This window comes from Bacillus sp. NTK071, assembly GCF_017303315.1.
GTDB lineage: Bacteria > Bacillota > Bacilli > Bacillales > Guptibacillaceae > Guptibacillus.
In genome coordinates, this window is the sequence record NZ_JAFKOI010000001.1 from 460,913 (window position 1) to 517,773 (window position 56,861).

The following is a 56,861-nucleotide window of genomic DNA, read 5'->3' on the forward strand; positions in this document are numbered from 1 at the left end:
TATTTGATGGTATGACAATTATGTGCGGCGGGTTTGGTGGTGTTGGTTCACCCCCTACGATTATTGATTGGATACTTGATTCTGGCGTTACAAATCTTACGTTGATTAGTAATGATGCAGGTTTTCCGTGGATTGGTCCAGGAAAATTAGTCACAGAAAAACGAGTGTCAAAACTTATTGCTTCCCATATTGGGTCAAACCCTGAAGCTGGTAAACAAATGCACATAGGTGAACTTGAAGTTCAGTTCTTTCCACAGGGAACGCTTGCAGAGAAAATCCGCGCCGGAGGTATGGGTCTTGGTGGAATACTAGTGGATGTAGGTCTCGGAACATCGGTGGAAGAGGGGAAAGATAAAGCAATTGTGAATGGAAAGGAATATATGATTGAGCCAGCCTTAACTGCTGATCTTGCAATCGTTGCGTGCAAGAAGGCTGATCCGTATGGGAATTTGATCTATGATAAAAGCGCACGAAATACGAATCCCCTTATCGCAGCTGCAGGAGACATAACGATTGCAGAAACAGTTGAACTAGTTGAAGCGGGTTTATTAAACCCAGAGGAAATTATTACTCAGGGTGTTTTCATCGATCATGTAATAGAAAGTAAGGGGGTCGACTGGCAGTGGGTATGGGAGATGAAACGAGAAGGTTAATCGCAGAGCGTGCGGCGCAGGAAGTAAAATATGGTATGATGGTTAATCTTGGAATTGGAATTCCCACCCTTGTAGCAGATTTTATCCCTTCTTCACTTGATGTCATGCTTCATACGGAGAACGGCATTCTTGGCATGGGAGGTAGTCCTGAACCTGGCAAGGAGGATGGAAACCTTTCTAACGCTGGAGGTTATCCTGTAACAATTAACACAGGTGCTTCATTTTTTAATAGTGCAGAAGCGTTTGGAATGGTGAGAAGGGGGCACCTTGATCTGACCATTTTAGGGGCGCTCGAGGTGAATGGCAGAGGTGACATTGCGAACTGGATTGTTCCAGGAAAGCGCGTTCCAGGTATGGGAGGAGCGATTGACCTTGCTCAAAAAGCCAAGAAAGTTATCGTCCTAATGAGCCATATAACAAAAGAGGGTAAACCAAAAATCCTTAAAGAATGTTCTTTACCATTAACAGTTAAAGAAGGAGCTCATATGATTATCACTGAAAGAGCCGTGATGAGAATTGACAGTGGGAAACTGTTCCTAATTGAACTCATGCCTGGTTTTTCAGTCGAAGATGTGATCAATTCAACCGAAGCAGAGCTTAATGTAGAACTGGTAGGGAGGAGCACTTCGTGAATAATAAGATAAGTAGTTGGATGAACGAGAACAGAAATTATGGGGTTGAACTACTTCAAAATTTTGTTAGATGTGATAGTGTTCAAGGCAATGAAACTAGTGTGCAAAGAATTGTTGAAGAAGAGCTTCTACAGCTAGAATTAACCGTCGACCGCTTTGTTCCTTCAGACGAAACAATTAACCATCCAGCTTTCTGTGCGAATAGAACAGACTTTACTGAAAGTCCAAACATTGTAGGTGTATTGAAAGGGAGTGGTGGTGGCCGCTCGTTAATCCTTAATGGGCATGTTGATGTTGTCCCACCTGGAAATCGAGAGGATTGGAATGAGGACCCGTATAGTGGTGAAGTGATAGATGGACGTGTATATGGAAGAGGCGCTACTGATATGAAAGGCGGTAATACGTCAATGCTTCTTGCGTTGAAATGTCTAAAGGAGCTCGGCATCTCTCTAAAAGGAGATATTATATTTGAGAGTGTTGTTGAGGAAGAAAGTGGAGGGACCGGGACGCTCGCTACTATTCAAAGAGGCTATCATGCGGATGCAGCGCTAATTCCAGAGCCTACGAAAATGAAGGTGTTTCCAAAGCAACAGGGTTCGATGTGGTTTAGAATAACAATTTCAGGGCGGGCAGCCCATGGTGGGACTCGATATGAAGGGATATCCGCAGTCGAGAAAAGTGTAGCAATCATACAAGCGATTCAGAATCTAGAAAAGGTGAGGAATGAAAGGATTTCGGATCCCTTATTCAACAATATTCCAATACCTATACCAATTAACATTGGCAAAATTTCTGGTGGTGACTGGCCATCCTCTGTTCCGGATCTCGTAACCATCGAAGGACGAATGGGTGTAATACCAGGGGAAACCATGGAAGGTGCGAAAGAAGAAATGAGTCAGGCTCTAAAGGAAATTAATGATTCATGGCTTAAAGATCATCCTGTATCACTTGAATGGTTTGGTGCGAGGTGGCTTCCTGGGGAAGTTCCAGAAGACCATCCCCTTGTTGGAATTATTAGCAATCACTATAGTCGTATGACAGGCAAAGAATTAACGATTGAGGCTTCACCGTGGGGCACTGATGGTGGTCTTCTGAATGAAGTTGGTAAGACGCCTTCAATTGTGTTCGGACCTGGAGAGACCTCGGTTGCTCATTTTGCAAATGAATACATTGAAATTGATCAAATGATGCTAGCAGCAGAATTGTTCGTCCATATTATTCTTGACTGGTGTGGTCAGAATTAAGAACGGGTGAACCGTTCTTTTTTTATTAAGGCTCTTTTCTAAAAGAATGTTGCTTTTCAAAGATTTTTCTATAGAGCAAATCAACCACTACTCTTAAAGCTACAATTTCTACCAAAACACCGCTTCATTATGAAGGATTTCAAGTAGAAAAGGAGAAGCAATTTGTATAGCAGGATGATGAAGGAGGGGCTAAAGTGGATCAAGAGAGAAGTGAAGCTGTTTCTAGAGTTTATAAAGGGTGCGATTATTCCTTTTCCTGTACACATGATCTATTCAATGAACGAATACGAATCGACGAATATACAGGAAATGTTAAAGCGATGACCAATCACATTAACTCCTTGTTTACAGAAGAGTATACAAAATGCATTATCAAAGCAAAAGAAGGAGATGTATCTAAGCTTCTATCTCTTGGTCTGTCCTACGAAGGAAGGATTCAACATTATTTCTCAGGAGTCGATGCGCATATCATGACGAAGTATCGAGACAACTGGCGCCGAAATAGTCAGACATGGAAAGCTGAGGATGAGATTCTAGAAGGTGTTTTAACGAAACGCCGTTCTGAACTTAGTGGAAAACCACTTATGCGTCCTGGTCGTGAAAGTGACGCAGCTGCTTTAGCAGAATTGTATAAAGAGGTGTTTGCTATTTATCCAACGCCAATGGATGAACCTGCTTACATTCGAAAAGTAATGAAGCAAGATACACTTTTTTACGTTTTAGAAGAGAATGGACGTATAATTAGTGCCTCTTCAGCCGAAGTAAATCCAAAGTACAAGAATGCAGAGATAACGGATTGTGCAACACTTCCTAAGTTTCGTAAAGGAGGGACAATGCGCCACCTAATCATTCAACTAGAGAAGAAATTACTTGAAGAGGAAATTTATTATGCCTACTCGATTGCGAGAAGTCTTTCATTCGGAATGAACGCAGTGTTTCAACAACTTAACTATGAATATGGTGGAAGGCTTATTAATAATGTGAAGATTTATCAGGACTGGGAGAATATGAATCTTTGGAGCAAGTCTCTGACTTGTGGTGCCGAATAATAGGCACTAAATGATGAAAATTCGGCAAAAAGGAGCTAGATATGGATGAGACCATTTCCATTACTGATGGAATGTTTGAGGCGATACTAGAAAGCATTGATGAAGGTATTCATGTTGTAGACAATAAAGGCATTACGATTTATTACAATGAAATTGCAGCAAAGCACGATGGATTACAAGTTGAAGAAGTTCTTGGGAAGCATTACTTGGAAGCGTTCCCATCTCTATCAAAGGAAACGAGCACATTATCCAGTGTTTTGGCGACTAGGAAAGCGATTTTCAATAAAGATCAAACATACCGAAATGTAAAAGGACGTTTCATCTCTACTATTAATACTACACTCCCAATTGTAGTCGATGGTGAACTTGAAGGAGCTGTAGAAATAGCGAGAGACATCTCGCGGATTAAAACTCTTTCTGACAAAGTGATGGAGTTACAGGCTAAGATTAATAAAAAATCGATAAAAGAATTTGATAACGGAACAACATATACGTTTGATCACATCTTAACGAATGATGAAGCTTTTATGAATGTGAAAGCAAGGGCTAGAAAAGCAGCAGAACTCCATTCACCTATTCTTGTCTATGGAGAGACAGGAACAGGAAAAGAGCTAATTGTACAGGCTATTCATAATGCTGCTAACAGATCAGGGCCATTTATTGCACAGAACTGTGCAGCCTTACCAGCGACTATTCTTGAATCCATTTTATTTGGAACATCTCGGGGGAGTTTCACCGGTGCAGAAGACAGGGAAGGATTATTTGAGTTAGCTGATGGTGGCACACTATTTCTAGATGAAGTGAATTCGATGCCAATTGATGTACAAGCAAAGCTTCTTCGTGTTCTTGAGGATGGAGTGATCAGGAGAGTAGGAGCTGGTAAAACAAGAAAAGTGGATGTTCGAATCATAGCTGCAATAAACGAAGAACCCGATGTTGCTCTTCAAGCACAAAGATTACGTGTTGATCTATTCTATCGATTAAATGTCATTTACTTAAGGCTACCTCCTCTTCGTGTACGAAGAAATGATATTCCACTGTTGATTGACCATTTTATAGATAAATATAATCGCAAGTTCCATCAAAAAGTTAAAACAATTAGTGCTGATGCAATTGACTTCTTATATGAACGTAATTGGCAAGGCAATGTAAGGGAGCTTGAACATGTGATTCAGTCAGCAATGAATTTTGCGGAAGGCGAAGTTTTAAGTTTAAAAGATTTCCCGATGCTTCAGCCGGAGCAAAACGAAGTGGTGTTGACTAAACCAGTAGAACCACTCAGAGAAACGCTAATGAAAACGGAGAGAAGAATAATTGAACAGGCGATGACCGCTAGTGAGGGAAATGTAAAAAAAGCTGCAAAGCAACTTTGTATCCCAAGACAAACTTTACAATATAAATTATCTAAATTACCAAAGCGTCATAGTGCCGAATAATGAGCACTTATGGCGTTTTTTTAAATTCCTACTGGTAGCGTAGCTCCTTCTTAAAGAGGGGCTCTTTTCTAAAAGAGTTTTGTTTTTGAACGAGGTTTCGTATATTAAAAAACCATTCTTAGCTGATTGGTTCGGTAATCAACTGCTTTATCGCAACAATGTCTAGGAAAACAGTCTAAAGAAATAATGGAGCTGGCATTAAACTTGCATAGTATGTAAGTAGATTATATGAAGGGGGAATGCTTCATGCTTATGCAGCTTTATAAGCCAGCTCGACATTGGAAAGACATTGAACTTTGGAAGGATGTAACAGAGGAAAAGTGGAATGATTGGATTTGGCAATTAACAAACACGATTCGTACACTTGAAGATCTGAAAAAAGTTGTGAATTTAACTGCTGATGAAGAAGCTGGTGTTAAGATTGCAACCAAAACGATCCCGTTAAACATTACTCCTTACTATGCGTCGCTAATGAATCCTGACGATCCTCGTTGTCCAATTCGTATGCAATCTGTACCAATATCACAAGAGATGCACAAAACAAGATATGACCTTGAAGATCCATTGCATGAAGATGAAGATTCACCTGTACCAGGATTAACACACCGCTATCCAGATCGCGTTCTCTTCCTTGTTACAAATCAATGCTCCATGTACTGTCGTTACTGTACGAGAAGGCGTTTTTCAGGACAGATTGGTATGGGTGTACCGAAAAAGCAGCTTGATGATGCGATTAACTACATTGCAAATACACCGGAAGTGAGAGATGTTCTAATTTCTGGAGGAGACGGCTTATTAATTAACGATAAAATACTTGAATATGTACTCAAAAATTTACGTGACATACCACATGTGGAAATTATTCGAATTGGTACAAGGGCACCTGTTGTATTCCCACAACGGATTACAGAAGATTTATGTAATATCCTGAAGAAGTATCATCCTGTCTGGCTAAATACGCATTTCAATACAAGTATAGAAATTACCGAAGAGTCTAAGAAAGCTTGTGAGATGCTAGCTGATGCTGGCGTTCCAGTAGGTAATCAAGCGGTTATTCTTGCGGGCATTAACGATAGCGTGCCAATTATGAAGAAGCTGATGCATGATCTGGTGAAAATTAGAGTAAGACCTTACTATATTTATCAGTGTGATTTGTCAGAGGGTATCGGGCATTTTCGGGCACCGGTATCAAAAGGATTAGAGATTATTGAAGGACTTAGAGGTCATACGTCAGGGTATGCTGTTCCAACTTTTGTTGTCGATGCACCTGGGGGTGGCGGTAAAATAGCACTGCAACCAAATTACATGATTTCTCAAAGCGCTGATAAAGTTATTTTACGAAACTTTGAAGGGGTGATTACTTCTTACCCTGAACCAGAGAATTATACTCCAGGTACAGCCGATAAGTATTTTAATAATGTTTATGAACTTGAGAAAAAACCAGCCATTGGCATTCATTCGTTAATGACAGATGAGCGGTTTAATCTTGTACCTGAAGGTCTGCAACGATTAAATCGTAGATCTCAATATGAGAAAGATGTCGAGCATAGCTCTTTGAAAGACCGAAGAGATAAACGAGACCAAATGAAAGAAAAGAAATACAATGCGGAACAAAGCAAATACAAGGAAGGAGAAAAAGGGGAGGTAAGTGAATGAAGTGCAAATGGTGCGACCAAGAAGGGGCGTTCGAAACCCTTGATAAAGGGTACTGGGAACTTCCGGATGGAACGAAAGCTGTAGAGATTATTGATTTGCCATCGATTCAATGTGTTTATTGTGGAATGTGCTATCAGACTGATGAATTGGTCGGTGATGTGGAGGAGCAGCTTATGCTAATCGACACTTCAAAGCTCTCTGCGTCGTTCACATATAAAGAATTGATGAATCAGGAACGACTCCTTAAGAAAAACTACTTTGACATTGATCGGTACCCACTATAGGGATACAAGAGTACCGTAATAGAGGCAAAAACGAACAAGTTAAAAAATTATATCGGAATATTCTGAAAAATATTGATATTTTGACGATTCCCTCGTATAATAGAAAAAAGAGCTTCAAGAGGGGGGAGAGCTAACATGAACAATCATCACAAGTCTTATAAAGATAATATGAAACAACGTGCAATGAAAAAGAAACAAGAACAGGAAACTTTTGAATTGGAATTGTACGCCCAGTTGATCCTTGATGAAGCCGTGTTTACTTTCCAAGAAGAACGTTATCAACAAACTATTGATCAGGCTCTCGACCAAAGAGATGAGAAAGCATTCAAGGAAGCATCAAAACAGTATGTCGCGTTCCTTCGATCATACAAACAGGAGCTTCATTTTGACTGAATAGAATCAGACCTTACTGACACAAACTATTAGAGAAATAACAATAAAGGAGTGTCACGATGGGTCGACAGAAAAAGGGCAATCCGAATGCTCAACGAAATAACAATGCCAAACAAATGAAAGACAAACAGAATTTCGCATCATATGCTGAAATGGAAGCTGAAAAACTAAAAAACCCAGAGAAATAGAAAGAAGAAGCCTTCTCCTAAGGCTTCTTCTTTTGTATGAGAAGCGGTGTTCTAGCTATATAGATAACAACAGGCGTACATAGTCCGATTGTGTTACCATTACAAAAGATATAGTAATGAGCGAAAGGAAGAAAAAATAATGGGCCGATTAATTCTAATCGATGGTTTTAATTTACTTAGTAGAGGTTATTTTGCAACAGCATATGGTAAAACAGAGGAAGAATTAACGAAAACAGAAGAAGGTTTATTTACAAATGCACTACGAGTGAAGCTTCAAAAAATTATTTCCCTTGTCAAAGAGTACGAGCCAAGCCATTTAGTTGTGACATGGGATGTTAAACGAAATGAAACAAAGCGCAAGGAGCTATTTGAAGATTATAAAGGCACCAGGCAGGATTTGCCATCAGCCCTTATTCAACAGTATGAAACGGCAGTCAATTTGTTTCATGTAACAGGAATTCCACAAATGTCTGTAGAAGGTTTTGAAGCGGATGATGTGATGGGAACGCTCTCAGATAGATGGACAAGGGAAGGAATGGGTGATTGTTACATATACAGTAATGATAGGGACCTTCTTCAATTGTTGAACCCTTCTGTTTCACAAATCATTGCGATTCGAAAAGAAGGCGATAGGGTATATACAGAAGAACATTTTAAATCAGAATATGGCATTTCTCCTAATCAGTGGATTGATGTTAAAGCTTTACTTGGCGATAAGAGTGATAATATCCCAGGTGTAGCCGGTGTCGGAGATAAAGCAGCGCTTCCACTTATCCAACAATATGGATCTGTAAATGGTGTGTATGAGAACATTGAAACACTCGATAGCAAATTTAATCGCTATCACAAGAAGCTAATTGCAGGTGAAGAATTAGCAAAATTGAGTCGTCAGCTTGTTACAATTGAATGTGCTATTCCTCATCTCGAAAATCATTCATTTGATGATAGTAAACTTGACGTTAATTATGAACAGTTAAAGAAGGAACTTGATTCACTTGGTCTACGGATTAGGATGTAAAAAACATAGGCTCTCTGGGAAGGGGGTTATTCCCAAAAGAGGTTTTGTGAAGATAAATTTAAAACAGCGCCTTATAAAGAAAGGCGCTGTCGATTTTTTTATGCAGTATTCAGCTGAATGGCTTTTCTAGCGAGTTCATCGGCCATTTTATTTTTTGAACTCGGAATCCATTTAATGAAACATAAATCAAATTGGTCAACTAACGCAAGCGAACGAGCTAAATAGGGCTGATAGACTTTGTTTTTTACATAACGATTATCGACTGCGCTACTAACGAGCTGGGAGTCTGTTCGAACGGATAGAGTTTTGTAGTTATGATCTATACAAAGCGTAAGTGCATGAATTAACGCTTCAAATTCAGCTTCGTGGTTCGTTAGTATTCCGAGTGGCATGGATGAGCGGATCACATTGCCATCAGCTTTAATAAAAACACCGGCTCCAGAAGGGCCAGGATTACCTGCGCTTGCTCCGTCTACATATACTTCAATCACATGTATTTCCTCCCTGGTGGCTAGTCGTGATTAATTTTATCATAATCATGTTCTAACAGAGAAGACATACATTTAAGGTAAAAGGAGAAAGCTGTTAAGAAGGGATTGTGCTTAGGAGTGAAAAGTATGAAAAAGAAAGAAGTCATGATGGAGCTAGGGTTAATCCTTGATACATATTGTCAGGATTGCTTATTAAAGCGTGTTAATCAGCACGACTATGGGAAATGTCATGCTCAACGCTTTTGTATAACAGAGTGCACTGTAGGTGATGAACTGAAGCAGTTAGGCAAACATCTAACATAAGGGGAGTGGAAAATCATGCTTGTCATTGTGAAATGGAAGTATAAAACCCCTCGTGGCATACAGTCATGGATGACGTCCGATGAAATGAATTCAAATGAGGCCATGCTTCTTGCTCGTGATATTGCAAAAACGGGACGATCCATTGATCTGTACTTCCTTGATGATCGTGGAACAAAATGGTCTATTAAAGAGTTAGAAACATTTACGACGAAAAAGCAAGAAAGACCAGCTTCAATCGAAGTCATATTTGATGGTAGCTTTGATAAAGCATCTAAGAAATCTGGCTGCGGAGCGGTTATTTATTTTTATGAAGGAAGAAGAAGAAAACGTATCCGAGTAAATCGAGCAATGGATTATCTTGAAAACAATAATGAAGCAGAATATGCAGCATTGTGGGTTGGACTACAAGAAGTGAAAACGATTGATGTAGAAGATACGGAGATTCTAATTAAAGGTGATTCACAAGTTGTGATAAATCAGCTTTCTGGAGAGTGGGCGGTATATGAGCCTCTTTTAAATAGGTGGATGGACCGTATTGAAGAAGCATTACGAGATCTAAGGCTACAACCAATCTACAAACACATTGCAAGAGATGAAAATAAAGAAGCACACCGTCTAGCTGTTCAGGCTTTGAAGGGTACTGAAATAAGCAGCTCAATTGAATTAGATAACGAATAAAAGAAGCAGCCGGAGCTGCTTCTTTTATTCGTTCGCTTCTTTTAACTGAGTTTCACACTTCTCAATAAGTTCACTTGAGAATTCGTAGAACTGTTCGTTTGTTCCTGTCTTGTGTGAAAGTGCTTGCTGGAATTGCTCTTTTGCCTGATTAATTGCATCTTGAGCTGCTTTTAGCTGATTGTCGTTCATACTTTTAGTCGCTTGTCCAACAAGGTGCTGAGCAGACTTGATCGACATTTCAATCTGTTGAAGATCAGAATATGGTTCTGACATACTATCCCACCTTTACAAATCATTCAGGAATAGTATGACCTAACGATATCGACATTAAACGACTGAAACTAAAAAAGGAGCAGATGAATTGATCTGCTCCTTTAGCTCATATATATAATTAGAGTTTGTTAACGTTAGCAGCTTGAGGTCCGCGATTTCCTTCAACGATTTCGAAAGAAACTTCTTGGCCTTCTTCAAGTGTTTTGAAACCTTCGTCATTGATTGCTGAGAAGTGTACGAATACGTCTTCAGCACCTTCGATTTCGATGAAGCCGAATCCTTTTTCTGCATTAAACCATTTTACTTTACCGTTTTGCATGTTTGTTCCTCCTAAAAGCTTAGCACAATCTTTGTGCACTTAAATTTAAACCATTCATAAAGAAATTGAGAAAAATGCTTGATATTGTGAATAAGTTAAACACAATATAAGAATCATCTGTTCACTCAAATACCCTATGTGATAAATGGTTAATTTAACTATACCGAATAATAACAGTATTGTCAAGGATGTGCTCAATTTTGTAGATAATCCTTAACGTACGGAATAAACTTGGGTAAGATGGAAAATGGAATACATATCTCATCGGATGGAGGAGTTTGATGAAATCAGAATTAAAGATAAAAAGTGATATTGAAATTGCTCAATCAACAGAGATGAAACGAATTAAAGATATTGCTCAAAATCTAGGTCTACAAGAGGATGAGTGGGAACCATACGGTCACTATAAAGCAAAAATTTCTTTAAATACGATGAAGCGTTTAAACGAACATTCTTCCGGTAAAGTCATCCTCGTAACTGCGATTAACCCAACCCCTGCAGGTGAAGGGAAAAGTACTGTAACTGTAGGGCTAGCTCAAGCGCTAAATCGAATCGGTGAAAAAGCGATCGTGGCAATGCGAGAACCTTCTCTTGGCCCCAGCATGGGTATAAAGGGTGGCGCTGCAGGTGGTGGATACTCACAAGTAATGCCGATGGAAGATATTAACCTTCATTTTACTGGTGATCTTCATGCGATTACCTGTGCGCATAATGCTCTATCTGCATTAATCGATAATCATATCCATCAAGGAAACGAAATTGGGTTTGATACAAGAAGAATAACTTGGAAACGCGTAGTGGACTTAAATGATAGAGCTTTGCGTCAAGTGATAGTAGGACTAGGGGGACCGACTCAAGGTGTTCCTCGCGAAGATGGATTTGATATTACGGTAGCTTCAGAAATTATGGCAATTCTTTGTCTTGCTTCTGATTTAACTGATTTAAAGAGAAGAATTTCGTCAATTGTTATTGGTTATAATTCAATGAAAGAACCGATTACGGTATCTGATCTTGGCGTCCAGGGTGCAATTACGTTACTTCTTAAAGATGCATTGAACCCTAACCTTGTCCAGACACTTGAAAATACCCCTGCGCTTATCCATGGTGGACCATTCGCTAACATTGCTCATGGATGTAACAGCGTTGCTGCAACAAAAATGGCTCAGAAACTTTCTGATTATGTTGTGACAGAAGCAGGGTTTGGCGCAGATCTTGGAGCAGAGAAATTTTTCGATATCAAAACGAGAGCTGGAGATATTGATCCTGCAGCGACTGTTATTGTGGCAACGATCCGGGCGCTCAAGATGCACGGTGGTGTACCGAAAGACCAGTTGAAAGAAGAGAATGTTTCTGCACTTGAGAAAGGACTCTCAAATCTCGAACATCACGTCGCATCAATCCAAAAGTACGGAGTCCCATTCGTTGTTGCCATTAATCGCTTCGTAACTGATTCTGAGCTTGAAGTTAATACGCTTCTTAATTGGTGTGAAGAGAATAGTATTCCTGTTGCATTAACAGACGTTTGGGCAAGAGGAGGGGAAGGTGGAGTTGAACTTGCACACCTCCTTCTTAATGAAATTGAGAATAAAGAAAATACATTTAAGCCTCTCTATGATTTGAATATGCCAATTGAGGACAAAATTAAGACCATCGCAACAGAGGTCTATGGTGCAGATGGGGTAGAGTTCTCTTCAAAAGCACAAAAGCAATTAAAGGAATTTGATCTGAACGGTTGGAGTCATCTTCCAGTATGTATGGCAAAAACGCAGTATTCTTTATCCGATGATCCTGCTTTACTTGGAAGACCATTAGGATTTACGATTACAATTAGAGAGTTCCGACCTTCAATTGGAGCAGGATTTATTGTGGCTCTTACAGGTAATGTGATGACAATGCCTGGACTACCAAAAAAACCAGCAGCCCTTAATATGGATGTTTCAGAAGACGGAACAGCAATTGGGCTTTTCTAGAAAGAGTGAAGAAATATGTCTGACAACGATTTACCAAAAAAACTAATCCGGGCTTCTAGAACAACAAAATCAAGCTTTGTCTTACCATCTGATACGAACACTCATGGCACATTGTTCGGAGGTAAGCTTATGGCTTATATCGACGACATCGCTGCTATAACAGCGTCAAAACACGCGCGATCAGCAGTTGTCACTGCTTCCGCTGATTCGATTGATTTCCTTAGTCCGATTAGGGAAGGGGAAGTAGTGAGTCTTGAATCTTATGTAAGCTGGACACACAATACGTCAATGGAAGTTTTTGTGAAAATCTTTGCAGAAAATGTGTTAACAGGAAAAAAGAAAGTATGCGCCACTTCATTTTTAACTTTCGTTGCATTGGATGGACACAGTAAGCCATCCAAAGTGCCTGAAGCGATTCCAGAAACAAAAGAAGAAAAATATGTTCATGACGGTGGGTTTGATCGAATGAAGGCAAGAAAAGCGAGAAGAAAGAACTCCGAGAAGATGGCAAGCGAGTTCGGGTCATTTTCTTAGGGTCTTTTCAAGAGATAGTTGCTGTTAATACGGTTTTATAAAACTTACTTAGCAAATTGGAGGTAAGGTGTATGACTTCCGCGGAAAGCGAACACCTGGAGCGGACTATCCTTTTAGTAACAATGTCTGCGAAAACAGCCTTTAAATAAGAAAAAAAAGATCTGCTGACAGCAGATCTCATGTATCGAATCCTAATATAAAGTCATTTTGGCAATCCTGAACTTGCTGTTGTGCTCGTGATAACGCATCACGCTGTTCAGGATTAGCACTATGAATCATTTTATCAAGCTCAACAGACATGCGTTCAAGAAGCTGTTGAGTTTCAGTGTAGCCTTTATCTGACACTGCTGGTTGCTGCTTTGTTGCAAGTTGTAGCTGTTCATCAGCATATTCAACAAGTTCATGTGCGTTTTTTAACATTTCTTCGACTTTACGGTAAGTAGACATCGTTCACGACTCCTTTTCGATTTGTGTCGCTGTTAGTATTTACAGGATAAAAACTTTTATGATAAATGATTAAATACGAGCGTATGAAGTGATATACTAAGACGAGAAAAAAGAAAGGCGTGAATCAAGTTGGCAAGTGAATTACTAGCAGGAGAAATTACACAACTACGTGTTGCGCGTATGCAGGAATATGGCTACTTCTTAACGAATGGTTATGAGGATGTAATGCTTCACAAACGAGAAGCTATAAATAAATATGAAGAAAATGATGAAGTGGAAGTATTTTTGTATCATGATCATCAAGGCAGACTTTCTGCAACAGAAACGATGCCAACTGTAACACTGGATTCTTTCTCCATTCTTAAAGTGGTAGAAGTAAAGCACAGTCTTGGTGTATTCGTAGACATTGGTATCCAAAAGGACATGCTCCTCTCTAAAGACGATCTTCCTTACGACTGGGCAACATGGCCTGCGATTGGTGATGAGTTGTATTGTGGATTAAAGCTTGATAAAAAGCAGCGTCTTTTTGCCGATTTAAGTAAATTCGAAGAAATCCAAGAGCTTTCAATCGTTGCTCCAGCTGAATCCAAAAATACAGAAGTAGAAGGACTTGTCTTCAGATTTTTAGATGACGGTGTTTCAATTTTAACGAGTGAAGGTTACCTTGCCTATCTTCATAAAGACGAGATGAAAGAGCAGGTAAGACTTGGACAGCGACTGACGATGAGAATAACCTTTGTTAGAGAAGATGGTCGAGTGAATGTATCGACACGACCTCTTGTTAAGGAAGCAAGAGTAGAGGACTCTGATCGCCTTCTTACGTATATGAAGGAACGTGATAATCAAATGCCATTTACAGATAAGAGTGATCCTGAAGCAATTAAAAAAGAATTTAACATTAGTAAAGCAGCATTCAAGCGTGCAATGGGAAAGTTGTTAAAGGAAAAGAAAGTGGAACAGAAAGACGGCTTTACCATCCTTAAATCATAATATGACTGTTATCTTTTTCTTTGTGTAAGCGGAGCTGCCATGTAGATACTATAGGTAAGCTCCTAGAAAGGGGGCAAGTCATTGGATATTACCGACTATGACAAAGCTCTTTATTACACTCACCACTGCGCATGTATCGATTTAAGCGTATTGATGATGAAAACCCAAGATGACATTCTTTCAAAGCGAATTGAAACCTTCGTATACGCGTTTATACGCGAAACCGAGTTCCTTAAAGTGAAAGAAGCCAGAGATCAGCTTCTTTCGTATATTGATTACGTGTACCGAATGGAGCCAGAAACTGGTGAAGTTGCTGCGATTAATCAGACTTTAGACTGACCTTTTTTCCCGGGTTAGTCTTTTTCGTACAATAAAAAGGTTTAAAATTGTCGAAAAGGGTATAATTGTAGTAAAAAATAAGGAGCAGGTGAGGAATATGAATCAACATAAGCTGCACAGTGTACTTGAAAGCATGCGACTACCTAATGGCGCATATGTTGCAAGTACTTCAGATGACTACGACTATGTATGGATCAGAGATGTATGCTATGCAGTGATGCCATATTTAAATTCAAAATGTACAAGGTACGAAAAAGCGTATCATGCGTTGCTCTCATTGCTTAGAAAATATGAATGGAAGTTAGATATTCATACAGAACAAAAGCCACAATACCTTCACGAATATATTCACGCAAGATATACGAAGAACCTTGAAGAAATACCGGTAGAGTGGGGTCATGCTCAAAATGATGCGATAGGGATTATGCTCTACGGCATAGGACAAGGAATTCTAAACGGTAAACCAGTATTAAGAGACAAAATCGACCTTAGAATTGTTCAAAAGCTTGTTGATTACTTAGAGTGTCTTCAATACTGGGAAAGTCCTGATAACGGTATGTGGGAAGAAAATGTTGAAGTTCATGCTTCAAGCGTCGGGGCGTGTGTAGCTGGACTAAAGGCAGTTAAAACACTTGTTAATGTTCCTGCTTATATGATTCAAAAAGGCGAAGACTCATTAAATAAACTTCTTCCATGTGAAAGTGAGACGAAAGAAACCGATCTAGCGCTATTATCCTTAATTTATCCTTTAAATGTTGTAACAAGACAACAAGCAATCCAAATTCTTGACCGTGTAACAGGGCGACTTGAACGTAAACGAGGCATTATCAGATATGAGAACGATCAGTATTATAATGAAGGTAGCGAAGCGGAATGGTGCTTTGGATTCCCATGGTTAGGATTGTGTTACGAACAAATTGGTGAACTTGATAAAATGAATGAATATTGGTCCAAAACAATGAGTATAACGCCTGAAAGTGGGAAAATTCCTGAATTGTATATCGGCGGAACAAATATTCCGAATAAAAACACTCCACTTGCATGGTCAATCTCAATGGCTTACCAACTTCAGGTAAGAATGAATGAAATGCAAGAAAATGTATCATAATTGGACATAAGGTCTGCGCTAAATAGCGCAGACTCTTTTTTTTATGAAAATAATTTCGAAATTTGACGAAAAATAATTATTCTTTCGACAAATTATTTTTTAAAAGGAAACACTGCATCGTTTGTCGAATCTGTAAGATGTAAAGGATTTCTAAGGGTTAATCCCTATATTTTATCTTGAAAGCGAGGTGTCGCAATGACTGTAATGATGCCGACAGATTACGATCGGTATTTATTTCATCAGGGAAATTTATTTCAGGCGTATCGTTCGATGGGCGCGCATTTAAGGGCTGAGAATGGACGATATGGAGTACGCTTTACAGTCTGGGCTCCTCACGCAGTAGCCGTATCCGTAACAGGAAATTTTAATCACTGGGATCCCACTTCTCATCCGATGGCGAAAATTGAAGAATCAGGTCTCTGGTCCTTATTTATTGATGAACTTTCAGAGAACGAGCTTTATAAGTACGCAGTAGAAACAAGTAGTGGAGAGGTTTTAATGAAATCTGACCCCTACGCGTTCTACTCTGAATTAAAGCCGAAAACCGCGTCTATTGTTAAAAAAGTGGACGAATATGATTGGCAAGATTCAAAATGGATGAACAAACGACAGAAAACGGAACCGTATCAAGGTCCGCTTTCCATTTATGAGGTTCATCCAGGTTCTTGGAAAAGGAAAGAGGATGGATCGTATTATTCATACAGTGATCTAACAAATGAATTAATCCCATATGTAAAAGAACACGGGTATACGCATATTGAACTTATGCCTATTATGGAGCATCCGTTTGATAGATCGTGGGGATACCAACTTACCGGATATTTTTCGGTGACAAGTCGATTTGGTGAACCACAAGATTTGAAGGAATTCATTGATCGGTGCCACCAAGAAGATATTGGCGTTATTCTAGACTGGGTTCCAGCTCACTTCTGTAAAGACGCACATGGTCTAGGGCAGTTTGATGGCGGTCCCGTTTTTGAGCCTTCAGATCCTGCAAGGGCTGAACGCCTTAATTGGGGGACTTATAATTTCGATTATAACAAGCCGGAAGTTGTGAGTTTCCTGATATCAAATGCTGTCTTCTGGTTTGATTATTATCATATTGATGGACTAAGAATTGATGCGGTATCTCAAATGTTACTCTATCATCACGATGATGGTAGTGGCGTTGATGTAGGAGAAAATTTAGCTGCTAAGGAATTTTTACAAAAGCTGAACCGAACGATTTTCGAGAAATTTCCTAATGTGTTAATGATGGCTGAAGAGTCGACAGATTATCCTCTTGTTAGCGCGCCAATTCATGAAGGCGGTCTCGGATTCAATTATAAATGGAATATGGGATGGATGAACGATGTTCTGAAATACATGGAACTTCATATGGACGACCGGAAACATCATCATAATTTGTTGACGTTCTCGTTTTTTTACGCGTTCTCAGAGAATTATCTTCTTCCTTTATCACATGATGAAGTTGTTCACGGGAAGAAGTCCCTTCTTAATAAAATGCCTGGAGATTATTGGCAGAAATTTGCCAATCTTCGAACGTTGTATGGCTACATGATGGCTCATCCAGGCAAGAAGCTACTATTTATGGGTGGGGAATTTGGTCAATTCGATGAATGGAAAGATTTATCTGAACTTGATTGGATGTTATTTGATTATGAAATGCACAAAAAAATGAATGCCTACGTGAAGGATTTAAATCATTTCTACCTAGAGTCAAGAGCCATGTGGCGAATTGATCATGAGCATGAAGGATTTGAATGGATTGATGCGAATGACAATTCTCAATCCGTGCTCACATTTATGAGAAAAGGAAAAGCGAAAGGTGATTGCGATATTGCAGTGATCAATTTTTCTCCTAATGTTTATTACGATTATCGAATTGGTGTCCCTTCAACAGGCACGTATATTGAAATGTTTACTAGCGATCAAGAAAAGTATGGTGGATCAGGCCAGCTGAACGCAGAAACGATGCAGAGCGAGAAGCAACCGTATCATAATCAACCGAATAGTCTGATGTTAAAAGTTCCACCACTTGGTATTGTGATTCTCGGCAAAAAAAATAAAAGCAACCTTGAAAGGAGAAGTCGCTATGTCTAAAAAACGCTGTGTCGCCATGCTACTTGCAGGAGGACAGGGAACACGATTAGGAAAGTTGACCACTCGTCTAGCAAAGCCAGCTGTTCCATTCGGTGGAAAGTACCGAATTATTGACTTCACACTTAGTAATTGTAGTAACTCTGGGATTGACACGGTTGGAGTTCTAACACAATACCAGCCTTACATACTAAATTCTTATATTGGAATTGGAAGTTCGTGGGATCTGGATCGTAAAAATGGTGGCGTATCAGTGCTTCCACCTTATCTGGGTCAAAAGGGTGGAGAATGGTATAGAGGCACAGCAAATGCCATTTATCAGAATATGTATTACATCAAACAATATGATCCAGAATATGTGCTCGTTATTTCGGGAGATCACATTTATAAAATGGATTATTCCGAAATGATTGATTACCATGAAGAACGTGGCGCTGACGCGACAATCGCTGTGTTGGAAGTGCCTTGGCATGAGGCTAGTCGATTTGGAATCATGAATACAGATGATGAAGATCGAATTGTTGAATTCCAAGAGAAGCCAGCTGAACCTAAAACAAACCTTGCTTCAATGGGTATTTATATCTTCAACTGGAAAGCTCTTGAGAAATATTTAACGGAAGATGAACAAAATCCAGAATCATCAAATGACTTTGGAAAAGACATCATCCCAGCGATGATTGAGGACGAAAAAAATGTGTTTGCTTACTCATTCAATGGTTACTGGAAAGATGTTGGTACATTACAAAGCTTGTGGGAAGCCAATATGGATTTATTAGATGACGATCCATCTTTAATTCTAAATGATCCTGCATGGAAGATTTATTCTGTTAACCCAAACCAGCCACCACAATATATTGCACCACAGGCGAAAGTATCACGTTCACTTGTGAATGAGGGGTGTGTTGTTTATGGAGATGTTTATCGATCTGTCCTATTTTACGGTGTTCATGTTGGACTCGGAAGTACAATTAAAAACTCCATTATTATGCCAAATGTAAAAATTGGTGCTAATGTAACGATTGAAAATGCAATTGTTGAAAGTGGTACAGTTGTGGAAGATGGTATGACACTTGGATCGAATGATGGTTCTATATCATTGATTGCTGATGGCGAAATTGTTTCGGTACCAAAATAGGATAGGAGGATGAATCGATGAAAAAAGTAGTAGGAGTAATTAATCTTGTCGACGAAAAAAACAACTTGAGTGAGTTAACAAATCATCGGAGCTTTGCCTCTGTTCCTTTTGCAGGTCGGTATCGTTTAATTGATTTTTCGTTATCGAATATGACCAACGCAGGTATTAATACTGTAGCCGTGTTTACCCGTGAAAAATATCGTTCCCTTTTTGATCACCTTGGTTCTGGTAGAGAGTGGGATCTAGATCGTCACAGAGGTGGTTTGTTCTTTCAACCACCTGCTGACGATGAACGAAAGACTAACGGAGATATTTATTCTTTCTTTGAAAATCTTTCTTACTTTAAAAGAAGCCTTTCTGATTATGTACTTGTTACGAATGGCCAACTTGTTTGGAATGTAGACTTTGACCAAGTTATTCAAGAACATGAAGCACAAAATGCTGATATTACAGTAGTGTATAAGCCATGTGATGACCCTTATACAAGCGGTAGAAATTATAACGTACTTTACACGAATGATGATGAGCGTGTTGATCGTCTTAACCTTAATGTTGAGGCATTGCCAGGAGATAATGTGTATTTGAACACATTCCTTATGAAATCATCCCTGCTTATCTCACTTGTTGAAGATAGTGTGGCTTCGGGTAAATATGATTCAATTAATGAAGCCATTGCAGGTAGCCTAGATCGTTACCATGTTCATGCATGTCATTTTGGCGGCTATGTCACTTTTATTGATAGCATTGAAAGTTATTACCGCTACAGCATGGAGATGCTAGATCCAAATGTTACACAGGAGCTATTCTACAATAAGGGACCGATCTATACGAAGGTTAAACATGAGTCGCCTGCAAAGTATCTTGAAAGCTCAAATGTTTCAAATTCCCTTGTCGCAAATGGGTGTACAATTTCAGGAACTGTAGAAAACAGCATTTTATTTAGAGGTATTAGAGTTGGTAAAGGGGCAGTTATTCGGAATAGTATTATTATGCAAAAATGTGAAATTGGTGAAGATGCGATCATTGAAAACGTTATTTTAGATAAAGACGTTTCCGTTTCACCTGGTGAGACAGTCAGGTCAGAAGATGAGCCCCGTGTCATTGCCAAAGCCACGGTTATCTAGTAGGAGGACTTGAAATGAATGTGTTATTTGCAGCGTCTGAAGGCCACCCATTTATTAAAACTGGGGGCCTAGGTGATGTGATCGGAGCACTACCAAAAGCTCTTAAGAACCAGGGAGTAAACGTATCCGTTATCTTACCTAAATATCAAGATATGAACGAATCCTTTAAAAGCAAACTTGAGCTCAAGGATACGATTACAGTATCTGTAGGATGGCGTCATAAATATTGTGGAATTGAAATGCTTAAGTATGACGGGATTACGTATTACTTTATTGATAATGAGTATTACTTTAAACGGAGTGGAAGCTATGGGTATTACGATGATGGTGAACGATTCTCATTCTTCTGTAAAGCCGTGTTAGAGGCAATTCCTTATCTTGAGGAGCAACCTGATATCCTTCATTGTCACGATTGGCAAACCGGTATGATTCCGGTGTTAAAGAAAGCACATTACCGTAACCATCCAACATACGAGTCCATGAAGGTTGTCTATACCATTCACAACCTGCGTTATCAGGGCGTTTTTCCGAAATCAATTTTACATGACCTTCTCGATTTAAGTGAGCTTCATTTTACTAATGAAGGCGTTGAGTTTCATGGTAATGTTAGCTTCATGAAGGGGGGCCTCGTGTATTCAGATTACATTTCAACGGTAAGTCCTTCTTATGCTGATGAAATTAAGTTACCTTTTTTCGGAGAGTACTTGGATGGAATAATGCGCAAAAGGGAACAAGATTTTGTTGGAATCATTAATGGAATTGATACAGAACTTTATGATCCTGCAACTGATGCTGCGCTTCCTTTTAAATACCAGGCCACACAGCAACTGTTGAAAGAGAAAAACAAAACAGACTTGCAAAAGAAGATCGGCTTACAGATTGGGGAAGGTATTCCTGTCTTATCAATGATTACACGGTTAGTGGAACAAAAAGGGATTGATCTATTCTTCCGGGTGCTACCAGAAATCATGGAAGAGAATGTACAAGTTGTTGTACTTGGTACTGGTGATGAACATTACGAACACATGCTTCGTGAAGCAGAGGCTCGTTATCCAGGAAGGTTTTCAGCTAATATTTATTTTGATGATGGCTTTGCCCGTCAACTTTATGCTGCCTCTGATCTTTTTCTAATGCCGTCACAGTTTGAACCATGTGGACTTAGTCAGCTTATTGCACTTCGATACGGAAGTTTACCGATTGTTCGTGAAACCGGAGGATTGAAGGATACCGTTATTCCTTTTAACAAGTACACCGGTGAAGGGCATGGTTTCAGTTTCGCAAACTATAATGCGCATGAGATGTTAGATACGATAAAGCTTGCTCTTAACCTTTATCATCATGATGAGAAAACATGGCATAAGTTAGTTGCAAGAGCAATGCAATTAGACTACTCGTGGGAATCTTCTTCTGAAAAATACCTTAATATGTATGAAAATCTATTAAACTAAATAGGAACTTGTCCGATAAAAAAAGCAGGGGATATAATCTTCTGCTTTTTTTTGAAGACTTTGAGGATTGAACTATAGTAAAGGTAAGGAGAAGATTATGAATGCTTGCTTGTTCAAAATGCAATACAATTCCAGAAATAGTACATAAGGGGTATTTAGAAATTTACACACCAGTCCCTCAATTATTGGAAAGCCTGAGAGAAATTCTTAAATGGGAACCAACAAACCCTATTATCGTTTCTTATGAAAACGAACATGAACTTAAAGACCTTTGTGATACCATTAATAGTGCCTTTAATAAGGCAGCTAAAGAAATGTTTTATTGCTCAACGCTAACTGAGCCTGGAAAAAAGGAAGCCGCAACCATAACTTTCCCTCAATTTTATTCACGGGTGCAGCGACCAGATTACATAGAAATTATGAATAGCTCGTTATTTACTAATCATATGCAGCCTATTATTAAGCTGGAGGATAATGAAATATCTGGTTATGAATTTCTAATGCGTCCAATAAATCAACATTACCCTTTTCAGCCATATGAATTGTTTCAAATGGCAAGAGAGTCTGGTCTCCAGTCATTTCTAGATAGTGCTACTAGAATTTCTTCTATTCGAGTTGGTGCAGAGCACCTTCCTAGAGGAATTAAGCGATTTATTAACTTTCTGCCGTCCTCTATCTACGATCCATCCCATTGTCTCAAGACGACTTTCAAGGCAGTTGAAAAATATGAAGTGGACCCGAATGATTTAGTTTTTGAAGTAGTAGAGACAGAGAAGGTTAATGAAATCGATCATTTGAAAAATATCTTTAACACCTATAAAGCTGAAGGTATGAAAATGGCACTGGATGATGTTGGGACAGGCTTCGCTACTAAGGAAATGCTTCTTGAATTAAAGCCGGATTTCGCGAAAATTGATCGCAGTGTCATTTCTTTTTGTGATCAGGATCTTGATAAGCAGTCGAAACTATCTGAATTGGTTTCAATTGCTGAAGCAGAGGGGATTACACTTCTTGCAGAGGGTATTGAGCGAAGAGAAGAAGCTCAATTCTGTCGCGAAGCTGGTATGACTTTTGGTCAGGGGTATTATTTTGGACGACCATTAGAAAGACCAATTACAAGTATTAAGGTATAATCTGAAAAGAAGGGTGTTCCCTTCTTTTTTGTTATGGAAATTTACTGATAAAACCGATATGCTTACGACAGATGAATTAAGTGAGGTGACAACGTGTTAACTTTTTATAGACGGTATGCGAGAACCGCATTTGATATCGGTCTTATCGTATTAACCGTGTTTCTTATTATGCTCGTATCAAGTTTCTTATTCGATATTGCCGCTCCTATTCTTGTAGGATATGTCATTTTTTTAATTATTGAGCCTTTTGCTCGCTTTCTAAATCGTAGAGGGCTTGGAAAAACGGCAGCTACGACAATATCAACACTACTATTTGTTCTAATTGTGGTTAGTGTTGTTTTTCTTGCTGGAGCGATTTTTGTTCTCCAATTACAAAATCTAATTGCATTAATTCCTGAGTACGTTGCTAAATTTCAGGAACAGGTGATGAGCTACGTTCATTGGGGGCAACTTCAGTTGAATGCACTTCCTCCAGATGTCCTACAAAAAGCACAGGATTTCTCTTTAACTTTAGTAGAAAAGGCATCTTTCATGCTTACATCTTTCTTAAATAGTGTATTTGCTTTTGTTACCTCGATTCCAACCCTTGTGATTAATTTTATCATCGGGATCGTTTTGGCCTATTTCTTAAGTATTGAAATTGATATGTGGAAGCGTATTGCAGAGAAGCGTACGCCTAACACATTTAAGACAGCTTATTATTTTCTGAAAGAGAACGTACTTAGTGGAATTGCCTCCTATTTAAAAGCTCAGCTCAAACTGATTACGATTACCTTCGTACTCGTTCTTTGTGGGTTATGGATTTTACGAGTCGATAATGCATTTACACTTGCGCTTTTATCAGCATTTTTTGATGTTCTACCACTGCTTGGTGTTTCTGCTATCTTCGTACCATGGGCTATTTATTTATTCGCAGTAGGCCAATCATCACTTGCGATATCATTGTTAATTTTACTTGCTGTTGTGATGCTAGTTAGACAAATAATGGAGCCGAAAATCACTGGAGATTCGCTTGGCGTATCAGCATTTACGATTCTATCATTCATGATTATATCGTTATCTCTTTTTGGTATTGCAGGTGTTGTACTATCGCCGATTTTACTCATTTTGATTAAAGCTCTCTATGATCATGGTTATCTAAGTAAATGGATTCATCTTCCGAGTGAAGAATTTCAAGATCCGAATGACCGCAGCTAGGAAGGAAGTATTGATGTGAAACGACCCGGGATAGCAATTCTAATGACAGTCATCATAAGCGTAGTTTGTGGGATTCTTTTACAGAAGAATCCTGCTTCTTTTCCCACTCCATTGAAAAAGTCACATGTTCCTGAAGAGTATATTGATCTTTACAGAGAGGCTGCTGAAGAATATGGGATGCAATGGGAACTACTTGCTGCTGTTCATCGTGTAGAAACAAAGTTTTCAACCATGAACACACTTGAGAGTCCAAAAGGTGCGATTGGACATTATCAATTCATGCCACTCACATGGATAGGGTGGAGCTACGGTGGCAGTAGGCTTGGTGAATTGGATAAAGATGATTTAATTGATATAACGGATCCTAAACTGATCGACAAATACGGGGGTTATGGAAAGGATGGGAATGGTGATGGTAAAGCTGACCCATATAACCTAACAGATGCTGCTTATACTGCTGCAAGCTATCTTTCTGCAAATGGGGCGAGTGAAGGAAGAATTAAGAGTGCATTATTTGCCTACAACCAGAGTGATGAATATGTGGACGAGGTGCTTTCCTTTTATAATGAATACAGGAAAAATGCTACGGTGGTTAAGATTGAACAATGAATCACTGTAATGGTAGAGCTTAGTCACATATGATAAAATCACGAATAGAAGGGGGCGATTGCATGAGAATTGTTTCAATCGAACCGACACCAAGTCCGAATTCGATGAAAATTAACCTAAGTGAAGAATTAGAAGCTGGCGATACCCGCCAGTATAAACAGGATAGTGATCTAACGGATGCGCCAGATTTTATCCAGAAATTGATGGCTGTACCAGGAGTAAAAGGTCTTTATCATGTGATGGATTTTATCGCACTTGAACGAAATGCTAAATATGCTTGGGAAGATATCTTACCAGGTGCTAGGGAAGCGTTTGGACAGGAGAGTGAAGAGTCTCCCGCTTCTGATCAGGCGAAAGTTGAAGACTTTGGAGAAGTGAAGGTGTTTATCCAGATGTTCCGTGATATTCCAATGCAGGTTAAGCTTGAAGAGGGGGATAAGGAACATCGTTTTGGACTCCCAGATCGATTTATGGAGGCGGCTATGAACGCGTCTTCAGCATCTGATAACATGGTAATGGAGCGAGAATGGAAAGAGCAAAGTCCGAGATATGGTGCAGCTGATGACATCGGAACTGAAGTAACGGAAGAAATAGCTGCAACATATAGCAAAGAGCGCCTTGACGATCTTGTAAAGTCCGCGTTTGATCCGAATCGGACAACTCAAACGAGAAAAACAAATAAGAAGAAAGTAACTTTAGAGATGCTGGATGATCCAGATTGGAAATCAAGATATGCTGCTCTAGATCGGATGGATCCGGATCTCTCGGATTTACCTGTTCTTGAGAAAGCTTTGGGCGACGAGAAAGCTTCTGTAAGAAGACTTGCCGCTGTTTATCTTGGAATGATTGAATCAAAAGAAGTTCTTCCACTACTTTATCAAGCTTTACGAGATAAATCGGTTACCGTTAGGCGCACCGCGGGTGACTGTATGTCCGATTTAGGTTATATAGAAGCTATGCCAGAAATGATTGAGTCGTTAAAGGATCCGAACAAGCTTGTCCGCTGGAGAGCAGCGATGTATTTGTATGAATTAGGCGATGATACAGCTATTCCAGCACTAGAAGAAGCGACTCAAGACAATGAGTTTGAAGTGAAAATGCAGGCAGGCATGGCTCTAGAGCGTATTAAAGGCGGAGAAGAAGCAAAAGGATCTGTCTGGCACCAAATGACTCAGGCAAGAAAGTCTAATTAAAATCAGGAGGTATCGGATATGAACCCATACGAAGAATATATGCGCCAAATGGCACAACCAATGCGTGATGAATTGACATCAGCTGGATTTGAAGAACTTACAACACCTGAAGAGGTTGCAAGCTTCATTACTGAAAAAAAAGGAACGTCTCTCGTTTTCATTAATTCTGTTTGTGGCTGTGCAGCAGGACTTGCAAGACCTGCTGCGCGTGAAGCGATTGAGAATGACAAAAAGCCAGAACACTTAGTGACGGTTTTTGCTGGTCAAGATAGAGAAGCGACTGGGAAGATGCGTGAATACCTAGAAGGATATGAACCTTCTTCACCTTCTATTGCATTACTTAAAGATGGTCAGGTCCTTCACTTCATTCCAAGGGAAGAAATTGAAGACCATGAAGTAGAAGAAATCGTTGAGAACTTAACAGGAGCTTTCGAACAATATTGTTAATGACTAACTCCACTCATTCGAGTGGAGTTTTGTCTCTATTTTAAGGAGGTCATCATATGGATCATGTATTTGAACTGAAAGGTAGTTGGAAAGGCGGGCTATCGGGTGAAGGGAAAATTAGTACGGATCATTTAACGACAGAAGTATCAATTCCTGGATCAATGGGGGGGAGTGAGGTTGGTACGAACCCCGATGAGTTGTTGTTAAGTTCATCTGCTGCCTGTTACTTTATGACGATTGGTTTATATTTAGAGCGAAACAAAATTCAGTTTGAAGATATTACAATTTCTTCTAAATTAATCGTGAGTGAAAAAGGAAGACTACATGTAGAGTCAATTACCCATTATCCAGTCATTTATCTTTCAGGAAAGCCAGATGAAGCATTGAGTGAACAAATTCATAAGATTGCTCATCAGGCAGAAGAAGGGTGTATGATTACACGTGCTATTAAGGGGAACGTTGAAGTTATTGTCGAGCCATCTATTAAACAAACGTGATTTTTTCACTGTTTCAACTGCTGTCTGTAGCAATAAAAGCAATGCCGATTGATTTGTTTGAAATCTGCTTAACAAATTAGTTTAAGCGATTCGGTTTGCATTTTGAGTAAATTTTATTATAATTAGTTTTTGGAACGGTTCAAAGACTGGCAAAAGGAAACAGTGAAATAAAGGAGATACTAGTATGGATAAAGACTATCGCGTTTTATTGTTTTATAAATATGTTCAAATTGATCAAGCTGAAGAATATGTAGAAGAACATCTTGCATTTTGTAAGGAAAACAATCTAAAAGGCAGAATCCTTATTTCGGAAGAAGGCATTAACGGAACACTTTCTGGAACAATTGAGGATACTCAAAAATATATGGATATGATGCATGCTGATGAGCGTTTTGCTGATTTGTTCTTCAAAATTGATGAAGCAACAGAACATCCTTTCAAGAAAATGCATGTCCGCTATCGAGATGAACTTGTAACGCTTCGTCTTGAAGATAATCACAATCCTAATGAAGTGGGTGGCAAGCATCTTAAACCAGCAGAATGGCGTGAAGCGATGCAACAGGAGGACGTTATCATCTTAGATACTCGTAACGACTATGAGTATGATCTAGGTCACTTCCGCGGAGCGATTCGCCCTGATATTCAGAATTTCCGTGACCTACCTGAATGGGTTCAAGAGAACCTTGCTGATCAGAAGGAGAAGAAAATTCTCACTTACTGCACTGGAGGCATTCGCTGTGAAAAATTCACAGGATGGATGATGAATCAAGGATTTCAGGATGTTAATCAGCTCGATGGTGGTATCGTGTCGTATGGTAAAGATGAAGAGACGCAGGGCGAACTTTGGGATGGGCAGTGTTATGTATTCGATGGTAGAATTTCCGTCCCAATTAATCAAAAAGACCATGTAGTAGTTGGAAAAGACTATTTTACTGGTGAGCCGTGTGAACGCTATGTTAATTGTGGTAACCCTGAATGTAATAAGCAAATTATTACGTCAGAGGAGAACGAGCATAAATATTTGCGTGGATGTACGCATGAATGTAGAACATCCCCACGAAATCGCTATGTTGCAGAGCATGGTTTAACTAAAGAAGAAGTTGACGAACGTATTCGAAATCTCATGCAAGAACATATTGAACAAGAAGTATAGAAAAGCTAGCTGTCGTCTCATCGACAGCTAGCTTTTATTTATCGTATCTTAATTTGCTTACTTTCAGAAGGCGATCCACACGTGATAGACGATCTCCTTCGATTTTCTCAAGAAATTCGTGAAGGGTAAGTTCCATCTGACAAAGCGCTTGAAACAAATTCTGGTGGCGAAGTTCTTTATTTTCAGGAGAAAGTGAGATATATCCTGTTAACAAGTCTGGCAATTCAGTAGAAAGCATTCGTTTCACAATATGCCGTTCTTCAAGATCCAAAGGCTCAAGCTCAGGCAGAATCTTTCGAAATAAATTAATCAGCCTTGTACATCTAGAATGAATGACCCCTTGAATGAATGAATGTCCAGTTATTCGTTGTAATCTGTCAAGGTGATCAAGGAGAAGAGGATCAATTGTAGGTGAGTGACTCGTACCAGTTGGTGATGTACCGAGTAGCGAATGGTCCAACAATCTTATCCGTTGAAAAATTCCAGAGAAGAAGGGCGATCGTTTAATGTTTCTCTTAATAATACGACCTCTGTCATTTATTAATATCGTCCCTTGCTTACAGCGTCCATGGTCTTTCTTAGCTACCATTTGCCTTTCCCACTGAATGAAAAACTTTTTGGGCGTTGATGTTCTGTTTTTTTGACTGTCATAGCCGGACAATAGAATTAGGTTTCTTCTTATTTTCAAATATATCGTATAGCCATGTTCAGATCGCTTCCATTTCTGTGGTTTGTCTGAACCTTGGTCGAGTTTATCAATGAACTCATCCAACAACTTTTCTGCGTATGTGAGGAAGCTAGTTGAACTGGCGTCCTGTAAAAGCGATGGTTCCACCGTTTTATACTGTGGTGGTAAAAGCTTTTCAAGCCACTGTGATTCTAGAGAATCGAAAAGCCCCATACTATTCCCTCCTGTCATTAAAATCGATCTGCAGCATCAGAAAGCTGTTTCTGCCTCTGAGTCGAACTGTCTAATTTAGCTTTCATCTCTTTATTTAAATCATTCATTTCAGTAATAAACTTCTTACCACTGTCGATTATCCGGACGTTTGATTTCTCTGTAATATTAATTGCTTCAAACACATCGTTATAGGCTTTACGAAAAGATTCAATCGCAATAGCTGGTTTTTCGAGCGTTTTGACTGTACCTTCTGTATTTTGCTTCAACATCTCCGCGTTCCTTAGCAACATGGATTCTGTCGCTTCGTTTACATTCTGTACAGCGGAAATGACCTTTTGTTGGTTACCTAGTGCAAGTTGTATGGATGCTGTAACGGTAATGATGTTTTTGGTCATCGTTACGGCATTAAAAATCGCTTCTTCAAGCTTTTCGTTGTTTTCAATAATAAGGTCTACTGATGCCATGGATTGACGAAGGACCATAACAGCCTGTGACATGTTTTTCACTCTGCTAACAACCTTCTGCTGTGCTTTCTGAATTGGAAGAGGATTTTCTTTCCACTGCTCTTTAGAAGCTTCGTCATCAAGCATTTTCATGAGCGTTTGTCCAAGCTCCATTTGGTCTTCAAGTCCGCCAATTCTATCTCTTGCAACGTCTTTTAATTCCTTCAGCATCACATTGTCTTCCTGGAGCTTATCCTTACCTGTTAGAAGTGATTCAACAATCACCTCAACCTGGGATTCTACTGTTTTGTACTTTTTGGCATATTGTTCAACTTCATTTCGACCCATAACTCGGTTCACTAACTTATTGAATTTACTTTTCTTAAGATAGGAAGGTTCAAGTTCTGATACATGTTCTCTTAATTTATGAAGATGATCGGGTAAATCATTGTTAGGCTGGTCAATCATTCCCTTAACTGGTCGTTTCAGTGCTTCAAGTGATTCACCCGCATTTCTTTGTGCATCTTCTCCTAGTCCTGAAAGAGACTGAAGTAGCTTATCTGTATCATCTTCATGATAAAAGCTTTGTATAATTTCTGCCGCACGCTGGTCGTTTGTTTGTTCAGGTTGAAGACTCATATATGTCACTCCTTCAATAGAATGAAATCGTTAGGATGTAAACCTCTATTATTGTATACGATTAGATTTCGAGAAAAGTTTCAAAACACCTTCAGCAACCCATTTCCCCTTGGTATCGATTGACAAACTTTCTAAAACGAAAGAGTTGAAAGATAAGCAACGTGGTGGTATGTTTTAGACGGATTTATTTGTATATGAACGATAGGATGTGATAATAAATGAAAAACGTGAAGCTTTATACCCAACCAGCTTGCCCACCTTGTGAATTTGTAAAAAACTACTTCCAAATGCATGAAATTGCCTACGAACTACTAAATATCAAGGAGAATACTGCTGCTCGGAATGAGCTCATTAACGAACATCAATCGATGTCTACACCAACAATTGTTATCGATGGAGAAGTGATTATTGGTTTTGAAAAAGAACGGATCGATGAACTACTAGAAATCACCTCTTAATTAGACGTTAAATCGGTAACAAAAGGAGAGTGCTTAAGATGATTGGGCAATTTATAAGAAATGAACGAGATCTTGAATTGATCAAGATAGCAGAGAAGCATCGGCTTGAACTTAGGGAACATGCAGAATTGATAGATCAAGAAGCTAGTATTCCTTCACATATCATTGACAACATGAGGTTGTCAGGTTTAACAGCGCTTCCTATTCCTGAACAAGCTGGGGGTAGGAGCATGTCGCTTTATGAACTCGTTTTAATTCAGGAAGAGCTTGGGAAGGGTGAATCTTCTGCAGCATTATCAATTGGTTGGCATCTTGGGGTATTAAAAGATTTAAACGACCGCAGACCATGGGCAGATGAAACCTACACGAAACTATGTAACGACGTTTTAAATGGGTCGATCATTAATCGAGCTCAAACGGAGGAAGAAACTGGCGATCCTACACGTGGAGGATTGCCTGCTACAATAGCTACTCCTGTTGAAGGAGGATATACTATTACCGGAAGAAAAACATTTACAACCTTGAGTCCACATCTTGACCAAGTCATTGTAAAAGCAACATGTGAAGGCGTTCCTGCCGATTTCCTCGTTGCTATGAATTTAGAAGGCGTAGAGCTTGAAAAAACGTGGGATACCCTCGGCATGAGGGGAACGAGAAGTGATGATTTAATCCTTAATAAAGTATTTGTTCCTAAAAGTGCACTCCTGGAAACTTTTGATAAAGAACGGAAAACAAAATCTCTACCACCTGCTTGGCTGCTTCATATTCCAGCTGTTTATCTCGGGATTGCTGAAGCTGCAAGAGTAGAGGCGCTAAACTTTGTTTCGAATTACCAACCCAATAGTATAGATATACCATTAAAAGATGTTCCGCATATTCAAGATAAATTCGGTCAAATAGCACTCTCACTAGTGGCTGCACGTCATTTCCTATATTCTGTTGCAGATCAATGGGATCGGTATCCTGACGAACGAATGATGATGCAAGCTCAACTGTTTGCTGCTAAACAACAAGCAGTTAGTAGCGCCATGGAAGCTGTAGACTTATCGATGAGAATTGTTGGTGGTCGTAGCCTGATGAAAAAGAATAAATTAGAACGACTTTATCGTGATGTTCGTGCTGGGCTTCATAACCCCCCTAGTGATGAATTAACATTACAACTTCTTGGCATGAGTCAGTTCAAAGAGTAAGAAAGAAACTCCTTCTCGCTGGAAGGAGTTTCTTTCTGTTCTGATATGTGGAAGTATGTCCTTCGTTTCCCTATTGAATCCTGTCTCGACTTCCTCTAACCTTAATTGCGTGTTTGAGAACGTTATAGAAAGGATGGGGTTTATGATCAAATCGCTATCTATTCTACTTACGATGAGCTTGGTCCTTACTTTATTTTCTGCCGAAACTCATCATGTTGAAGCGAAGACGATGATTAAAGCTGGACCTTCCCTATTTAATGAGGAAATGACAGACTCCAAGTTCGTTATACCTGAACCTGAAACGAAACAGGACGTTGCGTTACTTTTGAACCTTCCTGTTAAACATATGAACGATGTGAAGCAAGTAACGAAAGATCAACTGTCAGTAACGAAGTACTCGGTAGAAGAGATTGAAATGCTAGCTAAATTAATTAGTGGTGAAGCAAGAGGGGAGTCCTTTGAGGGGAAAGTAGCGGTTGCTGCTGTAACAGTCAATCGAGTTCTCTCTTCTGAATTTCCTAATTCCATTAAAGAAGTAATATTTCAGAGCGGTGCCTATACCGCTGTGTCAGATGGCCAGTATGATCGAAAGCCAGGGAAAGATGCGTACAGAGCTGTCTATTCTGCGCTTATCGGAGAGGATCCAAGTTCTGGTGCCCTTTTCTATTACAATCCTGAAACGGCTACAGATAATTGGATTCGAAGCAGGCATATTATTAAAGAGATTGGAAAGCATGTATTCACAAGATAAAATCCTCCTGACACAGGAGGATTTTATGATATCATCGACGTGTAGAATCATAGATGATGAAGGAGTGAAGTTCCCATGTCAGAGCAAAAATCATTTCAACCAGGAGAAATCGTTACAGCAGGTTACAAAACAGGAAGATATATAGGTGAAATTGTAGATCTGAAATCCCCTAAGGCTGTCGTGAAGGTTCTCGCAGTTATGAAGCACCCTACACAGGGAGATCTTCATAATCCTAAACAATTGGATGTACCACTTTTTCATCAGCGGAAAGCACTCGCTGAATTTGAAAAAGCGCTCGTTCCAATGTCTGCGATTAATCATTATGATGGAAATGTTCCTGATTATACAGCGTCATTACAAGAAGCGCTTGATACCCAATCGGCAGAATTAAAACACGAAGGCGGCCGATGGGCAGAAGCCTCATTAACAGAAATTGAAAAGCTTAAAGATGATTATTTCTCGAAAAGATAGACTTCTTTACATCAATTAAGAGATAAGGTAAGATTTATTATTGGTTTAAGAAGACGTAAAAGGTGGTTTTTGATTTGCAATCAGAAGCTTCAGCATATCAAGTGCTGTTATATTATCAGTATGTCGAAATAGAAGATCCTGCCTATTTTGCTAAAAAGCATCTTAAGTTCTGCCAATCTCTTGATTTAAGAGGAAGGGTGCTTGTAGGCGTTGAAGGGATCAATGGAACTGTTTCGGGCACAATTGAAGACACAGAACGCTATATGGAAGAACTAAAGGCAGACCCGCGTTTTGAAGATATGGTCTTTAAAATTGATAAAGTAGAAGGTCACACATTTAAAAAAATGCACGTTCGTGCACGCGATGAGATTGTTTCACTTCGTCTCGAAGAAGATATTAATCCGAAAGAAATAACCGGTAACTATCTAGAACCCAAGGAATTTATGGAAGCTTTAGAAGATGATGATGTTATAGTTATTGATGCAAGAAATGATTATGAATATGACATTGGTCACTTCCGGAATGCAATTCGTCCAGATATTAAGGCGTTTCGAGATTTACCTGAATGGATTGAAAAGAACTTATCTGACCAAAAGGATAAGAAGGTTCTCACGTATTGTACAGGTGGGATTCGCTGTGAGAAATTCTCTGGCTATCTTATGAAAAAAGGATTCTCTGATGTTTCTCAGCTTCACGGTGGCATTGTCACATACGGCAAAGACCCTGAGGTTCAGGGCAAGTATTTCGATGGCAAATGTTTTGTATTTGATGATCGACTTGCTGTAAGTGTCAACAGAACCGATGAAGACAAAGTAGTTGGGGAATGCTATCACTGTGAGACGCCAGCAGATACGTATATTAATTGCGCGAATGTTGAGTGCGACAAGCTTCACATCGTTTGTGATTCTTGTAAAGAAACGCATAACCATTTCTGCTCATCTTCATGTGAACAGCACGCAGTTAGTACTCTCTAAGTTTCAGCGCAGCGTTTATCGCTGCGCTTTCTTTTTGAATTTGAAGGGAGAAAAGTGGCCATGTGTTTAATTGGAATCGCCTTAAATGCACACGAGAAATACCCATTTATTCTCGTTGCGAATCGAGATGAGTTCTATGAGCGTCCAACAGAGCGAGCTCACTTCTGGGAAGATGAGCCTGAAATTCTCGCAGGTCGAGATCTTAAAGCGATGGGGACGTGGCTTGGTGTAACAACCACAGGGAAAATTGCTGCCCTAACCAATTACCGAGAACCTGGAGAGAAGCCTCAAGAAAAATCCAGAGGAGATCTGCCGTTAGATTATTTAAGAACAGATCTCGAAATAAATACATATTTGGAAGATGTGAAAGCAAAAAGGACAGAATACAATGGCTTTAATCTTATTGCAGGGCATTTTAACGAATTGTACTACTATTCGAACCGTCAAGACGAAATTAAACAGTTGCAAGATGGGGTCCATGGTCTTAGCAATCATTTATTGAATACTAGCTGGCCAAAGGTTGATCGCTTGAAGGACGATGTAACAAGCTATCTATCGCAAAATGCTGAAATAGACATCAGTCACTTGTTTGAGATGCTTAATCAAGCAGATCACGCTCCAGATGATGATCTTCCAGAAACCGGCGTTCCAATCGAATGGGAGAGGATGCTTTCTCCGATTTTTATAGCTTCTGACTCATATGGAACAAGAGCACAAACGGTCATTACAGTAACGAATCAGGGCCAAGTAACATTTACAGAATGGTCAAAAGGACAGAAAAATGATGAAAGATCCTTTGAATTTTCGATTAATCCTTCATAAACCGGGGATAAAGGAATACAATAGATTTTACCTGTAACTTTTACTACTAAATAAATGATAAAAAGAAGTGGTTTAAACATCGTCTTGCAGGGGTAATGATGAACTATTACTCATGAGGAGGGGTTTTTTTGAAACGAAAGCGTCACTATGTAGAAGATCAGCTTTTGAGGGAATCGTCTGAAATGAAAGAATACCGCAAATATGATTCTAATATGGTGACCAGGAAAAGACCAGAACTCAGTGCAACGAATAAGAAAAAACCACTTGTAAAATCGCCGGTATAAGCAGGGAAGATCCCTGCTTTTTTTATTTGGAAAAAGGGTTGCAATTGCATCGGAAGGATGGTAAGATTATTTTTGTCCTCGAAAAACGCTTTTAAAAAAAGGTGTTGACGGGTTCAGGTTATACATTATATAATACAGAAGTCGCTGTTTAATGGAGGATTAGCTCAGCTGGGAGAGCATCTGCCTTACAAGCAGAGGGTCGGCGGTTCGAGCCCGTCATCCTCCACCATTTTATCTTAGCGATTCGCTGGTCTAGATCAATTGGTAGAGCAAGACATCATTGAATAATCAACGACCTGTCTCGACGCAGCTTACTTTAGAGCAAAGCTTGTAGAGGAAGAGACAACAGTTTTTCACTTCGCCGGTCTAGCTCAATTGGTAGAGCAACTGACTTGTAATCAGTAGGTTGGGGGTTCAAGTCCTCTGGCCGGCACCACACATGCGGGTGTGGCGGAATTGGCAGACGCGCTAGACTTAGGATCTAGTGTCTTACGACGTGGGGGTTCAAGTCCCTTCACCCGCACCATATATTATATTTTTGCGCCCGTAGCTCAATTGGATAGAGCGTCTGACTACGGATCAGAAGGTTAGGGATTCGACTTCTCTCGGGCGCACCATTACATATTTGGGGCCTTAGCTCAGCTGGGAGAGCGCCTGCCTTGCACGCAGGAGGTCAGCGGTTCGATCCCGCTAGGCTCCACCATATATAACGGAGGAATACCCAAGTCTGGCTGAAGGGATCGGTCTTGAAAACCGACAGGGGCTTAATCGCCCGCGGGGGTTCGAATCCCTCTTCCTCCTCCATTTTGCGGGTGTAGTTTAGTGGTAAAACCTCAGCCTTCCAAGCTGATGTCGTGGGTTCGATCCCCATCACCCGCTCCATTTTTAAATTGGCCCGTTGGTCAAGCGGTTAAGACACCGCCCTTTCACGGCGGTAACACGGGTTCGAATCCCGTACGGGTCACCAGCGTAATTTAAATCAAATGATTGTACTTTCCAAGCATACTCGTTGAGATGCTTTTTTTGTTTGTTTCAATCGGTACACCTCACTTTAATACAGCATACATTGGCTGTAACAAGAGAGAGGGGATGGACCGTATGTATTATGAAGAACATGAACATATTGAGTATCATTATGACGTTGGAGACCAAAGTAGACAGCAGCCGGTAACAGCTCCAACATCTAGCCCGCCTGCTTCAGCACCTCCAAAACCTCAGACTGCACAAAGTGGATTGCAGGCTGTCGATCCTGGTGCAATAAGAGGGTGTATGTATCGATTCACTTATATCTGGATGAGAGGTGGAAACTCATTTTGGTTTTGGCCGGTATATGTCGGTCGCACGTCTGTATCCGGATTTCGTTGGACAGGGAGAAGATGGGTTTACACAGGTATCGGTCTAAATCGAATTGATATGTTTACGTGTTAATGAATGTGGAGCGCTTTCAAAGAGCGCTCCTATGATACATAATATTTTGAAAAATGTAGTAAACATCTGGCTTTTTTTATTGGTTCGTGCGAAAATAAAGAGAACAATTGAACTGTGAAAGTCAGGTGTGAAGTATGAGATCGCCATTATGGATGAGGAAACTATTCGTTGCATTTGTTGCTGTTATTACACTTGGTACGGTTATTCCAACAGGTTATCTTGCTGAAGACAAAGCAGAGTCTTCTGAGAATTATCAGGAGGAGAGCTATCTTCGTCTTGAACCAAGAGACGAGCTTCCAGATCCAACCGATAACGAGGCTAAGGATGAATTGGATTGGCCTTCGCTTGCTAAGTATGCTCCTACTTCTGAACTTCTTACAGGCTTTGTTAGCTATGCTAGCCTTCAATCAGAGGAGATTGGTTTAGCTAAGTTTGGCGAAACGATTTCTAATCGTGTAGGAAGTGAATATAAAGATACTATTGTGCCGAGAATGACTGAAGCGATTGCATCGTCAGTTGAACTACTTGATGAAGAAACCATTCGATCACTTCGCTTGACGGACAAGCCTGCAAGTGGTTATGGTGAACGTATTATGCACGTTTACAATGAAGAAACAGGAGAAGATCTTCTTCGTTTTCACGTAAGAAGAGATCATCCACCACAGGATGGCTACTGGTTTAATTTTCATTATCACGACGCATCCGATAATTTTGAAGAACATTATGAAGTTGGTAAGATATATTGGGATAAAAACACTCCGCCTAAGTGGCTCTCTTAAGAGAGGCATGCGGGGTGTTTTTGGTTGGAGAATAAGGGAGGATTACATCATAGATGGAACTTGTACAGTGTATTAGAGATGTTTTTGAAGAAGAGCCTTTAACTGGCGCTGAGAACCCGCTAGACAAAAAGTTATTTAAGGAAGGGAATTTCTATCCTGTATACCGAGATGAGCATAATAGCTGGATTACAGTAGATGATGAAGGGGAGCAGCACATCATCGCAACGGGTTTAACGCTAATGGAGGATTTCTGGTTTACATTTCGGTTTCGCATCGCATAACAAAACGCCGCTTAATTAGCGGCGTTTTGTTATTTCTTTTTAGGGCGCGCGTTTTGCGGGCCTCTTTTTTTGTTCATTAGAAGCGCATCTTCGCCTTCTTTTTCACCTTGAATGCCGGTTTTTGGGTCATATCCGTTTCGGTTTTTCATTTGTAAGTGCCTCCTTTTTTGGATTCACTCATTAGAATGCCCGAATAGAATTAAAACATCGGATTTTCTTCAATGAATTGATATACATTGTCTACAAGCTCTTCTGGCGTTTCACCAATTACCCGCTCGCCATTAACAAGACAGTACATTTCCTGGCTACAAAGCGTGCAATGACCGAGACAGGAATACTCAAGCACGTCTAGGTCAGAATCTTTTTCAAGTATTTCCATTGCTTTATGTGAACCGCTTGAAAGATTGCTCATGCAGAATTCTACGATTGGATTCATCTTACATTCACCTCTGGTTCTTGATACAAATTGTAAACTGCTTCTATTCTATCAAGAAGGAAGGAAAATAAACAACCATTTGCATATTGAAGTAAGAATGAAGTGTGAAATAAACGATACTATTTGTAAGAGAGGGGTTTATTTCTCTGGAATTAGGAAAAATAACATAATGAAGTCGATAGAGGAGGGTCATTATGCATAAAGCAGTTATTGTAGGAACAGGACCAGCAGGTTTAACAGCTGCCATTTACCTCGCGAGGGCGAATATGGAACCGCTAGTAATTGAAGGACCTGAACCGGGCGGTCAGCTTACGTTAACAACCGATGTGGAGAATTTCCCTGGGTTTCCTGATGGTGTACTTGGGCCTGAATTAATGGAGAATATGAAGAAGCAGGCACTTCGCTTTGGTGCTACGATTGAACGTGGCTGGGTGAAGGATATTGATTTCTCAGAGCGTCCTTATAAACTCTCTACGGATACACTTGGTGAGATTCAGGCAGAATCTGTGTTGATCTCAACTGGTGCATCTGCCAAACTTCTTGGCATTCCTGGAGAATCAGAAAATATGGGGAGAGGCGTTAGTACATGCGCAACCTGCGACGGGTTTTTCTTCAGGGGCAAAAAGATTGTTGTAATTGGCGGAGGTGACTCTGCAATGGAAGAAGCGACTTTCTTGACGAAATTTGCTTCTGAAGTCACTGTGCTTCATAGAAGAAATGAGCTTCGTGCATCTAAAATTATGCAAGAACGAGCTCGCAACAATGATAAGATAAGCTGGAAACTGAACTTCTCACCAGTAGAAGTGGTAGCAGCAAACAATAAAGTAAGTGGCATTAAAGTGGAGCATAGTGATACTGGAGAAGAAGAAATCGTTGAAACAGATGGAATTTTCGTTGCGATTGGTCATCGTCCTAATACAGATTTCTTGCATGGTAAAATAGATATGGATGACAAAGGATACATCAAGGTAGAACCAGGCACAACAAGAACAAATATTCCTGGTGTCTTTGCTTGTGGAGACGTCCAGGACTTCACATATCGCCAAGCTATAACAGCAGCTGGAACAGGGTGTATGGCTGCAATGGACTGTGAGCGATTCCTTGAAGGAAATGCGTTTATTGACTGGAGTATGTAAAAAGAGTGCGGAGGCTTAGCCTCTGCACTCTTTTAGTCAATTGTTAAAAAGGAATAGCCTTCAATGCGATCAGTCTTAGGTATTGTAATTTCTAATATGCCGTTTGCATACTTTCCTTTCACGTTATCCATCGAAAAGTGATAAGGAAGTTTGATGGTGCGACTCGTACTAGTATAGGAGCGCTCTTGCTTATAATATTTTTGTTTATCGTTACGTTCTTCCTCATAGCTATTCGATTCAATTGATATTCGAAGTCCATCTCCTAGTGGCTCCACTTTAATTTGTTCTTTTGATACTCCAGGAAGTTCTGCCTCAACAATAAAAGCTGTCTTCGTTTCATAAAGGTCTACGCGAAACGATTGTGCAGGCAACAGATTCGCGAATGGCTCTTTGAAGAAATCATCAAACGTGTTCATCCAGTTCTGAATCGTAGGGTCTTGGAACAGTTTCGGCAACTTATCGCCTTTTTTCAATTCGCTTCATCCTCTCAGTAATTTCTGATATACCATATGACAGGAAACTTAGAATGTTCCATAGGTGCCTATAATCAATACTTTCTTCGTGTTACAATGATTTGTAGTGAATTAGAGGAGGAGTAAGATGAAGACATATTTAAATCTATGTGAAGAAATTTTACATAACGGAACGAAAAAATCGGATCGAACAGGTACGGGGACAATTAGTGTGTTTGGACATCAGATGAGATTCGATCTACAAGAGGGCTTCCCTGCTTTAACCACGAAGAAATTACATCTACGCTCCATCATTCATGAGCTGCTTTGGTTCTTAAAGGGAGATACAAATGTAAAGTATTTGCAAGATAACGGTGTGCGAATATGGAACGAATGGGCAGATGAAGATGGTGAACTGGGCCCAGTTTATGGACATCAGTGGCGATCGTGGAGCGCAAATGGAGAAACCGTTGATCAAATATCCAAAGTTGTTGAACAGATTAAAACGAATCCAAATTCGCGAAGAATGATTGTAACAGCTTGGAATCCTTCACAAGTTGATGAAATGGCACTTCCGCCTTGTCACTGCCTCTTTCAATTTTATGTGGCAGATGGGAAGCTTTCATGTCAGTTATACCAGCGTTCAGCTGACGTGTTCCTTGGTGTCCCGTTCAATATTGCATCGTATGCGTTACTAACAATGATGATGGCTCAAGTATGTGACTTAGAGCCAGGTGAATTTATTCATACACTTGGTGATGCACATATTTACAATAACCATATTGAACAAGTTCAACTTCAGCTTACACGTGATACTCGGACTCTTCCCAAGATGAAAATCAATCCAGATGTGAAATCGATTTTTGATTTTACCTTCGATGATTTTGAATTAACCGAGTATGATCCCCATCCACATATTAAAGGGGAGGTTTCTGTATGATTTCATTTCTTCTCGCTATGGATGAGCAGAATCTAATAGGTAAAAACAACGATCTGCCATGGCATATACCTGCCGACCTTGCATACTTTAAAAAAATGACAACTGGCAAGCCAATTGTCATGGGAAGAAAAACGTTTGAATCCATCGGCAAAGCCCTTCCAGGACGAGAGAACTATTTAATTTCAAGAAAAGATCTTGAGTATGAAGGAGTGACAGTACTTCACTCAATCGAGGAGTTCTTTGAATTAACACGTAATCAAGAGAAAGAATGGTTTGTTATTGGGGGAGCAGAAATATACCGACAAATCTTACCTCATGCTGATCGATTGTACATTACAGAAATTCATGAATCGTTTGAGGGAGACACGTACTTCCCTACATTCTCGAAGGAAGAATGGAAGGAAACCTCACGGGAAAAGCATTTGAAAGACGATAGAAATAAATATGAATTCGATTTTGTGATCTATGATCGTAAATAACAAAACCCCCGAGTGAATTAAACTCATCACTCGGGGGATTATTTTAAGTCTTGGGGAATGTAAATCCTTCACCAAATACATCTCTCACATCGTGTACAACAACAAATGCTTTTTCATCAACCTGTTGAATCATTTTCTTTAAGAGAAATAGTTCTTGCTTATTAATGACAACATACAGAATATCTTTTGCTTCATTAGAATAATGACCTCGTGCATTAATAACCGTAACACCACGATCCATCTCTTCGCTTACCTTTTCAGCAATCGCTATTGTGTTTTGCGAAATGATTGTAACAGCTTTTCTAGTATCAAAACCATCAATCAAGTAATCTAATATTTTAGTGCTTATATAAATTGAAATACCTGTGTACATTGTATTCTCTATTCCAATGACTACAGATGACCCAAGAACAACTAGAATATCGAAAACAAACATCGATGTACTAACACTCCAGCCGAAATGCTGATTTAGCATTCGAGCGACAATAGTTGATCCTCCAGTTGTCCCACCTGAACGTAAAACGAGCCCAAGACCAATACCGATAAAAACGCCTGCAAAGACAGTTCCTAGCATAATGTCGAGGGGATTACCCATGCCTTCAGTTAACTGAATAAAGAGGGAGGTGAAGAAGATCGCAATCATTGTATACCACGTTACTCGTTTATTTAGAACTTTATAACCGATTGCTAAAAGGACACCGTTCATAACGAAGTTCGTAATACCTGGCGACCACCCTATGAGATAATAAAGCGTCATCGATATACCAGTAACGCCGCCCTCACCAAGTTCGTTAGGGATAGCAAACCAGTTTACGCCAAGCGCAAAGAACAGGGATCCAATAATAATTAATGTGATTTCTTTCCCTGTGTTATTCATATCATCACTCCGTTCTATTCTGAATACGTAGGATAATATATCACAGAGAGATAATTAGAACAAGATTGTTCAACAATATTGTTCTAGATGAATATAAAATCATTACACATTATGTTAAAATAGCTAAAAAAGAACATATGGGCGGGTTAGTTGAAATGCGAAAAGAAACAGTTGAACAAAAGGTGTACCAGTTAATAAAGAATGCAATCATGAAAAGACAAATTGCACCTGGTAATCAGTTGTTTGAAAGTGCCATTGCAGAGAAAGTTAACGCGAGTAGGACGCCTATTCGAAGCGCAATTTTGAAGTTAGAATCAGAGGGACTAGTGAACGTTATTCCAAATAAGGGAGCATTCATTGTCCAACCAACGATTGAAGAAATGATCCAAGCATTTGAAATGAGAAAAACACTCGAGGAAATGGCTGTTCAAAAAGGGTTCTCGAATATTGGAACGAATGATATCGATCAACTTAAACAATATGTTGAAGAAATGAGAATCGCCTATAAGGAGCGGGAAATCGAACTGTATCAAGAGAAAAACAATGCTTTTCATCTTTTGATAGCAAAAGCAAGTGGGAACTGCTATTTGATTGATTTCATGCGGAAAATCTTAAATCAAATTACAATTTATATGGTGTTGTATGATGTATTTAATGGAGATAATGATAATGAAGAAATGGATATCCTTGAACATGAAGAGATGATTAAACACATTGAAAATGGACATGAAAGAAAGCTTCGAACGATACTTAGTCTTCATCTTGATAGTAGTTTAACAAAGCTTGAGCAAGATAAATTAAATTATCAGTCCCTTTCTACGCTTTTTTAAAAGAAGGAAAGCCAGTCATTAAAAGGACTGGCCTTCCTTCTTTTTCATTTATTCTGCCGGTCTAGGGCCTGCATCAAGACCAGAGCTCTCAACTGTCATGGCTGGTTTAACTTCACAATCACCTTTTACACGAACTTGACAAGATAATCGTAAATTATCTTCAACGCCTTTTTTCTTAAATGCTTCCTGTTCAATTTCAGTCAAATCTCCAAACTCACCATCTACGACTTCGACACGACAGGTCGTGCATTTAGCATTTCCACCACAACGATGGAGAATTTGCACACCATTGTCTTCTAGTGCAAGTGTCAGCTTTGTTCCTTCTGCTACTTCGAATGTTCCATGATCTGGTACTGTAACTTTAGCCAAAGAAATTCCTCCTTTAAGAAAATATTACCTTTACATGGTCTATCATATCTGAAAACGGTCTTTCTTTATAGTGTGCAATTCAATATGTAAAAAAACGTCGAATGATGTGTAAAGAATGGAGGTAAGGGTAAAGAAGGAGTAGTAAAGAATAACCAGGAGGATAATCATGGAAAAAAAGTATTTTACCGTAGAAGAAGCAAATCGTCTGTTGCCTGAGTTAAAGAGGGAGCTTGCCGAACTTAAACGACTTAAAGTCCAATTTAGCGAACACTATGACCAGATCGAACAGCATAAAAAAACCCTCCTTTACAGACATAAAACCAAAGTAGATGAAGATATTATCTTCAAAAAGGAAGCAAGAATGGAATTTATGGAGATGGAAGCTCAAACGTTCATTCTTAACATGAAGGCTCTTGGGGTGGAGATCAAAAACGTCGATGCAGGATTGATCGATTTTCCTGCACGGATAAACGATCAAGAAGTGTTGCTATGTTGGAAAGAAGGGGAAGAGGAAGTTTCTTTCTACCATTCTGAGATTGGTGGATTCAATACAAGAGAGCCAATTGAAAACCTAATGAAAGAAAATGATTAGGCTGACCTTGTTCAGCCTTTTTATTAGTTTGTGATTTAATTTCACATACCGTATTTAGTATAAAAATTTTATGAATGATCACATTAAGAAAGAGTGGAGGTGAGTATCTTGAAGAATCCAAAACAAAACCAAAAGCATGAAACTGAATTCGCAAGCGAGCTTGCAGCAGATCAGAACAATAACAAAAAACATAAGAAAAACAAACAACAGAAAAAGAATAATTCTTGATTAGAAGAAGCTCTTCATTGAGCTTCTTTTTTTAATTGCTTTTTTCTCACTAGTAGATTAGTTCCTTTCTTTACACAAAACAGTTAAAATAGAAAGCAGACTAAAGAGAGAAAAGGATGAATGTCATGAGCTTACTTCAAGCTGAATTAATTACGAAGTCGTACGGAGAAAAAACGCTTTTTGATGGGGTATCTTTTTCCTTAGAAGAGAAACAGCGGATCGGTTTAATTGGAGTAAATGGAACTGGTAAATCATCTTTGCTCAAGATTTTAGCTGGAATTGAATCAATGGATAGCGGAACACTTTATCATGCCAATCAATTTCATGTGGAGTATTTGCCCCAGGATCCTAAATTTATAGAGAAGAAAACGATTCTTGAAACGGTTTTCGATAGCGATATACCGTTATTTAATACAGTAAGACAATACGAGGAAGCACTCCAAGATGTAATGAAAAATCCAGAACGGGAAGCTTATCAGGACAAGTTACTTCATGCACAAGAGGAAATGGATCGTGTTGGGGCATGGGATTTCAGTACACAAGCGAAGACAATATTAACAAAGCTAGGTTTAAATCAGTTTGATGCTATGGTAGACGAGCTCTCAGGTGGGCAGCAAAAGCGTGTGGCCCTTGCGAAGGCTTTCATTAATCCTGCAGATTTATTAATACTCGATGAGCCGACTAACCATATTGATAACGCAACAGTGGAGTGGTTAGAACAATACCTTGCTAACTATTCAGGCACACTACTGCTCGTGACGCATGACCGTTATTTCTTAAATCGTGTCACAAACCGTATTTTTGAATTAGATAAAGGCAGATTGTTTGAATACGAAGGAAATTATGCGACGTTTCTTGAACAGAAAGCAATGCGAGAAGAACGCGAAATGAAGGAAGAAGACAAGCACAATAAGTTGTTGAAAAGCGAGCTTGAATGGCTTAAAAAAGGTGCGAAAGCAAGAACAACGAAACAAAAAGCAAGAAAGCAACGAATTGAGAAGATGAAAGAAGTACCTGGTAGAAGTACTGATGGAAATGTTGATATGGAGCTTGGTGCTAGTCGACTAGGGAAGAAAGTTATTGAAGCGGATAACATCTCTAAATCAATCAACGGTAAAACTCTAACAGATGAATTTAGTTATCTTGTTCTTCCGCAGGATCGAATTGGAATTATTGGACCGAACGGCTCAGGTAAAACAACTTTGCTCAACATGCTTGCCGGAAGAACAGCTCCTGACACAGGAACTGTTGATATTGGTACTACTGTAAAAGCTGGGTTCTATAGTCAGCAAAATGAAGGTCTTGATGAATCACAGAGAGTGATTGAGTATATTCGAGAAGGTGGAGAAGAAATTCGCCTTCGTAAAGGTGGATCAATAACAGCTTCTCAAATGCTTGAACGATTTCTATTTACACCTGACCTACAGTGGACGTACATATCTAGACTTTCTGGTGGGGAAAAACGACGCTTGTATTTACTACGTATTCTAATGGAAGAACCGAACGTTCTTTTTCTTGATGAACCTACAAATGATCTTGATGTCCAAACTCTAGCCGTACTAGAAGACTATTTATCAGAGTTTCCAGGGGCGGTTATTACTGTATCCCATGACCGTTACTTCCTCGATAAAGTAGCACAGCAGTTATTTGTATTTGAAGGTAACGGAGAAATTAAGCATTATTACGGTGACTATTCAGACTATCTAGACGTGGTCAAAAGAGAGAAAGAACTTGAAGCAGAAGAAAAGAAGCAAGTAAAAGAAGACGTTGTTCAAGAGAAAACGCGTCCTACAAAGTTGTCTTACAATGAAAAGAAAGAATGGGAAACGATTCAGGACACCATTGAAAAAATTGAGCAGCGGATTGAAGATGTAAAGAACCAAATAACAGAATCCGGAAGCGACTTTGCTAAAGTCGATGAACTTTATAAAGAAGAGCAAGCTCTTACGATGGAATTAGAAGAAAAGATTGAGCGCTGGTCTGAGCTCTCAGAAAAAATGGAATAGTATATTGAGAGTAGTTCAGTCTAAGAGTGCAAACTTGTTTTGCACCTTAATTGAACTGCTTTTTTATTTTAACTAATACAGGATTATTCCTTTTGCAATAAAATGTAAAAAAGGACTATGAGAATAGTAAATAGAATATACGTATTTGAAGCTATATACTAGCATGATTACTTAAAACTATGAAAAGTAGGAGGGAATTATGGGGAGAGTAGTTCATTTTGAAATTCACGTTGATGACATGGAACGGGCAAAGGAATTTTATGGTGAGGTATTTGGATGGAGATTTGAGGATTGGAGCGACTTTGCAGGAATGCCTTACTTTGGAGCTGTTACTGGTGATGAAAAAGAATTAGGAATTAACGGAGCTTTGATGCAAAGACAAAGTGCTCCTCCAGTGTTAAACCAGGCTGTAAACGCCTATGCATGCACGATAGGTGTAGAAAATTTGGATGCGATCGAATCTAAAATCATGCAATATGGATGTAAGATAGCAATGCCTAAATATGCTCTACCTGGAATGGCGTGGCAAGCATACTATTTTGATACCGAAGGAAATATTTTTGGTGTTCATGAACCAGACGAAAACGCTAAATAGTATTATGATCTTACAAATGAGAAGAGGTATTTATGAACTTAGTAGAACACGACATATAACAACCCTATCTGTTCATAAGGGGTCCTCCGTATTAGTAGTTGAAAACGATAAATGTTCATAAAACTACTAATTGGAGGGTTTTAAATGAATACAGATGCGCAATTCTTACATTATCTTAAAGACGTGGAGCAGGATTTTACTGGCTGGGACTTCTCCTTTATAACAGGTACTGGGCGTATGCAGAATCAATTACTTCCCTGGTCGTATGGAAGTATTGTAAAACCATTTGTTCATAAAGCCAAAGTTATGTTGGACATGGGAACTGGTGGAGGTGAGTTTTTATCTAAGCTAAGACCTTTTCCAGATCATGTATTTGCCACTGAAGGATACGAACCTAATGTTGCAATAGCTAAAGAAAGACTCGAGCCTCTTGGTGTTAAAGTTGCTGAGTTTATAGATGATTCTAATCTACCTTTTGAGAATGAACAGTTTGACTTAATCTTGAATCAGCACGAGTCTTATTCTCCATTAGAACTCAAAAGAATCATTTCAAGTAAAGGAATCTTTATTACCCAGCAGGTAGGTGGTACTGATTGTTTTCAAATAAATGAAAAGTTAAAAGTTCCTTTAAATGGAGAATTCCAAAATTGGTGCATGGGAACAGCTCAAAAACAACTTACCAATAGTGGCTTTAAGGTGTTGGAAAGCAGCGAAGCTTTTCCAGTTCAACGATTTTACGATATTGCAGCTTTAGCTTATTATTTAAAAGCGATCCCCTGGCAAATACCAGACTTTAGTATAAAAGAGTACTTGAATGAATTATATAATGTACATTGCATCATTAAAGAAAATGGGTACTTCGATGTCAATCAGCACCGTTTTCTAATTAAAGCAGAACAATATTAAAAGCCAAGCCTTCGTTTGAAGGCTTTCTTTTTATTTGTAATGAAGCGCAAAGAATCATCACTTAAATTACAAATAAAAAGGAAGGTAATGGATAAAGTTTCTTTAGGGAATGATGAGCTTATATGAAAGAAAGAGGTGCTCGTCATGGATATAGTAATGGATGGCTTTAAGGTCATCCTGCGTATTGTAACCATTCTCCCCTTCATGCTTGCAATTGTACTCTACATGGGAAAGCGCTCAATTGGAGAGCTACCTGTATTCGATTTTCTTGTCATTCTCGTTTTTGGAGCTGTAGTAGGGGCAGATATTGCAGATCCAAAGATTAATCATATTTACACTGTCATAGCAATGATTGCCATAGCTCTTTTGCAGAAACTGATTATTAAATTAAAATTAAAACATCAGAAAGTAGGAAAGCTCCTCACCTTTGAACCAACAGTTGTTATGTATAGAGGTAAATTCTTAGAGGAGAATATGGGACACATTAAATACTCTATTGATAACATTCTACAGATGCTACGGGAAAAGAATGTTTTCCATACACCTGATGTAGAACTTGCCATAGTAGAATCGAATGGAAAACTTAGTGTGAAATTATATCCTGATAAAGAGTCGGTAGTCCGTAAAGACTTATCGATTTACAAACCTGGTAATAACTTTGAAATTCCAGTTGTACTCGACGGGAAAATCCAGCGGGATTTGTTGCAGCGCTTAGATAAATCAGAGTCTTGGCTTATGGAGCAACTAGAGAAAGCTGGAGAACTTAGTTTGGATTCTGTTTTTTATGCAGGTGTTAATGCAAAAAGTGAAATATTTATTTCCAAAAAGCAACCTACGAGCTCTGATGTGCCGCCATTTAAACATTGATATAAGAATTCAAAAATAATACTTCTATGTATTTCTAAGAAAATGGTCATCAAAACGATGACCATTTTGTGTTTTAATATGAAACTTTAGTTCTTTTATCCTGATTAAGTTTCTTTCTGAAGTGAGCTACTTAAGTTTAAACATAGGTACAATGTAATAAAACTTCATTTTATTTTTAGAATATACTGAGAAATGAAGCGGATGATGGTATAATTATTCAGAAAGTTAAGAAAAAATGGGAAAAGGAGGTAATCTGTGAAGTTTTATTTATCGGTTGATATGGAAGGGATTACTGGACTTGTAGATGATACATTCGTGGATTCTGGAAAGCGTAATTATCTGCGCGGACAAGAAATCATGACGAAAGAAACGAATCATGTGATCGAATCTGCATTTGATAATGGTTGTAGTGAAGTTATCGTGAATGATAGCCATTCCAAAATGAATAATTTGCTTTTTGAGAAGCTACATCCTGAAGCCAAGCTTGTTTCAGGAGACGTAAAGCCATTTTCAATGGTCCAAGGTTTGGATGATTCATATGACGGCATGGGACTTATCGGCTATCATGCAAGTGCTTCCATGGCTGGAGTAATGTCACATTCTATGACGTTTGCAGTAAAGAATTTCTACATAGACGATCGAACAGTTGGTGAGCTAGGTATGAATGCATATGTTGCAGGATACTTCGGAGTACCCGTTTGGCTGGTTGCTGGAGACGATCGTGCTGTTCTGGAAGCTAAGGAGCTTCTGCCGAATGTCACGACAGCTGTAGTAAAAGAATCAATTTCTCGTTCTTCAGCATTAATCTTATCACCTGAGAAAACAGGTCAGCTTCTTAAGAATAAGACTGTAGAGGCAATTGAGAACAGATGGAATGTAGAGCCATTAGTTCCACCAAAACAACCTACATTTCGCATTGAATTTACAAATTACGGACAGGCAGAATGGGCGAGTATCATGCCAGGAGCTGAACTTGAAAGAGACACAATCGTAAAGTTTCAAGCAAAGGATATGCTTGAAGCTTATCAAGCAATGCTTGTTATGACTGAATTAGCAACTAGAACGACATTTTGCTAGAAAGTAGGGATGCCTGTGGGGAAATATGTATTAAGTCGATTGTTCGCTATGGTGATTACATTGTGGATAATTGTTACCATTACATTTTTCTTAATGCATGCGGTTCCAGGATCACCATTTAACCAAGAAAGAAATACAAGTGAAGCGGTGCAACAAAATCTTGAAGCGCACTACCATTTAAATGAGCCCGTCTTTATTCAATATGTTATTTACATTAAATCACTTGCAACACTAGATTTTGGTCCTTCTATTAAACAATCATCTACATCAGTGAATGAAATGATTGGAAGAGGATTTCCTGTTTCAGCTGAGTTAGGTATTACATCTCTTTTGTTTGCGGTAATCTCAGGGGTTATCCTTGGTATTTTGGCCGCTCTTAAACACAACGGAGCAATTGATTACATAGCCATGACATTTGCTGTTATCGGCATTTCGGTCCCCAATTTTATTATGGCAACGCTACTTATTCAGCAACTAGCTGTTACGTGGGAGATATTCCCTGTAGCAACCTGGGCAACGCCGCTTCACATGATTTTGCCTTCAATTGCTCTAGCTACAGGGCCAATGGCGATTATTGCCAGGTTAACCCGATCGAGCATGATTGAAGTGCTTAATCAGGATTATATTCTAACTGCTCGAGCAAAAGGAATGACAACATTTCAAATCGTTACGAAACACGCGATGCGAAATGCGTTACTTCCTGTTATCACAATTCTTGGAACACTTGTAGCAGGTGTTCTAACTGGTAGCTTTGTAATTGAAAAAATCTTTGCGATACCAGGTATGGGGAAGTATTTCATTAATGGGATTAACGATCGGGATTATCCTGTCATTATGGGTACAACAGTATTTTATAGCGCCTTTTTAATTCTCATGCTTTTTATTGTAGATATTGCATACGGGATACTAGACCCGAGAATCAAGCTACATAAGAGGGGGAATTAAGATGGGCTTGCCAGAACAAAAAGAACCAAAGGTGCAGGCGCCAGACAATTTATTTGTTCCACTAAGAGAATCGTTACATGATGCAGAAATGATAGCGAAGCCTAGCATTTCTTATTGGAAGGATGCCTGGTTGCGACTTTCTAGAAACAAACTTTCCATGTCTGGCCTTGTTATGTTAATTCTACTCATCGTAATGGCGATCATTGGTCCTATGATTACACCTTACTCTTATGACCACCAAGTTCTAACAGAGGGGAATTTACCTCCTTCACTTGAGCATTGGTTTGGAACCGATAATCTTGGACGTGACATGTTTACAAGAACGTGGAATGGCGCACGGATTTCATTATTTGTTGGTTTCATGGCAGCCACCATTGACTTTATTATAGGAGTAGCTTATGGGGGTTTTTCAGGTTATAAAGGTGGCAGAGTGGATGACTTCATGATGAGAATCATTGAGATCCTCTACGGTCTTCCATATCTACTGATGGTAATTCTATTAATGGTAGTGATGGGACCAGGTCTATTCACGATCATTATTGCGTTAACTGTAACTGGTTGGGTCGGGATGGCGAGAATTGTTCGAGGTCAAGTGCTTCAATTGAAAAGTTCAGAGCACGTTCTTGCATCTCGTACATTTGGAGCGAGTGCCAGTCGCGTTATTCGTAAGAATTTGCTACCCAATACAATGGGACCAATCATTGTACAAATGACATTAACCGTGCCGACGGCTATTTTTGCAGAAGCATTTTTAAGCTTCTTGGGTCTTGGTGTTCAAGCCCCAGTTGCAAGCTGGGGAGTTATGGCTAATGATGGTTTATCTGTTATTTTATCAGGGCACTGGTGGAGATTATTCTTTCCTGCGTTTTTCATTTCATTAACGATGTTTGCGTTTAACGTACTAGGAGATGGGTTGCAAGATGCACTGGATCCTAAACTTCGTAGATAGCGCTTGAAATCTATTTATTATAATAAGGGGGAATTCAATTGAAAAAATTAGTAGTATTACTACTTTCGCTCGTACTTTTGTTAGGAATTGTAGGATGTACGACAACTGAAAACAGTTCATCTAACACAGGCTCCGGAAGTGATGAATCAAAGCAAGAAGGTAAGAAGATATTGAAGCTAAATAACGGTAGTGAACCAACTTCATTTGATCCGCCTATAGGATTTGATAGTGTTTCATGGAATGCATTGAACAATTTGATGGAAGGTATGACACGTCTTGATCAAGATGACAAACCGCAACCAGCAGCAGCTAAAGAGTGGGAGTTATCTAATGATGGTAAAACGTACACTTTTCATCTGCGTGAAGATGCTAAATGGTCAAATGGAGAGCCGGTAACAGCAGGTGATTTTGAATTCGCATGGAAGCGTCTTGCGAATCCGGATACTGCTTCTCCCGCAGCTTTTCTTGCTTATTTCATTGATGGTGCAGAAGCCTTTAATACTGGCGAGGGTACTGAAGAAGATATGATGGTAAAAGCGGTAGACGAATCGACGTTAGAAGTAACGCTTGAAAGCCCGGTGGCTTACTTCCCTAGTCTAGTTTCTAATCCTGCCTTTTTCCCTGTGCACAAGGAAACGGTCGAAGCGAATCCTGAATGGCATACTGAAGCAGATTCTTATGTAAGTAATGGGCCATTCAAGCTTACAAAATGGGATCACGAATCCGAATTTGTATTTAGTAAAAATGAGAATTATTGGGACTCTGCTAATGTGAAGTTGGATGAGGTTGATTGGGCAATGGTCGATGATACGAATACAGAATACCAGATGTACAAAACAGGAGAGCTTCATACATCTGATGTCCCAGCTGACTTAAGTGAAGACCTTTTCAAAGATGGCCAGGCTCAAGTAGAGGATCAATCTGGAACGTATTTCTACCGCTTTAATCTAGAAATGGAGCCTTTCCAGAATGAGAATATTCGTAAAGCCTTTGCGATGGCTGTTGATCAACAAAAAATCGTAGATTATGTTACAAAAAATGAAGAAAAACCAGCGCACGGCTTTGTTGCATATGGGTTTGAAGATGCTTCCGGAGGCGATTTTAGGGAAGTTGGAGGAGATCTTGTAACAACGGATGCAGACAAAGCGAAGGAGTTACTCAAAAAGGGGATGGAAGAAGAAGGGTATGATAAGCTCCCTAACATAACATTAACTTACAATACTGATGATTCTCACAAGAAAATAGCCGAAACACTTCAACAAATGTATAAGGAAGTGCTTGGTGTTAATGTAGATCTTGCTAATCAGGAATGGAATGTATTCTCAGATGAACAGAAGCAACTGAAACTGCAATTCTCACGTAGCTCATTCCTCGCAGATTATGGAGACCCTATTAATTTCCTTGAAAGTTTCCAAACAGGACACTCGATGAATCGAACGGGGTGGAGTAATGAAGAATTTGATGGTTTAATTAAACAGGCAAAAGAAGAAACGGATGAAGCCAAGCGTTTTGAGCTCATGCATGAAGCTGAAGCACTATTATTTGAAGAAATGCCTATTTTCCCAATTCATTTCTATAACCAGGTATACCTTCAAAATGAAGATGTGACAGGAATTGTTCGTCACCCTGTAGGTTATATGGAATTGAAGGATGCAGCTATTAAATAAGTCATTAGAGCCCGTCTTTCGAGAACGGGCTCTTTTTAATGGTGAAACTAATACAAATGATTACACTTTTAGCATTATATAGTGACTATGTGGGAAGCAACATGATTCAATGTCTCTTTTCTCAAGAAAGGGGCTATAGTTCTAAGGGAATCATTGATAGAATTATAGATGGAGCAAAAAGTCCTAATTGACTTAAAAGGCAGGCAAAACTGGGAGGGGCTATGATTGGAATTGATTCGTAAAACGATAGCGGTTACAACAGCAACACTATGGACTTCGCCAGAAAAAGCTCGACCAATTGATCAAGAAGCAATTACTAATCCAGTAAGGCTTGAGAACTGGCTTGAGAATCTTACATACTCACAAAGCCTTGAGTTATGCGATCACAACCATGTTCAATCACAGGTGCTGTATGGTGAAGAAGTAATTATTTTAGATGAACGAGTTAATTGGTCATATGTTCTCGTACCGTCACAGCCTTCATCAAAAGACGAACGTGGTTATCCTGGTTGGATTCCAACAGTTCAATTATCAGAAAGAGTACTTGAACATTATGATTCTAATATAACGGTTAACAAACACGGAGCAAGTCTTAAAACAATCAATGGTGAGATGGAACTTTCTATGAGCTTTCAAACCGTTCTACCATTGATTCAAGAACGTCAATCAGACTATCTTGTTTGGACTCCGCACGGTAAAGGAATCGTTAAGAAAGAAGATGCTGTGTTGCGTCCTTCTAAGACTCCGTTTGGGACAGGTGAAGATCTTGTACGTGAAGCAGAACGATTCATTGGTCTCCTATATCTCTGGGGAGGTATGTCATCATTCGGATATGACTGTTCGGGATTTAGCTACAATATGGCTAAAGCAATTGGATGTACCATTCCAAGGGATGCCCATGACCAATTCAATGGTGGGAAGGCAGTAAATGATGGAGATTGGGAGAAGGGAGATTTGCTTTTCTTCGCATACCAATATGGAAAGGGCTCTGTTCACCATGTAGGGATATATTACGGGGAAGGTAAAATGATCCATTCTCCAAGTACTGGCCGTTTCATTGAAATTACTCCTCTCAAAGGAACGCTTTATGAAGAAGAGCTTTGTGGAGTTCGTAGATATTGGGGGAACAGTTGATGAACTTTGGACAAGTATCCGGAAAAATTCTTGATTGCTTTCGTAGTCTTGAAGGGAATCAATCACTCTATGTATTAGCTCCTGATGGAGAGATTGCATTAAATGAAGATCAGCCAGTATCATCAGCAAGTATTGTTAAACTGGCGATTATGATTGCAGCATTAAGAAAATTAGATAATGGAGATCTCAATTTTAATACCGTCATACCTATTGAATCTAGTAATAAAGTGGAGGGAGCAGGCGTTATTTCTCTCCTTTCAAATGAATTACAGTGGACAGTGTCTGATCTGATTAAGCTTATGATCGTTTCGTCTGATAATACTGCTACGAATCAACTGATTGAATTACTAGGTGAAGCTGAAATTAACCATACGATGAAGTGTGCAGGCGCTTTTCATTCAAAGCTTATGAGAAAAATGATGGATCGGGAAGCCGTTAAAGTTGGTAGGGATAATATGATTAGCGGTAAAGATACCTACTTATTGCTAAACGAACTCGTTACGACGCATCTTTTATCTGAATCTTCAATGGAGTGGGGAATCACTGTTCTAATGCAGCAACAGTTGAAAGATAAGTTTCCATCAAAAATAGCCAAACTTCAAAACGATGTTCTTGCTCATAAAACGGGTGAACTTCCTGGAGTAGAGCATGATGCAGGAATATTGTTTACGTCGAAAGGACCAGTGATCTATGCGTTTCTAACAGCCGGTCTCATTGAAAATCGCTACGGTAGAGATGCGATATCTAATGCTGGTCGACTATTATACGATTACTACATGTAATTTGAAAAACCATACAAAAAACACCCCGGAACGGGGTGTTTTTTGTATAATTTTAAGGACCAATCGTTACGGATGTTCCAATTGGGATGGTTCTTGCTAGATCTTCTACATCCCTGTTATGCATTCGAATACACCCTCGAGATACATACTTGCCGATTGAAGAAGGATCATTTGTACCGTGGATACCATAATGGATTTTCGAAATACTCATCCACATTGTACCGAACGGACCTCCTGGATTTGGTGCCTTGTTAATGATAATAAAGTTACCTGATGGAGTATCGTGAAGCATACGTCCAACGCCAACAGGGTATACATTAATAACGGAGCCATTTTTTAGAAGTGAAAGAGTTCGGTTTTTGAGCGATACATAAATTGTATAAGGAAGAGTAGAGGGATCGAGGTACCCAGGGATATTAATTAGCTGACCTGGGTAAATCAGATTTGGATTCGCAAGTGAATTAGCTTGGATAATGGCTAATACAGGAACGCGATAATCGCCAGATATTGAACTTAGGGTCTCACCTGGTTTCACAATGTGTCTCACGTGCATACCCCCTGTAAATAATAGTAAGATGAAGGGAATGAAAGAAGTGAACGTAATTGTTTTGGGTGACACTCATATGCCACGTATGGCAAAGCAGCTTCCAGAACGTCTGCTTAATGAAATAAGAGCTGCTGATCTCATTATTCATGTAGGCGATTGGCAAACAAGAGATGTCTATGAACAATTGAAGCAATTTGCCCCTGTGAAAGGAGTCTACGGGAACGTTGACGAACCTTTTTTTTATGGTCACTTTAAAGACAAACTTGTGCTTAATCTTGCTGGGCATCGGATTGGTGTAACACATGGTCACGGCAAAGGTAAGACAACTGAGAAGAGGGCATTAGACCAATTTAGTAATCAAGATGTTGAACTGATTCTATTTGGTCATTCCCACATACCACTCCATAGAGAATATGAAGGAAGAGTTCTTTTTAATCCTGGATCACCAACAGATAAGAGAAGACAGTCTCATTATTCCTTTGGGAAGCTTACTCTTTTTAAGAATGAGCCCATTCAAATTGAGCATATTTTCTTTGTCGATAAGAAGCAATGAGACGTACAGCATTTCGCTTGTGCATAAATTGTTGAACAAAAAAGCCTCAGTATGTATAATGTTTGTATAACTTATGTGCGAAGTGGCATATGCGGATAGAAGGGAAGATCGTCATGACAACAACCAAACGAATTATTGTAATCGGGGCCGGGCCAGGAGGCTTAACTGCCGCAATGCTATTAGCAAGCAAAGGGTACTCAGTTTCTGTTTATGAGAAGCAGCCATTTGTAGGTGGCAGAACATCAGGATTTGAGCGTGATGGCTATAGATTTGATAGAGGACCTACCTTTCTTAATATGCCGCATATACTTGAAGAAATGTTTGAAGAAGCTGGACGAAGTGTCCATGATTATCTTGATTTAGTAGAAATTGATCCAATGTATGAACTGAAGTTTGATGACGTATCTTTCTATCCAACTAGAGATCAAGATGAGATGGTAAGAAGAATTGAGAAGACGTTTCCAGGTGATGGTGAAGGCTATCGAAGATTTATGAAGGAAGAAAAAGAGAAGTTTGAAGCATTGATGCCTATTTTACAGAACAAACATGATTCCCTGCTAGACTATGGGAGATGGCGTTTTGTAAAAGCTTTGCCAAAGCTTACTGTTACTGAGAGTGTCTATAAAAGATTAGCTAGTTATTTTGACGATGAACGTCTTCGCCTTTCTTTCACATTTCAAGCAAAGTATCTAGGAATGTCACCATGGGAATGTCCTGGAGCATTTACAATCCTTTCTTATATGGAGCATGCTTATGGGATTTTTCATCCAATTGGTGGACTCAATCAAATACCTGAGGCCATGGCAAGAGTAATTAAAGAAGATGGCGGAGAGATTCATACTGGTAAAGGGGTGAAACAGCTTATACTTGATGGAAAAACAGTTGTGGGTGTAGAACTAGAAGATGGTACCACTGATTATGCAGATGAAGTTATCATTAATGCTGATTTTGCGCATGCTGTAAATCACCTCATTCCATCTGGCACGGTGAAAAAGTACACCCCTGAGAAGATGGAGAAGAAGAAGTATTCAT

At 39.4% G+C, this 56,861-nt stretch carries 66 protein-coding genes and 8 tRNA genes (2 of these 74 running past the window's edge); 63 read left to right on the plus strand and 11 right to left on the minus strand.

Annotation, left to right across the window (positions count from 1 at the left end; translation table 11 throughout):
• From JI666_RS02365 to JI666_RS02405, 10 genes are all read left to right on the plus strand, one after another.
• A protein-coding gene (locus JI666_RS02365) for a CoA transferase subunit A (RefSeq protein ID WP_349769292.1) crosses the window boundary here: on the plus strand, window positions 1-653 show its 3' portion. 40 nt of this gene lie to the left of the window's left edge; only the last 653 of its 693 coding nucleotides appear in the window; its start codon lies off the left edge, out of view; the stop codon is at window positions 651-653.
• Complete coding sequence (locus tag JI666_RS02370; RefSeq protein WP_206888577.1) at window positions 623-1,285, plus strand: 3-oxoacid CoA-transferase subunit B; 663 nt, start codon at window positions 623-625, stop codon at window positions 1,283-1,285. The genes JI666_RS02365 and JI666_RS02370 overlap by 31 nt, the downstream gene beginning before the upstream one ends.
• 20 nt (window positions 1,286-1,305) lie before the next feature.
• Window positions 1,306-2,529, plus strand: coding sequence for a peptidase (locus JI666_RS02375; RefSeq protein ID WP_211201426.1), 1,224 nt, complete (start codon window positions 1,306-1,308; stop codon window positions 2,527-2,529).
• A 194-nt stretch (window positions 2,530-2,723) separates the two neighbouring features.
• Entirely contained in the window at window positions 2,724-3,578 is an 855-nt protein-coding gene (gene ablB / locus JI666_RS02380; protein WP_206888580.1) for a putative beta-lysine N-acetyltransferase, read from the plus strand.
• Between the two features lie 41 nt (window positions 3,579-3,619).
• Window positions 3,620-5,014: a sigma-54 interaction domain-containing protein gene (locus JI666_RS02385; RefSeq protein WP_206888582.1), complete on the plus strand. Its 1,395-nt coding sequence runs from the start codon at window positions 3,620-3,622 to the stop codon at window positions 5,012-5,014.
• 246 nt (window positions 5,015-5,260) lie between these two features.
• On the plus strand, window positions 5,261-6,670 hold the full coding sequence (gene kamA, locus JI666_RS02390; protein ID WP_206888584.1) for a lysine 2,3-aminomutase: 1,410 nt from the start codon (window positions 5,261-5,263) through the stop codon (window positions 6,668-6,670).
• Window positions 6,667-6,954, plus strand: coding sequence for a YokU family protein (locus tag JI666_RS02395; protein ID WP_136945423.1), 288 nt, complete (start codon window positions 6,667-6,669; stop codon window positions 6,952-6,954). The genes kamA and JI666_RS02395 overlap by 4 nt, the downstream gene beginning before the upstream one ends.
• A 135-nt stretch (window positions 6,955-7,089) precedes the next feature.
• Window positions 7,090-7,347: an IDEAL domain-containing protein gene (locus JI666_RS02400; RefSeq protein WP_206888586.1), complete on the plus strand. Its 258-nt coding sequence runs from the start codon at window positions 7,090-7,092 to the stop codon at window positions 7,345-7,347.
• 59 nt (window positions 7,348-7,406) lie between these two features.
• Window positions 7,407-7,535 carry a protein YpzF gene (gene ypzF / locus JI666_RS21580; RefSeq protein WP_255435832.1) on the plus strand — a complete coding sequence of 43 codons (129 nt, stop codon included), beginning with the start codon at window positions 7,407-7,409 and terminating at the stop codon, window positions 7,533-7,535.
• Between the two features lie 139 nt (window positions 7,536-7,674).
• On the plus strand, window positions 7,675-8,553 hold the full coding sequence (locus JI666_RS02405; RefSeq protein ID WP_211201401.1) for a 5'-3' exonuclease: 879 nt from the start codon (window positions 7,675-7,677) through the stop codon (window positions 8,551-8,553).
• 98 nt (window positions 8,554-8,651) lie between these two features.
• Here JI666_RS02405 and JI666_RS02410 read toward each other — a convergent pair whose 3' ends face one another.
• Window positions 8,652-9,044, minus strand: a complete 393-nt coding sequence (locus tag JI666_RS02410) for a reverse transcriptase-like protein (RefSeq protein ID WP_206888589.1) — start codon at window positions 9,042-9,044, stop codon at window positions 8,652-8,654.
• Between the two features lie 126 nt (window positions 9,045-9,170).
• On the opposite strand from JI666_RS02410, the gene JI666_RS02415 reads away from it, so the two are divergent.
• Window positions 9,171-9,347 (plus strand): zinc-finger domain-containing protein, encoded by a 177-nt coding sequence (locus JI666_RS02415; RefSeq protein ID WP_084006392.1) that lies wholly within the window; start codon window positions 9,171-9,173, stop codon window positions 9,345-9,347.
• 15 nt (window positions 9,348-9,362) lie between these two features.
• Window positions 9,363-10,025: a reverse transcriptase-like protein gene (locus tag JI666_RS02420; protein WP_206888591.1), complete on the plus strand. Its 663-nt coding sequence runs from the start codon at window positions 9,363-9,365 to the stop codon at window positions 10,023-10,025.
• Between the two features lie 24 nt (window positions 10,026-10,049).
• Here the strand turns inward: JI666_RS02420 and JI666_RS02425 are convergent, their stop codons facing one another.
• Both JI666_RS02425 and cspD read right to left on the minus strand, forming a co-directional pair.
• On the minus strand, window positions 10,050-10,298 hold the full coding sequence (locus JI666_RS02425; protein WP_136945417.1) for a DUF2564 family protein: 249 nt from the start codon (window positions 10,296-10,298) through the stop codon (window positions 10,050-10,052).
• Between the two features lie 118 nt (window positions 10,299-10,416).
• Window positions 10,417-10,617 carry a cold-shock protein CspD gene (gene cspD, locus JI666_RS02430; RefSeq protein WP_136945416.1) on the minus strand — a complete coding sequence of 67 codons (201 nt, stop codon included), beginning with the start codon at window positions 10,615-10,617 and terminating at the stop codon, window positions 10,417-10,419.
• Window positions 10,618-10,898: 281 nt separating this feature from the next.
• Between cspD and JI666_RS02435 the strand changes: the two genes are divergently transcribed.
• Both JI666_RS02435 and JI666_RS02440 read left to right on the plus strand, forming a co-directional pair.
• Window positions 10,899-12,587, plus strand: a complete 1,689-nt coding sequence (locus JI666_RS02435; protein ID WP_206888593.1) for a formate--tetrahydrofolate ligase — start codon at window positions 10,899-10,901, stop codon at window positions 12,585-12,587.
• A gap of 15 nt (window positions 12,588-12,602) precedes the next feature.
• Window positions 12,603-13,121 carry an acyl-CoA thioesterase gene (locus JI666_RS02440; protein WP_206888595.1) on the plus strand — a complete coding sequence of 173 codons (519 nt, stop codon included), beginning with the start codon at window positions 12,603-12,605 and terminating at the stop codon, window positions 13,119-13,121.
• Between the two features lie 177 nt (window positions 13,122-13,298).
• Here the strand turns inward: JI666_RS02440 and JI666_RS02445 are convergent, their stop codons facing one another.
• Window positions 13,299-13,568, minus strand: coding sequence for a DUF2524 family protein (locus tag JI666_RS02445; RefSeq protein WP_206888596.1), 270 nt, complete (start codon window positions 13,566-13,568; stop codon window positions 13,299-13,301).
• A gap of 129 nt (window positions 13,569-13,697) precedes the next feature.
• Here JI666_RS02445 and JI666_RS02450 point away from each other — a divergent pair, with 129 nt between their 5' ends.
• The 14 genes from JI666_RS02450 (at window position 13,698) to trhO (JI666_RS02515) (ending at window position 28,041) form a co-directional block, all read left to right on the plus strand.
• Window positions 13,698-14,558, plus strand: a complete 861-nt coding sequence (locus tag JI666_RS02450) for a CvfB family protein (protein WP_206888598.1) — start codon at window positions 13,698-13,700, stop codon at window positions 14,556-14,558.
• Window positions 14,559-14,639: 81 nt separating this feature from the next.
• A complete protein-coding gene (locus tag JI666_RS02455) occupies window positions 14,640-14,897 on the plus strand; it encodes a YhdB family protein (RefSeq protein ID WP_048309652.1) in 258 nt (85 codons plus the stop codon).
• Between the two features lie 97 nt (window positions 14,898-14,994).
• The gene (locus JI666_RS02460; RefSeq protein WP_206888600.1) at window positions 14,995-16,005 is read left to right on the plus strand and encodes a glycoside hydrolase family 15 protein; all 1,011 of its coding nucleotides are present in this window, start codon (window positions 14,995-14,997) and stop codon (window positions 16,003-16,005) included.
• Between the two features lie 195 nt (window positions 16,006-16,200).
• On the plus strand, window positions 16,201-18,108 hold the full coding sequence (gene glgB / locus JI666_RS02465) for a 1,4-alpha-glucan branching protein GlgB (protein WP_206888602.1): 1,908 nt from the start codon (window positions 16,201-16,203) through the stop codon (window positions 18,106-18,108).
• Window positions 18,101-19,240 carry a glucose-1-phosphate adenylyltransferase gene (locus tag JI666_RS02470; RefSeq protein WP_206888605.1) on the plus strand — a complete coding sequence of 380 codons (1,140 nt, stop codon included), beginning with the start codon at window positions 18,101-18,103 and terminating at the stop codon, window positions 19,238-19,240. The genes glgB and JI666_RS02470 overlap by 8 nt, the downstream gene beginning before the upstream one ends.
• Window positions 19,241-19,257: 17 nt before the next feature.
• Complete coding sequence (gene glgD, locus JI666_RS02475; protein ID WP_206888607.1) at window positions 19,258-20,364, plus strand: glucose-1-phosphate adenylyltransferase subunit GlgD; 1,107 nt, start codon at window positions 19,258-19,260, stop codon at window positions 20,362-20,364.
• Between the two features lie 14 nt (window positions 20,365-20,378).
• Window positions 20,379-21,812, plus strand: a complete 1,434-nt coding sequence (gene glgA / locus JI666_RS02480; protein ID WP_206888610.1) for a glycogen synthase GlgA — start codon at window positions 20,379-20,381, stop codon at window positions 21,810-21,812.
• 101 nt (window positions 21,813-21,913) lie between these two features.
• On the plus strand, window positions 21,914-22,945 hold the full coding sequence (locus JI666_RS02485; protein WP_206888613.1) for an EAL domain-containing protein: 1,032 nt from the start codon (window positions 21,914-21,916) through the stop codon (window positions 22,943-22,945).
• Window positions 22,946-23,038: 93 nt separating this feature from the next.
• On the plus strand, window positions 23,039-24,142 hold the full coding sequence (gene ytvI / locus JI666_RS02490; protein WP_206888616.1) for a sporulation integral membrane protein YtvI: 1,104 nt from the start codon (window positions 23,039-23,041) through the stop codon (window positions 24,140-24,142).
• Window positions 24,143-24,157: 15 nt separating this feature from the next.
• Complete coding sequence (locus JI666_RS02495; RefSeq protein ID WP_211201402.1) at window positions 24,158-24,751, plus strand: lytic transglycosylase domain-containing protein; 594 nt, start codon at window positions 24,158-24,160, stop codon at window positions 24,749-24,751.
• 62 nt (window positions 24,752-24,813) lie between these two features.
• Window positions 24,814-25,944, plus strand: a complete 1,131-nt coding sequence (locus JI666_RS02500) for a conserved virulence factor C family protein (protein WP_206888617.1) — start codon at window positions 24,814-24,816, stop codon at window positions 25,942-25,944.
• 18 nt (window positions 25,945-25,962) lie between these two features.
• Window positions 25,963-26,391 carry a BrxA/BrxB family bacilliredoxin gene (locus JI666_RS02505; protein ID WP_206888619.1) on the plus strand — a complete coding sequence of 143 codons (429 nt, stop codon included), beginning with the start codon at window positions 25,963-25,965 and terminating at the stop codon, window positions 26,389-26,391.
• Between the two features lie 56 nt (window positions 26,392-26,447).
• Complete coding sequence (locus JI666_RS02510; RefSeq protein WP_206888621.1) at window positions 26,448-26,888, plus strand: OsmC family protein; 441 nt, start codon at window positions 26,448-26,450, stop codon at window positions 26,886-26,888.
• Window positions 26,889-27,072: 184 nt separating this feature from the next.
• Window positions 27,073-28,041: an oxygen-dependent tRNA uridine(34) hydroxylase TrhO gene (trhO, locus tag JI666_RS02515; RefSeq protein WP_206888624.1), complete on the plus strand. Its 969-nt coding sequence runs from the start codon at window positions 27,073-27,075 to the stop codon at window positions 28,039-28,041.
• A gap of 34 nt (window positions 28,042-28,075) precedes the next feature.
• On the opposite strand, the gene JI666_RS02520 is transcribed toward trhO (JI666_RS02515), so the two are convergent.
• The gene (locus JI666_RS02520; RefSeq protein WP_206888625.1) at window positions 28,076-28,942 is read right to left on the minus strand and encodes a hypothetical protein; all 867 of its coding nucleotides are present in this window, start codon (window positions 28,940-28,942) and stop codon (window positions 28,076-28,078) included.
• A 17-nt stretch (window positions 28,943-28,959) separates the two neighbouring features.
• Window positions 28,960-30,024 (minus strand): toxic anion resistance protein, encoded by a 1,065-nt coding sequence (locus tag JI666_RS02525; RefSeq protein ID WP_206888627.1) that lies wholly within the window; start codon window positions 30,022-30,024, stop codon window positions 28,960-28,962.
• A 218-nt stretch (window positions 30,025-30,242) separates the two neighbouring features.
• Between JI666_RS02525 and JI666_RS02530 the strand changes: the two genes are divergently transcribed.
• From JI666_RS02530 to JI666_RS02615, 18 genes are all read left to right on the plus strand, one after another.
• On the plus strand, window positions 30,243-30,482 hold the full coding sequence (locus JI666_RS02530; protein WP_206888629.1) for a glutaredoxin domain-containing protein: 240 nt from the start codon (window positions 30,243-30,245) through the stop codon (window positions 30,480-30,482).
• A 38-nt stretch (window positions 30,483-30,520) separates the two neighbouring features.
• Entirely contained in the window at window positions 30,521-31,672 is a 1,152-nt protein-coding gene (locus tag JI666_RS02535) for an acyl-CoA dehydrogenase family protein (RefSeq protein WP_206888631.1), read from the plus strand.
• A gap of 142 nt (window positions 31,673-31,814) precedes the next feature.
• Window positions 31,815-32,423 (plus strand): cell wall hydrolase, encoded by a 609-nt coding sequence (locus JI666_RS02540; protein ID WP_286170538.1) that lies wholly within the window; start codon window positions 31,815-31,817, stop codon window positions 32,421-32,423.
• A gap of 75 nt (window positions 32,424-32,498) precedes the next feature.
• A complete protein-coding gene (kapB, locus tag JI666_RS02545; RefSeq protein WP_206888636.1) occupies window positions 32,499-32,894 on the plus strand; it encodes a kinase-associated lipoprotein KapB in 396 nt (131 codons plus the stop codon).
• Between the two features lie 74 nt (window positions 32,895-32,968).
• Window positions 32,969-33,868, plus strand: coding sequence for an oxygen-dependent tRNA uridine(34) hydroxylase TrhO (gene trhO, locus JI666_RS02550; protein WP_206888638.1), 900 nt, complete (start codon window positions 32,969-32,971; stop codon window positions 33,866-33,868).
• Between the two features lie 60 nt (window positions 33,869-33,928).
• Entirely contained in the window at window positions 33,929-34,690 is a 762-nt protein-coding gene (locus JI666_RS02555) for an NRDE family protein (protein ID WP_206888641.1), read from the plus strand.
• A 128-nt stretch (window positions 34,691-34,818) separates the two neighbouring features.
• Window positions 34,819-34,974 carry a hypothetical protein gene (locus JI666_RS02560; RefSeq protein ID WP_169525140.1) on the plus strand — a complete coding sequence of 52 codons (156 nt, stop codon included), beginning with the start codon at window positions 34,819-34,821 and terminating at the stop codon, window positions 34,972-34,974.
• 153 nt (window positions 34,975-35,127) lie between these two features.
• Window positions 35,128-35,203 (plus strand) — tRNA-Val (locus JI666_RS02565).
• Between the two features lie 131 nt (window positions 35,204-35,334).
• Window positions 35,335-35,410: transfer RNA gene (locus JI666_RS02570), tRNA-Thr, on the plus strand.
• 5 nt (window positions 35,411-35,415) lie between these two features.
• Window positions 35,416-35,500 (plus strand) — tRNA-Leu (locus tag JI666_RS02575).
• A 14-nt stretch (window positions 35,501-35,514) separates the two neighbouring features.
• Window positions 35,515-35,591, plus strand: a tRNA-Arg gene (locus tag JI666_RS02580).
• A 10-nt stretch (window positions 35,592-35,601) separates the two neighbouring features.
• A tRNA-Ala gene (locus JI666_RS02585) sits at window positions 35,602-35,677 on the plus strand.
• 8 nt (window positions 35,678-35,685) lie between these two features.
• Window positions 35,686-35,778 (plus strand) — tRNA-Ser (locus tag JI666_RS02590).
• 4 nt (window positions 35,779-35,782) lie between these two features.
• Window positions 35,783-35,856, plus strand: a tRNA-Gly gene (locus JI666_RS02595).
• 10 nt (window positions 35,857-35,866) lie between these two features.
• Window positions 35,867-35,941 (plus strand) — tRNA-Glu (locus JI666_RS02600).
• Between the two features lie 131 nt (window positions 35,942-36,072).
• Window positions 36,073-36,402: a transporter gene (locus JI666_RS21585; protein ID WP_286170539.1), complete on the plus strand. Its 330-nt coding sequence runs from the start codon at window positions 36,073-36,075 to the stop codon at window positions 36,400-36,402.
• Between the two features lie 134 nt (window positions 36,403-36,536).
• A complete protein-coding gene (locus JI666_RS02610) occupies window positions 36,537-37,181 on the plus strand; it encodes a YpjP family protein (protein ID WP_206888644.1) in 645 nt (214 codons plus the stop codon).
• 53 nt (window positions 37,182-37,234) lie between these two features.
• On the plus strand, window positions 37,235-37,462 hold the full coding sequence (locus JI666_RS02615; RefSeq protein ID WP_206888646.1) for a hypothetical protein: 228 nt from the start codon (window positions 37,235-37,237) through the stop codon (window positions 37,460-37,462).
• 199 nt (window positions 37,463-37,661) lie between these two features.
• Here the strand turns inward: JI666_RS02615 and JI666_RS02620 are convergent, their stop codons facing one another.
• Complete coding sequence (locus JI666_RS02620) at window positions 37,662-37,898, minus strand: YuzB family protein (protein ID WP_136945391.1); 237 nt, start codon at window positions 37,896-37,898, stop codon at window positions 37,662-37,664.
• A gap of 194 nt (window positions 37,899-38,092) precedes the next feature.
• Between JI666_RS02620 and trxB the strand changes: the two genes are divergently transcribed.
• Window positions 38,093-39,034 (plus strand): thioredoxin-disulfide reductase, encoded by a 942-nt coding sequence (gene trxB, locus JI666_RS02625; RefSeq protein WP_206888648.1) that lies wholly within the window; start codon window positions 38,093-38,095, stop codon window positions 39,032-39,034.
• A 32-nt stretch (window positions 39,035-39,066) separates the two neighbouring features.
• Here trxB and JI666_RS02630 read toward each other — a convergent pair whose 3' ends face one another.
• Window positions 39,067-39,507, minus strand: a complete 441-nt coding sequence (locus JI666_RS02630) for an Hsp20/alpha crystallin family protein (protein ID WP_206888649.1) — start codon at window positions 39,505-39,507, stop codon at window positions 39,067-39,069.
• 127 nt (window positions 39,508-39,634) lie between these two features.
• On the opposite strand from JI666_RS02630, the gene JI666_RS02635 reads away from it, so the two are divergent.
• Window positions 39,635-40,426, plus strand: coding sequence for a thymidylate synthase (locus tag JI666_RS02635; RefSeq protein ID WP_206888650.1), 792 nt, complete (start codon window positions 39,635-39,637; stop codon window positions 40,424-40,426).
• The gene (locus JI666_RS02640) at window positions 40,423-40,905 is read left to right on the plus strand and encodes a dihydrofolate reductase (RefSeq protein ID WP_206888651.1); all 483 of its coding nucleotides are present in this window, start codon (window positions 40,423-40,425) and stop codon (window positions 40,903-40,905) included. The genes JI666_RS02635 and JI666_RS02640 overlap by 4 nt, the downstream gene beginning before the upstream one ends.
• 43 nt (window positions 40,906-40,948) lie before the next feature.
• Here the strand turns inward: JI666_RS02640 and JI666_RS02645 are convergent, their stop codons facing one another.
• Window positions 40,949-41,782, minus strand: coding sequence for a YitT family protein (locus tag JI666_RS02645; RefSeq protein ID WP_206888652.1), 834 nt, complete (start codon window positions 41,780-41,782; stop codon window positions 40,949-40,951).
• A gap of 155 nt (window positions 41,783-41,937) precedes the next feature.
• On the opposite strand from JI666_RS02645, the gene JI666_RS02650 reads away from it, so the two are divergent.
• Window positions 41,938-42,612: a GntR family transcriptional regulator gene (locus tag JI666_RS02650; protein ID WP_206888654.1), complete on the plus strand. Its 675-nt coding sequence runs from the start codon at window positions 41,938-41,940 to the stop codon at window positions 42,610-42,612.
• Between the two features lie 48 nt (window positions 42,613-42,660).
• Here the strand turns inward: JI666_RS02650 and JI666_RS02655 are convergent, their stop codons facing one another.
• Window positions 42,661-42,981: a 2Fe-2S iron-sulfur cluster-binding protein gene (locus JI666_RS02655; RefSeq protein WP_206888656.1), complete on the minus strand. Its 321-nt coding sequence runs from the start codon at window positions 42,979-42,981 to the stop codon at window positions 42,661-42,663.
• A gap of 166 nt (window positions 42,982-43,147) precedes the next feature.
• Between JI666_RS02655 and JI666_RS02660 the strand changes: the two genes are divergently transcribed.
• From JI666_RS02660 to JI666_RS02710, 11 genes are all read left to right on the plus strand, one after another.
• The gene (locus JI666_RS02660) at window positions 43,148-43,573 is read left to right on the plus strand and encodes a DUF2203 domain-containing protein (RefSeq protein WP_206888658.1); all 426 of its coding nucleotides are present in this window, start codon (window positions 43,148-43,150) and stop codon (window positions 43,571-43,573) included.
• A gap of 353 nt (window positions 43,574-43,926) precedes the next feature.
• Window positions 43,927-45,807 carry an ABC-F family ATP-binding cassette domain-containing protein gene (locus tag JI666_RS02665; RefSeq protein ID WP_206888660.1) on the plus strand — a complete coding sequence of 627 codons (1,881 nt, stop codon included), beginning with the start codon at window positions 43,927-43,929 and terminating at the stop codon, window positions 45,805-45,807.
• A gap of 199 nt (window positions 45,808-46,006) precedes the next feature.
• Complete coding sequence (locus tag JI666_RS02670) at window positions 46,007-46,402, plus strand: VOC family protein (RefSeq protein ID WP_206888662.1); 396 nt, start codon at window positions 46,007-46,009, stop codon at window positions 46,400-46,402.
• Between the two features lie 144 nt (window positions 46,403-46,546).
• Window positions 46,547-47,308 carry a class I SAM-dependent methyltransferase gene (locus tag JI666_RS02675; protein ID WP_206888664.1) on the plus strand — a complete coding sequence of 254 codons (762 nt, stop codon included), beginning with the start codon at window positions 46,547-46,549 and terminating at the stop codon, window positions 47,306-47,308.
• 144 nt (window positions 47,309-47,452) lie between these two features.
• Window positions 47,453-48,175, plus strand: a complete 723-nt coding sequence (locus JI666_RS02680; protein WP_286170541.1) for a DUF421 domain-containing protein — start codon at window positions 47,453-47,455, stop codon at window positions 48,173-48,175.
• A 255-nt stretch (window positions 48,176-48,430) separates the two neighbouring features.
• Window positions 48,431-49,252 carry a D-aminopeptidase DppA gene (gene dppA / locus JI666_RS02685; RefSeq protein ID WP_206888667.1) on the plus strand — a complete coding sequence of 274 codons (822 nt, stop codon included), beginning with the start codon at window positions 48,431-48,433 and terminating at the stop codon, window positions 49,250-49,252.
• Between the two features lie 15 nt (window positions 49,253-49,267).
• Window positions 49,268-50,197, plus strand: a complete 930-nt coding sequence (locus JI666_RS02690; protein WP_206888669.1) for an ABC transporter permease — start codon at window positions 49,268-49,270, stop codon at window positions 50,195-50,197.
• A 1-nt stretch (window position 50,198) separates the two neighbouring features.
• The gene (locus JI666_RS02695) at window positions 50,199-51,146 is read left to right on the plus strand and encodes an ABC transporter permease (RefSeq protein ID WP_206888671.1); all 948 of its coding nucleotides are present in this window, start codon (window positions 50,199-50,201) and stop codon (window positions 51,144-51,146) included.
• Between the two features lie 38 nt (window positions 51,147-51,184).
• Window positions 51,185-52,813, plus strand: a complete 1,629-nt coding sequence (locus JI666_RS02700; RefSeq protein WP_206888673.1) for a peptide ABC transporter substrate-binding protein — start codon at window positions 51,185-51,187, stop codon at window positions 52,811-52,813.
• A 225-nt stretch (window positions 52,814-53,038) separates the two neighbouring features.
• Complete coding sequence (locus JI666_RS02705) at window positions 53,039-53,947, plus strand: C40 family peptidase (RefSeq protein WP_206888676.1); 909 nt, start codon at window positions 53,039-53,041, stop codon at window positions 53,945-53,947.
• Window positions 53,947-54,729: a serine hydrolase gene (locus JI666_RS02710; RefSeq protein WP_206888678.1), complete on the plus strand. Its 783-nt coding sequence runs from the start codon at window positions 53,947-53,949 to the stop codon at window positions 54,727-54,729. The genes JI666_RS02705 and JI666_RS02710 overlap by 1 nt, the downstream gene beginning before the upstream one ends.
• Before the next feature lie 52 nt (window positions 54,730-54,781).
• Here JI666_RS02710 and JI666_RS02715 read toward each other — a convergent pair whose 3' ends face one another.
• Window positions 54,782-55,276, minus strand: coding sequence for a L,D-transpeptidase family protein (locus JI666_RS02715; RefSeq protein ID WP_414635120.1), 495 nt, complete (start codon window positions 55,274-55,276; stop codon window positions 54,782-54,784).
• A 37-nt stretch (window positions 55,277-55,313) separates the two neighbouring features.
• On the opposite strand from JI666_RS02715, the gene JI666_RS02720 reads away from it, so the two are divergent.
• Window positions 55,314-55,829 carry a metallophosphoesterase family protein gene (locus JI666_RS02720; RefSeq protein ID WP_211201404.1) on the plus strand — a complete coding sequence of 172 codons (516 nt, stop codon included), beginning with the start codon at window positions 55,314-55,316 and terminating at the stop codon, window positions 55,827-55,829.
• Window positions 55,830-55,942: 113 nt separating this feature from the next.
• Window positions 55,943-56,861: the 5' portion of a phytoene desaturase family protein gene (locus JI666_RS02725; protein ID WP_206888680.1), read on the plus strand. Its footprint extends 584 nt past the window's final position; 919 of the gene's 1,503 nt are visible here — the first part of the coding sequence; it begins with the start codon at window positions 55,943-55,945; its stop codon lies off the right edge, out of view.

Excerpts from the sequence above, each read along its gene's own strand:
- JI666_RS02540 (WP_286170538.1), top strand. The coding sequence starts at position 31,815 with ATGATCAAATCGCTATCTATTCTACTTACGATGAGCTTGGTCCTTACT.
- JI666_RS21585 (WP_286170539.1), top strand. The coding sequence starts at position 36,073 with ATGTATTATGAAGAACATGAACATATTGAGTATCATTATGACGTTGGA.
- JI666_RS02505 (WP_206888619.1), top strand. The coding sequence starts at position 25,963 with ATGAACCCATACGAAGAATATATGCGCCAAATGGCACAACCAATGCGT.
- glgB (WP_206888602.1), top strand. The coding sequence starts at position 16,201 with ATGACTGTAATGATGCCGACAGATTACGATCGGTATTTATTTCATCAG.
- trxB (WP_206888648.1), top strand. The coding sequence starts at position 38,093 with ATGCATAAAGCAGTTATTGTAGGAACAGGACCAGCAGGTTTAACAGCT.
- JI666_RS02400 (WP_206888586.1), top strand. The coding sequence starts at position 7,090 with ATGAACAATCATCACAAGTCTTATAAAGATAATATGAAACAACGTGCA.
- JI666_RS02470 (WP_206888605.1), top strand. The coding sequence starts at position 18,101 with ATGTCTAAAAAACGCTGTGTCGCCATGCTACTTGCAGGAGGACAGGGA.
- JI666_RS02415 (WP_084006392.1), top strand. The coding sequence starts at position 9,171 with ATGAAAAAGAAAGAAGTCATGATGGAGCTAGGGTTAATCCTTGATACA.
- JI666_RS02440 (WP_206888595.1), top strand. The coding sequence starts at position 12,603 with ATGTCTGACAACGATTTACCAAAAAAACTAATCCGGGCTTCTAGAACA.
- JI666_RS02695 (WP_206888671.1), top strand. The coding sequence starts at position 50,199 with ATGGGCTTGCCAGAACAAAAAGAACCAAAGGTGCAGGCGCCAGACAAT.
- JI666_RS02500 (WP_206888617.1), top strand. The coding sequence starts at position 24,814 with ATGAGAATTGTTTCAATCGAACCGACACCAAGTCCGAATTCGATGAAA.
- kamA (WP_206888584.1), top strand. The coding sequence starts at position 5,261 with ATGCTTATGCAGCTTTATAAGCCAGCTCGACATTGGAAAGACATTGAA.
- JI666_RS02460 (WP_206888600.1), top strand. The coding sequence starts at position 14,995 with ATGAATCAACATAAGCTGCACAGTGTACTTGAAAGCATGCGACTACCT.
- JI666_RS02535 (WP_206888631.1), top strand. The coding sequence starts at position 30,521 with ATGATTGGGCAATTTATAAGAAATGAACGAGATCTTGAATTGATCAAG.
- JI666_RS02435 (WP_206888593.1), top strand. The coding sequence starts at position 10,899 with ATGAAATCAGAATTAAAGATAAAAAGTGATATTGAAATTGCTCAATCA.
- JI666_RS02520 (WP_206888625.1), bottom strand. The coding sequence starts at position 28,942 with ATGGGGCTTTTCGATTCTCTAGAATCACAGTGGCTTGAAAAGCTTTTA.
- JI666_RS02425 (WP_136945417.1), bottom strand. The coding sequence starts at position 10,298 with ATGTCAGAACCATATTCTGATCTTCAACAGATTGAAATGTCGATCAAG.
- JI666_RS02710 (WP_206888678.1), top strand. The coding sequence starts at position 53,947 with ATGAACTTTGGACAAGTATCCGGAAAAATTCTTGATTGCTTTCGTAGT.
- JI666_RS02670 (WP_206888662.1), top strand. The coding sequence starts at position 46,007 with ATGGGGAGAGTAGTTCATTTTGAAATTCACGTTGATGACATGGAACGG.
- JI666_RS02620 (WP_136945391.1), bottom strand. The coding sequence starts at position 37,898 with ATGAATCCAATCGTAGAATTCTGCATGAGCAATCTTTCAAGCGGTTCA.
- JI666_RS02555 (WP_206888641.1), top strand. The coding sequence starts at position 33,929 with ATGTGTTTAATTGGAATCGCCTTAAATGCACACGAGAAATACCCATTT.
- glgA (WP_206888610.1), top strand. The coding sequence starts at position 20,379 with ATGAATGTGTTATTTGCAGCGTCTGAAGGCCACCCATTTATTAAAACT.
- JI666_RS02615 (WP_206888646.1), top strand. The coding sequence starts at position 37,235 with ATGGAACTTGTACAGTGTATTAGAGATGTTTTTGAAGAAGAGCCTTTA.
- JI666_RS02530 (WP_206888629.1), top strand. The coding sequence starts at position 30,243 with ATGAAAAACGTGAAGCTTTATACCCAACCAGCTTGCCCACCTTGTGAA.
- JI666_RS02610 (WP_206888644.1), top strand. The coding sequence starts at position 36,537 with ATGAGATCGCCATTATGGATGAGGAAACTATTCGTTGCATTTGTTGCT.
- JI666_RS02665 (WP_206888660.1), top strand. The coding sequence starts at position 43,927 with ATGAGCTTACTTCAAGCTGAATTAATTACGAAGTCGTACGGAGAAAAA.
- JI666_RS02405 (WP_211201401.1), top strand. The coding sequence starts at position 7,675 with ATGGGCCGATTAATTCTAATCGATGGTTTTAATTTACTTAGTAGAGGT.
- JI666_RS02395 (WP_136945423.1), top strand. The coding sequence starts at position 6,667 with ATGAAGTGCAAATGGTGCGACCAAGAAGGGGCGTTCGAAACCCTTGAT.
- JI666_RS02385 (WP_206888582.1), top strand. The coding sequence starts at position 3,620 with ATGGATGAGACCATTTCCATTACTGATGGAATGTTTGAGGCGATACTA.
- JI666_RS02645 (WP_206888652.1), bottom strand. The coding sequence starts at position 41,782 with ATGAATAACACAGGGAAAGAAATCACATTAATTATTATTGGATCCCTG.
- ypzF (WP_255435832.1), top strand. The coding sequence starts at position 7,407 with ATGGGTCGACAGAAAAAGGGCAATCCGAATGCTCAACGAAATAACAAT.
- JI666_RS02375 (WP_211201426.1), top strand. The coding sequence starts at position 1,306 with ATGAACGAGAACAGAAATTATGGGGTTGAACTACTTCAAAATTTTGTT.
- JI666_RS02635 (WP_206888650.1), top strand. The coding sequence starts at position 39,635 with ATGAAGACATATTTAAATCTATGTGAAGAAATTTTACATAACGGAACG.
- JI666_RS02510 (WP_206888621.1), top strand. The coding sequence starts at position 26,448 with ATGGATCATGTATTTGAACTGAAAGGTAGTTGGAAAGGCGGGCTATCG.
- JI666_RS02485 (WP_206888613.1), top strand. The coding sequence starts at position 21,914 with ATGCTTGCTTGTTCAAAATGCAATACAATTCCAGAAATAGTACATAAG.
- JI666_RS02640 (WP_206888651.1), top strand. The coding sequence starts at position 40,423 with ATGATTTCATTTCTTCTCGCTATGGATGAGCAGAATCTAATAGGTAAA.
- JI666_RS02720 (WP_211201404.1), top strand. The coding sequence starts at position 55,314 with ATGAAAGAAGTGAACGTAATTGTTTTGGGTGACACTCATATGCCACGT.
- JI666_RS02525 (WP_206888627.1), bottom strand. The coding sequence starts at position 30,024 with ATGAGTCTTCAACCTGAACAAACAAACGACCAGCGTGCGGCAGAAATT.
- JI666_RS02420 (WP_206888591.1), top strand. The coding sequence starts at position 9,363 with ATGCTTGTCATTGTGAAATGGAAGTATAAAACCCCTCGTGGCATACAG.
- kapB (WP_206888636.1), top strand. The coding sequence starts at position 32,499 with ATGTCAGAGCAAAAATCATTTCAACCAGGAGAAATCGTTACAGCAGGT.
- JI666_RS02675 (WP_206888664.1), top strand. The coding sequence starts at position 46,547 with ATGAATACAGATGCGCAATTCTTACATTATCTTAAAGACGTGGAGCAG.
- JI666_RS02650 (WP_206888654.1), top strand. The coding sequence starts at position 41,938 with ATGCGAAAAGAAACAGTTGAACAAAAGGTGTACCAGTTAATAAAGAAT.
- cspD (WP_136945416.1), bottom strand. The coding sequence starts at position 10,617 with ATGCAAAACGGTAAAGTAAAATGGTTTAATGCAGAAAAAGGATTCGGC.
- glgD (WP_206888607.1), top strand. The coding sequence starts at position 19,258 with ATGAAAAAAGTAGTAGGAGTAATTAATCTTGTCGACGAAAAAAACAAC.
- trhO (WP_206888624.1), top strand. The coding sequence starts at position 27,073 with ATGGATAAAGACTATCGCGTTTTATTGTTTTATAAATATGTTCAAATT.
- JI666_RS02445 (WP_206888596.1), bottom strand. The coding sequence starts at position 13,568 with ATGTCTACTTACCGTAAAGTCGAAGAAATGTTAAAAAACGCACATGAA.
- JI666_RS02680 (WP_286170541.1), top strand. The coding sequence starts at position 47,453 with ATGGATATAGTAATGGATGGCTTTAAGGTCATCCTGCGTATTGTAACC.
- JI666_RS02660 (WP_206888658.1), top strand. The coding sequence starts at position 43,148 with ATGGAAAAAAAGTATTTTACCGTAGAAGAAGCAAATCGTCTGTTGCCT.